30 protein-coding genes are annotated in these 54,939 nt (G+C 53.1%); 26 read left to right on the top strand and 4 right to left on the bottom strand.

The window, feature by feature from the left end; translation table 11 throughout:
- Positions 1 to 211 precede the first annotated feature (211 nt).
- The 3 genes from PVA01S_RS19595 to PVA01S_RS19585 all read left to right on the top strand — a co-directional run bounded on the left by PVA01S_RS19595 (position 212) and on the right by PVA01S_RS19585 (position 3,615).
- Positions 212 to 1,885, top strand: coding sequence for a GMC family oxidoreductase (locus PVA01S_RS19595; protein ID WP_127608979.1), 1,674 nt, complete (start codon positions 212 to 214; stop codon positions 1,883 to 1,885).
- A gap of 136 nt (positions 1,886 to 2,021) precedes the next feature.
- Positions 2,022 to 2,729, top strand: a complete 708-nt coding sequence (locus PVA01S_RS19590; protein WP_127608978.1) for a gluconate 2-dehydrogenase subunit 3 family protein — start codon at positions 2,022 to 2,024, stop codon at positions 2,727 to 2,729.
- Positions 2,730 to 3,192: 463 nt separating this feature from the next.
- Positions 3,193 to 3,615: a GlcG/HbpS family heme-binding protein gene (locus tag PVA01S_RS19585; protein ID WP_054799645.1), complete on the top strand. Its 423-nt coding sequence runs from the start codon at positions 3,193 to 3,195 to the stop codon at positions 3,613 to 3,615.
- A 121-nt stretch (positions 3,616 to 3,736) separates the two neighbouring features.
- Here PVA01S_RS19585 and PVA01S_RS19580 read toward each other — a convergent pair whose 3' ends face one another.
- Positions 3,737 to 4,990 (bottom strand): copper amine oxidase N-terminal domain-containing protein, encoded by a 1,254-nt coding sequence (locus PVA01S_RS19580; protein WP_127608977.1) that lies wholly within the window; start codon positions 4,988 to 4,990, stop codon positions 3,737 to 3,739.
- A 520-nt stretch (positions 4,991 to 5,510) separates the two neighbouring features.
- On the opposite strand from PVA01S_RS19580, the gene PVA01S_RS19575 reads away from it, so the two are divergent.
- From PVA01S_RS19575 to PVA01S_RS19485, 19 genes are all read left to right on the top strand, one after another.
- On the top strand, positions 5,511 to 14,210 hold the full coding sequence (locus PVA01S_RS19575) for a family 43 glycosylhydrolase (RefSeq protein WP_127608976.1): 8,700 nt from the start codon (positions 5,511 to 5,513) through the stop codon (positions 14,208 to 14,210).
- Between the two features lie 87 nt (positions 14,211 to 14,297).
- Positions 14,298 to 14,903, top strand: coding sequence for a TlpA family protein disulfide reductase (locus PVA01S_RS19570; RefSeq protein WP_127608975.1), 606 nt, complete (start codon positions 14,298 to 14,300; stop codon positions 14,901 to 14,903).
- A 19-nt stretch (positions 14,904 to 14,922) separates the two neighbouring features.
- Entirely contained in the window at positions 14,923 to 18,858 is a 3,936-nt protein-coding gene (locus tag PVA01S_RS19565) for a beta-L-arabinofuranosidase domain-containing protein (protein WP_127608974.1), read from the top strand.
- Between the two features lie 26 nt (positions 18,859 to 18,884).
- Entirely contained in the window at positions 18,885 to 20,582 is a 1,698-nt protein-coding gene (locus PVA01S_RS19560) for an S-layer homology domain-containing protein (RefSeq protein ID WP_127608973.1), read from the top strand.
- 234 nt (positions 20,583 to 20,816) lie between these two features.
- A complete protein-coding gene (locus PVA01S_RS19555; RefSeq protein ID WP_164751910.1) occupies positions 20,817 to 25,076 on the top strand; it encodes a PA14 domain-containing protein in 4,260 nt (1,419 codons plus the stop codon).
- Positions 25,077 to 25,310: 234 nt separating this feature from the next.
- Complete coding sequence (locus tag PVA01S_RS19550; protein ID WP_127608971.1) at positions 25,311 to 26,843, top strand: sugar ABC transporter ATP-binding protein; 1,533 nt, start codon at positions 25,311 to 25,313, stop codon at positions 26,841 to 26,843.
- Positions 26,815 to 27,828 (top strand): ABC transporter permease, encoded by a 1,014-nt coding sequence (locus PVA01S_RS19545; protein ID WP_127608970.1) that lies wholly within the window; start codon positions 26,815 to 26,817, stop codon positions 27,826 to 27,828. Before PVA01S_RS19550 ends, PVA01S_RS19545 begins: the two co-directional genes overlap by 29 nt.
- A complete protein-coding gene (yjfF, locus tag PVA01S_RS19540; RefSeq protein ID WP_127608969.1) occupies positions 27,825 to 28,886 on the top strand; it encodes a galactofuranose ABC transporter, permease protein YjfF in 1,062 nt (353 codons plus the stop codon). Before PVA01S_RS19545 ends, yjfF begins: the two co-directional genes overlap by 4 nt.
- Before the next feature lie 123 nt (positions 28,887 to 29,009).
- Positions 29,010 to 30,074, top strand: a complete 1,065-nt coding sequence (locus PVA01S_RS19535) for an ABC transporter substrate-binding protein (protein ID WP_244932996.1) — start codon at positions 29,010 to 29,012, stop codon at positions 30,072 to 30,074.
- A 119-nt stretch (positions 30,075 to 30,193) separates the two neighbouring features.
- Entirely contained in the window at positions 30,194 to 31,960 is a 1,767-nt protein-coding gene (locus PVA01S_RS19530; RefSeq protein ID WP_196426826.1) for a sensor histidine kinase, read from the top strand.
- A 36-nt stretch (positions 31,961 to 31,996) separates the two neighbouring features.
- Positions 31,997 to 33,202 (top strand): response regulator, encoded by a 1,206-nt coding sequence (locus PVA01S_RS19525; RefSeq protein ID WP_127608968.1) that lies wholly within the window; start codon positions 31,997 to 31,999, stop codon positions 33,200 to 33,202.
- The gene (locus tag PVA01S_RS19520) at positions 33,199 to 35,091 is read left to right on the top strand and encodes a substrate-binding domain-containing protein (RefSeq protein ID WP_164751909.1); all 1,893 of its coding nucleotides are present in this window, start codon (positions 33,199 to 33,201) and stop codon (positions 35,089 to 35,091) included. The genes PVA01S_RS19525 and PVA01S_RS19520 overlap by 4 nt, the downstream gene beginning before the upstream one ends.
- A 280-nt stretch (positions 35,092 to 35,371) precedes the next feature.
- A complete protein-coding gene (locus PVA01S_RS19515) occupies positions 35,372 to 37,288 on the top strand; it encodes a XylR N-terminal domain-containing protein (protein WP_164751908.1) in 1,917 nt (638 codons plus the stop codon).
- 226 nt (positions 37,289 to 37,514) lie between these two features.
- Complete coding sequence (locus tag PVA01S_RS19510; protein ID WP_054797056.1) at positions 37,515 to 38,846, top strand: phenylacetate--CoA ligase family protein; 1,332 nt, start codon at positions 37,515 to 37,517, stop codon at positions 38,844 to 38,846.
- Positions 38,847 to 38,863: 17 nt separating this feature from the next.
- Entirely contained in the window at positions 38,864 to 40,909 is a 2,046-nt protein-coding gene (locus tag PVA01S_RS19505) for a hydantoinase/oxoprolinase family protein (RefSeq protein WP_127608966.1), read from the top strand.
- Positions 40,910 to 40,914: 5 nt separating this feature from the next.
- Entirely contained in the window at positions 40,915 to 41,253 is a 339-nt protein-coding gene (locus tag PVA01S_RS19500; protein ID WP_196426827.1) for an acetone carboxylase subunit gamma, read from the top strand.
- A 4-nt stretch (positions 41,254 to 41,257) separates the two neighbouring features.
- On the top strand, positions 41,258 to 43,459 hold the full coding sequence (locus PVA01S_RS19495; RefSeq protein WP_164751907.1) for a hydantoinase/oxoprolinase family protein: 2,202 nt from the start codon (positions 41,258 to 41,260) through the stop codon (positions 43,457 to 43,459).
- Between the two features lie 32 nt (positions 43,460 to 43,491).
- Positions 43,492 to 45,546 (top strand): hydantoinase B/oxoprolinase family protein, encoded by a 2,055-nt coding sequence (locus tag PVA01S_RS19490; protein ID WP_127608965.1) that lies wholly within the window; start codon positions 43,492 to 43,494, stop codon positions 45,544 to 45,546.
- Between the two features lie 23 nt (positions 45,547 to 45,569).
- Positions 45,570 to 46,547, top strand: coding sequence for a uroporphyrinogen decarboxylase family protein (locus PVA01S_RS19485; protein WP_127608964.1), 978 nt, complete (start codon positions 45,570 to 45,572; stop codon positions 46,545 to 46,547).
- Between the two features lie 166 nt (positions 46,548 to 46,713).
- Here PVA01S_RS19485 and PVA01S_RS19480 read toward each other — a convergent pair whose 3' ends face one another.
- The 3 genes from PVA01S_RS19480 to fdhF all read right to left on the bottom strand — a co-directional run bounded on the left by PVA01S_RS19480 (position 46,714) and on the right by fdhF (position 51,344).
- The gene (locus tag PVA01S_RS19480; protein ID WP_127608963.1) at positions 46,714 to 47,793 is read right to left on the bottom strand and encodes a P-loop NTPase; all 1,080 of its coding nucleotides are present in this window, start codon (positions 47,791 to 47,793) and stop codon (positions 46,714 to 46,716) included.
- 113 nt (positions 47,794 to 47,906) lie between these two features.
- Positions 47,907 to 48,389 (bottom strand): helical membrane plugin domain-containing protein, encoded by a 483-nt coding sequence (locus PVA01S_RS19475; protein ID WP_127608962.1) that lies wholly within the window; start codon positions 48,387 to 48,389, stop codon positions 47,907 to 47,909.
- 15 nt (positions 48,390 to 48,404) lie between these two features.
- Positions 48,405 to 51,344, bottom strand: a complete 2,940-nt coding sequence (fdhF, locus tag PVA01S_RS19470; protein ID WP_127608961.1) for a formate dehydrogenase subunit alpha — start codon at positions 51,342 to 51,344, stop codon at positions 48,405 to 48,407.
- Between the two features lie 360 nt (positions 51,345 to 51,704).
- Here fdhF and PVA01S_RS19465 point away from each other — a divergent pair, with 360 nt between their 5' ends.
- From PVA01S_RS19465 to PVA01S_RS19450, 4 genes are all read left to right on the top strand, one after another.
- On the top strand, positions 51,705 to 52,061 hold the full coding sequence (locus tag PVA01S_RS19465) for a Na-translocating system protein MpsC family protein (protein WP_127608960.1): 357 nt from the start codon (positions 51,705 to 51,707) through the stop codon (positions 52,059 to 52,061).
- A gap of 5 nt (positions 52,062 to 52,066) precedes the next feature.
- Positions 52,067 to 52,861 (top strand): formate dehydrogenase accessory sulfurtransferase FdhD, encoded by a 795-nt coding sequence (gene fdhD, locus PVA01S_RS19460; RefSeq protein WP_127608959.1) that lies wholly within the window; start codon positions 52,067 to 52,069, stop codon positions 52,859 to 52,861.
- A 23-nt stretch (positions 52,862 to 52,884) separates the two neighbouring features.
- Entirely contained in the window at positions 52,885 to 53,901 is a 1,017-nt protein-coding gene (gene moaA, locus PVA01S_RS19455; RefSeq protein WP_127608958.1) for a GTP 3',8-cyclase MoaA, read from the top strand.
- A 248-nt stretch (positions 53,902 to 54,149) separates the two neighbouring features.
- Positions 54,150 to 54,935: a formate channel gene (locus PVA01S_RS19450; protein WP_127608980.1), complete on the top strand. Its 786-nt coding sequence runs from the start codon at positions 54,150 to 54,152 to the stop codon at positions 54,933 to 54,935.
- Positions 54,936 to 54,939 lie beyond the last annotated feature (4 nt).

The following is a 54,939-nucleotide window of genomic DNA, read 5'->3' as shown; positions in this document are numbered from 1 at the left end:
CCTGGAACGGGCATCGGTGAGCAGCGGCGTCTAAGCAGGCGCGTGCGACGGTGCGCGTTGCAGCGATGGACGAGAACGAGTACCGCTGACCGTCCGAAGCATTAGGCGGTAATGTGAAAGAGAAAAACAACCAAACCCGCGAAGTCGATAGGTTAGCAGCCTTAACCATCCATTTCGCGGGAACCAAATCGTCTAGAAAGGGAAGATATATATGACGTATGTTAAGAAGCCCGACCCGGTCGACGTGTGTATCGTGGGGGCAGGTGCCACCGGCGGCACTACCGCAAAGGTTCTGGCAGAAGCAGGCTTGAAAGTAGTGGTGTTAGAGAAAGGTCCCCGGATGAAGCCGGAGAACTTCTCGGGTGATGAACTTAAGTATGTTAACCGGAACTACCTTTGGCCAGACCCGAAGATCAGCCCGAGGACTGTGCGAGCGGATGAACAAGCTGAAGCGAAGCGGTTCCAGTTTTCCCCTACGCCGCAAATGGTCGGCGGAGGTACGGTGCATTGGGCCGGATGGGTCCCGCGTCCGTTGGAATGTGACTTTAAGATGCATTCTCTGCATGGTGATATTGAGGGTGCCGACCTTGCGGATTGGCCTATCACCTATGATGACCTCGAACCCTACCTCACCAAGGTGGAGTGGGAGTTCGGTGTCTCCGGTCTTGCTGAAGCAAACAAGTATGAACCACGGCGGAGCAAAGGGTATCCTACTCCACCGTTGCAGCCGACACGGTTTGGGAAGAAATTCTACGAGGGGAGCAAGAAGCTCGGGATAAACGCGTTCCCGATTCCTCATGCCCTCATTACGAAGCCTCATAAGGGGAGGACTCCATCGAACTACACAGGGTTCTGGAATCAGTACGGCGACCCGGGAACCACTCGGTCGAGTACATTGACCTCCTTCATTCCCGAAGCCCTGGCGACAGGAAATTGCGAGCTGCGAACCGGGTGCCATATCCGTGAAGTCACCCTAAACAAAGATGGCCGTGCCAAGGGAGTCATCTACATCGATTTGGAGGGGCGCGAGGTCGAACAGGAAGCCAGCGTCGTGGTTTTATGCGGCGGTGCTATAGAATCGACGCGGCTGCTGTTGATGTCCAAATCCAATCTATTCCCGGACGGCTTGGCCAATAGCAGTGGACTGGTCGGGAAGTACGCGACTTTCCACGAATATGCGTTCGCTACCGGTCTCTTCGACAAGGAGTTGCACGATCCCCTCTACGGGTTTGCCGGTCACTATATCAGTGGAGGCTCGATGCAGTTCTACGAGACCGATGAGAAACGGGGACACATCGGCGGTTGTATCCTTGCGGCGTCACAAGTAGGACACCCCATCAACTGGGTTTTCCCGGATAGGCCGGAGTGGGGGATGGCCATGAAGGATGCGGACCGCGACTTTTACAACTACTCCATGAAGATCGGGATTATCCTTCAGGACTTGCCTCAAGAGTCCAATAGAGTGGATCTTGACCCCAATGTTACGGATGCCTGGGGGTTACCGGTTGCGCGGATCACGTACAAACCCCACTCGAACGATATTCGCATGGCGAATTGGATGGTCGACAAAAACGCGGAGATTCTCGAGGCAGCGGGGGCGTCGAAGACCATCAAAGTTGTTCCCGAAAACTCGTTGACCGGCAATACTTGCCACCAACACGGAACTGCGCGGATGGGCAACAATCCCTCCAAGAGCGTGCTGAACAAGTGGTGCCAGGCGCACGATGTCGATAACCTTTACATCCTGGATGGGAGTAGCTTCCCGACGTCCCTAGGGGTCAACCCGACGCTCACAATGATGGCCAACGCTTGGCGTTGTTCCGAATATATCGCCGGAGTCCATGCCAAGGGTCGCGAGGATCAGCATTCCATCGGGTCTAAATAGAGATTTGGAAATAGACGGATCTATTAAATTGTTGGGGCGATATCGATTTGTCAAGTTTGTTTTCCCCCCTGAATGGGGGAGCTAATGCGGAAAATTATTTTCCGAGAGACTATTCTAACAAAGGGGAGTGTGTCCCATGACAAGTAAAGCAGATTGGACCGTTATTGGGTCTCCGGTGGATTACGAGACCGACAAGCGCTTATTCTTCGATCAGCACGAGTGGGAGACGATCGAAGCCGCATCAGCCCGGATCATCCCGACAGATCATGATCCAGGCGCCCGGGAGGCTGGCGTAGTCCGATTCATCGACCGTTACATTTCCGGCATAGACTACATCTACGCATCGGCCGACGGGAGCGGGTTTCTGCAGATAGAGGGTAGAGAGGCCGACGCATGGCGGGAGCGCATCGCCGAGATGCAGGAGACTTACCGTGAAGGGATCCGGAAGCTTGACAAGATCTCTCAAGAGAAGTTCGGTACAGCTTTCAAGGATTTGAACGAGGACCAGCAGGATGAGGTTTTGGTAACTATTTCAGGGAGGCCGAAGCCGCAGCCCATTAGCCTCACTTCTACTGAGAGTGAGCACGCTACCTTTCTCCAGGGTACGTTCGACGAGGGCATGGACTTCTTCAGTGCTTTGGCGCTCCACACCCGGCAAGGGTACTATAGCGACCCGGTCTACGGGGGCAACAAGGAGAACGTCAACTGGAAGGTTATCGGCTTTCCCGGCCCTAAATCCTTGGCCGATACCAATAGCTGCGAGTTCAGCGTAAGGGATGTTTATGTCCAAGATTTCGACTGGGCCGATTTGATCCCTTTCCTGAAGGAGAAACAAGGAGAGTAAATGTTGGGGTGGAACCAGGAGCATCTGGTCCACCATGTCCTGGGTGAAACGTAATGAGTTGCTAGTAAATACGAGGATGGTTGCAATCGGCAAGGCCTCGGGCATGACTATTACAAGTCGATTTACTTCGCGTATAGGCTGCGGTGACGGTAGGTGTACTATCACCTGCCGCACTAAGCGCCGTTAGATTTGACTCCGCAGGATGGCATAGATGGGCGTTCGCTTCAAACTTCTTCCAGATTACGTTCGATTTTGCGGCAATGGCATTAAAGAAGACCTACGTCAAATAGCTTCTACAACTGCTTCTACAAAGAACCTGGAATATTCTGTTAGTTAATTGGTAGGGCGTAGAATAACAAATCCCCTGCTACAGTAGGAGGATTAAGTTTGGATGGGTTAAGAAAAACCTTATCCTGCCTCGGCGAATGCCGGGAGGCTATCAATTATTCGAGGAGGTCATGATATGCCCGACTACTTCCAGAAAGCGTGCATTTCAACAGAACTTGCACATCGGTTACTTGCTGCTGCAGAACAAAAAGCTCAAGAAATAGGTAAGTCTTTTACGATTGCGATTGTTGATGAAAGTGGTGTTTTGAAGTCATTCAGTAGAATGGACGGGGCTCCTGTAGTAGGGATTCAAATTGCTCAGGATAAGGCTTATACAGCTGCCGGCTTCCAGTTTCCAACTGATGTCTGGAACAAAATCATTAAAGATGATCCTGCTTTGGCTGCCGCTGCACAGACTGGTATAGACCGTTTAGTTATTTTTGGCGGCGGTTATCCAATCAAAGTTGATGATCAAGTCATAGGCGGTGTCGGTGTTAGTGGCGGGCATTATACTGAGGATATGGAAGTTGCTAAAGCAGCATTAAGCATCTTGGAGTAAGTTCCTTGCGGAACGATACATACGTTCGTATTGACTGGGTGTTGGGCGTACATTGAAAAACGAGAGCAACACCTGCTGAGGTGGATGCTCTCGTTCGTTTATTCGCCCTTGGAAACCAGACTTAGGAAGCGGGTGTGATGGTGATCGTTTTCTTGTTGTCGTCCCAGTGTACGTTAGCTCCGAGCGCTTCGCTGACAAACCGTAAAGGGACCAGCGTGTTCCCGTTCACTATTCTGGGAGCCGCTTCCAACGTTTGATCCTGACCCTTGATTTTGGCGCTGCTGTTGTCGATTTGAAGCCAGACTGACGTCGCTCCTTTGTTGGCTGTGACTGATTGATCGCCGGCGTTCCAGAGCACTTCAGCTCCAAGCTTCTCAAAAATAGCCCGCATAGGCACCAGCGTGTTACCGTTGACGATGACCGGCGGCTGTTCGAAGATCAGATAATCCCCGTCTACGACTACCGTAATCCAGTCATCCAGGATTAAAGGTTTAAAATCGATGCCTGTTCCGGTCAGCCTCTCCCGTGCTGCGGAAACTTCGGCAATGGTTCTCTCGCGTTGCTGCAGAATCGCATGCTTGACGTTTAACCAGGCGTCACGTATGTCTCGCAGTGACTCGTTCTTTCGGTTTTGGACACTTCGCTGGGTGTCGCTGATCCGCTTGTTCATATCCGCTTCCGCTTGGACAAGAGCCTCCGCCATCAGCTTTTCCGCCTCAGCCTTTGGCAGGTCGCCGTCGTCATAGCGGTCCATAATGCTGCCTGCGCTGTGAATAGACGATTCATCGTCAAACCGGTCCATCACGCTACCCGCCGAGTCGGGGTTCACCTCATCGTCATACAAATCCATGGCGCTGCCTGCCGAATCGGGGTTGAGTGTGTCATCATAAAGATCCGCAGCATCGCCTGCCGAATCAGGATTTAAGCTGTCCTCGAAAAGATCCATTGGGCTGCCTGCGTCGTTCGGATCCATCGTGTCCTCATAGAGATCCATCGGACCCCCTGCCCGGTTCTTGTCAGTCGTCCTCACATAGTCTCTAAATGCACTACTGCTTTCCTTGTAGCTTTTTTTCAACTGCTGGATATCGTTCTCCAGAATGCTTGTCATCCCATCGAGGTCTGCGTGCGCGACCCGCATAAGCTCGTTATAAACCGACGTCATTTGACCGTGATACGTGTCATACAAATGTCTTTCATTCTGGAGATAAGCCTTGTATATATCCCGATGTTTTTTCTCAAAGGCATGGTATTGATCGCTCATCTGGTTAATGAACGCCGTATCCGCCGCCGAGGCATGGGGGGGAACCGCGCCAAAGCTTAATGTAATAGCAAGTGAGCCGAGCAGGAGCTTAAAGGTTGTACTAGTTCTTTTCATCCTAACCCTCCAAAATAATGTTGATAAAATCCAGAACCATTTGTACTTATGTAAAATCCAACCAATAATGAATTATCATACTATAAATTCTGGAAATAAAAATGGGTATCCAGGGGGATCAAATCTAGTCAATTTTTCATGGTTTGACGATCACCTGAGGAGGTTATCCCGGGTGGCGTGCCTTTATTCCCATCCAGTGCTCGAATGCGATGTCGAATGGCGGCAATTTTCATTGACATAATTCCAAGTGCTTAAGTGAAATTTATCATGGCAGACGAAATCCCGGAGCCGCAGATGGGCCGGCAGGATCGTCAGTATGACCGGACGGCAGCAAATGGGATGAAATAGCTTAAAAAATTGCTGGAAATTGCAAATACTTTAGGAGTGCTTCTTGTTATGCTTAAGCTAGTTCCTAAATCTGGAGAGGTAGAAGGTGAGATGATGAATCGTACTTTGTCGTGAAGACATCGTAGCTTGCAGACCGCAAAATCATCAAGGAGTCCCGAAAGGAGGTAGTCGATTGAGAAAAAAAGGTTCGGTTACATATTCGCACATTCGAAAGGCGCTGGCTTACGTCCTCATTAGTAGTATGATGCTGGCCCTAATGCCGCCGATTCCGCTGGCCGCAGCTGTCGGGGAGCCGCTAGCCGTGTTCCGGGAAGATTTCAACGACGGGAATGCCGACGGCTGGAAGGCTTACGGATCGGCAGATGCCGCAAACCGGGGAAGATGGCAAGTGAATGAAGCCAGGCAATACACGGTAAACGGTTCACCCGGAGCCAAGGTCATTGCCGAACATACAAGCTTCGCCGACTTGATCTATGAAGCTGATTTTCAAGTTGGCGGCATTCATTCGGATCAGAGCGGGCTTATATTCCGGGTCACAAATGTAAGCGATAACGTTGCGGATGGCTACAACGGTTATTTCGCCGCCTTGCGCGTGGACAAGAAAGTCATGCTGGGCCGTGTGACGGGCAACAATGAGTGGAGGGAGCTCACGACAGCACCGATTGACTCCGCCAACGCGCATCTGAAGGTGATCGCGGTGGGCAACCGGATTCAAGTCTTTGTGAATGACATGAACACGCCTAAGATCGACTTCACGGACAATGACGGCAAGCAAATAACGTCTGCAGGCGCCGTGGGCTTAAGAACCTGGTGGGGAACCTCGGTGATTGACAACATTCAAGCGAAGGCCTATGCGGCGCAAACGACGGCGGAGCCCGAGTTTCTTACGACCGGCGGGACGTACGCCTCCGAGCAGCTCGTGGCGTTAACCGCAGGCACATCGGAAGCCACGATCCGCTATACGGTCGACGGAAGCGCGCCGAATCCGACATCCCCCGTCTATTCATCCCCGATTTCCATCGCAACGACGACCCTTATCCAAGCTTATGCGGAGAAGGCGGGGGAGACGGTTTCTGATGTCGTTAGCGCGCATTACGTCATAGCCGGTCAGGAGCCGGTGTTTACCGAAAACTTCGACGACGGAAATTCGTCGGGCTGGACGACGTATGCCGGTCAACAAACCGGAAGCTGGACGGTTTCGCAGGATGTTTACGCGTATCAGGCCACGAATCCGCGCGGTGACAAGGCCGTGGTGGATGCGGTGTACGCCGACTTCCAGCTGGAGGTTGATCTGAATCCGCAAGGGACGCTTCAGGACAGCGGGGTCATCTTCCGCGTAAGCGACCCGGGCCATGGCGCGGATAAGATGAACGGCTATTATGCAGGTCTGAATACGTCGGGGTTCCTGATTGTCGGCAAAATGAACTCGGCCGGCAATGGCGGTCAGGGAAGCTGGACCGGTATATCCCAAACGGTGGCGGATGTGAAGCCAAACGAATTTAACCGGCTCAAGGTCGTGGCGCTCGGCACCCGCTACTACATTTATTTGAACGGCAAGCTCGTCACCGCCTTCACGGACGAAACCTATCCGTCCGGAACGATCGGACTGCGCGCATGGAACGACAACAAGTCGGCCGTGTACGATAATGTATCGCTCTTGAGCCTGACGAAGGTGACGTCCCAAGCGAAAGCGCCGGTCTTTATCCCCGGCGGGGGGACATTCAAGGGCTCGCAAACGGTTATGATCCTAAGCCCTACACCCGGGGCCACCATCCATTATACGACAGACGGGAGCATGCCTAATACGAGCTCGCCTGTTTACGGCTCGCCGTTGACTGTCACACAAACGACCGTGCTGAGAGCCTACGCGGTGAAAGAAGGAATGCTCGATTCGTCGACGCAAACGTCTGTGTTTACGAAGGAAGAACACAGCTTTACGGAAGACTTTAATGACAAGCAAGCGGACGGCTGGACGACCTACGGCGGCGTATGGAATGCAGCCGACGGCGCTTACCGCGTGAACAAAGGCGCCGGCTTCAAGTCGGTCGCGGAAGGCACTGACTTTGCCGATTTCACCTATGAAGCCGACATTACGCTCCAAGACGGCGTCAACAACGATAACGCCGGGCTTATTTTCCGCGTAAGCGATCCGAGCAACGGAGCCGACAGCATGAAAGGCTATTATGCCGGCCTTGGGGTGAACGGCCGCGTCCAACTGGGTCGTTTAAGCAACAGCTGGACGGAGCTCGCATCGATTATGTACCCGGTGCAGCAAAATAAAACGTACCGCTTGAAAGTGACGGCTTTAGGCAGCCAAATCGATATTTATGTCGACGGCGAGCATATCGTCAGCGCAGTTGACAGCGTTTACACCACAGGGGCCATCGGCGTACGGTCGCATTGGGTGAACGCAGACTACGATAACATCCGCGTACAAGACGCAGGCGCAGTCGTGCAGCCGACCTATGATTGGTCGTGGGTGAAGGGCGCGGTATTCGTACCGACCCATGCGGTCAACCAGCTGCAGCAGTGGGATGCGTACAATCATGAGGTAAACGACCGGGAGCTTTCGTATGCTCATACGTACGGGATTAATTTCGTACGGGTATTTTTGCACAACCTGCTGTGGAAGAACGACAGTGCAAAGCTGCTCGCCAATCTGGAGGATTTTCTGCAGCTGGCCGATAAGTACGGCATCAAGGTGGAGATCGTGTTCTTCGACGACTGCTGGGACGATCATCCGGTGCCGGGACCGCAGCTGCCGCCAAGGTACGGCGCTCATAACAGCCGCTGGGTAGAGGCCCCGGGGGATGACATCAAAGCGAACTACGCCGCGAATAAGGATGATTTGAAAAGCTATGTGCAGGGCATTGTCAATGCGCATAAGAACGATCCGCGAATCGCCTTCTGGAACATCTATAACGAGCCGAGCAACGGCGAAAGCGGACTGATGGACCAAATTACGAAGCAAATCATGAACGATTCGCGGATTTGGATCAAGGAAACCGGCTCCAGCCTGCCGGTATCGTCGACGGGGGCCCAATTCTCGGGCGGCCCAACATCGGATTTTATCACATGGCATCCGTATGAATCCGATTACCCGACGCCGTTTGGCATAAGCAAACAAATTTTGGCCGATGAAACGATGAACCGGCTGACGCAATCGGTACCCGGCGTCGTGCGGCATTATGGGGACCAAGGCATCGGGTTCGTCATGTGGGAATTCGGCATCGGCCGGGATAACACCCGCTTCCCATGGGGATCGGATGTGACTCCGCTGACTTCAGAGCCGGAGGTTCCGTTCCACGGCATCGTTTACCCTGACGGGCATCCGTGGGATGTCAACGACATCAAGGCGCTCACCGGACCGGCCTTCGACACGCTGCCCGTGTTTCAGGTGAAGTACTTTAAAGACGCGAGCTTCACAACCTTGGCTAAATCTTCGATCACGCCACGTGTTGACTTCGATCTTGGCGACGAGAAAGGAACCGGCTCGCCCGATCCGACGGCGGGCATCGGCGAGGACCAATTTTCGATCCGTTGGGTCGGCTCCATCAAGCCGGTTCAATCGGGCGTGCATACGGTCTATGTCGACAGCGATCATCTGGCAGGGGTGTGGATCGGCGATACGAAGGTCGTCGACAAGACGAGCGGCGGCAGGGAGGAAGTCAGCGGCGACATCGCGCTGAACGCCGGACAAACGTACACGGTCCGCATCGAGTATGCGCATGCGGCGGGAGACGCCAGTATGCATGTGCGATGGTCCGGACCAGGCTTGGCGAAGCAGGTCATGCGGCCGGTTTATACGGGCAAAAGCGTTCAGTCGGTCATGCTGGATACGCCTTCCTTCAGCCTGAAAGCGGGCGAAACGAAAAAATTGAACGCAGTGGTGGAACCGATCGACGCCTCCAACCAGCAGTTGCTTTGGAGCTCCAGCAATACCGGGGCAGCCGCTGTCGACAGCACCGGACTCGTCCGGGGTGTGAACAAGGGCACAGCTACAATAACCGTAACCGCGGCAGACGGGGGAGCGACGGCGACCTCCGAAGTAACGGTTAGCGCCGGAACGACTTTCGTGAACCCGATCGTACCGGTTTCCGGCGGTGCGGGCGCCGCTGACCCGAGCATCGTATTCAAGGACGGCTTCTACTATTACGTGAAGTCCGACAGTGATTCGTCCCTTCAGGTCGCCAAGGCCAGGCGGCTTCAGGATATCGGCACTGCGCCGCGTGTAACGGTATACACGCCTCCGGCCGGGGAGCCGTATTCGAAGGAGCTATGGGCGCCGGAACTGCAGTATGTCAAGGGCAAATGGTACATATACTTTGCGGCGGACGACGGCAACAACGCCAATCACCGCATGTATGTACTTGAGGGCAATTCACAGGATCCGCAAGGCACGTATACGTTGAAGGGTAAAATCGCCGACGCCTCGGATAAATGGGCGATCGACGGGACCGTACTCGAGAAGGACGACGGTTCCATGTATTTTATCTGGTCCGGATGGGAAGGCGATGTCAATGAGAAGCAGAACATTTACATCGCGCCGATGAGCGATCCGTGGACCATCAGCGGATCGAGGGTACAGCTGTCCACCCCGGATCAGCCTTGGGAACGCATAGGTACGCCTTATATTAATGAAGGGCCGGAAATTTTGAAGAAAGACGGCAAGCTGTTTATCGTCTACTCGGCCAGCGGCAGCTGGACGGACGAATACAAGCTGGGTCTGCTGACAAATTTGGACGGCGATGTATTGAATCCGGCATCCTGGACGAAGTCCGGTCCTGTATTCAGTCAAGCGCCGGGCGCTTTCGGGCCTGGTCACAATACCTTCACGACGTCCCCGGACGGAACAGAGGAGTGGATCGTCTACCATGCCGACCTGAGGTCGGGCGGAAGCTGGGGCAATCGCAGCGTGCGAGCCCAGAAGTTTACATGGAATGCGGACGGTACGCCGAACTTCGGAACTCCGGCTGCCTACGGTTCGCCGGTGGAGCAGCCATCCGGTACACCGGAGGTCGAGCGCTACCACTACGAAGCGGAGTACGGCGAGCTGCTGGGAACGGCTGAAATCCGCAACAGCGCTGACGCTTCGGGAGGCAAGGTTGTCGGTCGCTTGGACAACACGGGCACCGACGGCGTAATCTTTCATGTGAATGTGGAGCGGGCAGGCACGTACTCCCTGATCGTGATGGCAGCCAATGGCACCGCAGGCGGAGCTGCGGCGCAGCACGACGTATCGGTTAACGGTGCGGCTTCTCAAGTCATCAGCTACCGCAATTACGGCTGGGAGCGCTATAACCCGACGTCGATCGATATCAGCCTGAATGCGGGCGCGAACACGATCAAACTTACCAAAAGAAACCATTTCGCGGAGCTTGACAGCATCATTCTGGAGGCGCTGGAAAGCAGCGGTTCGGCTGTTCCGGTAGAGAGCGTTATGCTCGATAAGACGGCTTTAACGCTGGCTCAAGGGGAAACCGCTGCTATCGTGGCCGCAGTTAGACCGCTTGCCGGCACGATGAAGCAGTTGACCCTGACATCGTCGAATCCGGAGGTGGCGTTAGTCACGGAATCCGTAGTCGATTCGGCTACCGGCAGCACGACCTTGTTCATTAAAGGTCTGAAGCCGGGAACGGCTGCCGTGAAGGTGGCAAGCGCCGGAAATCCGGCTCTGTTCACGGAGGCCGTAGTTACCGTACGGGGCTTGCCGAGCGAGCCTGATCTGACCGGCTTTCAGGTGGACTCGTTTGACAACGCCGCGCTGAGCGGTGAATGGTCGATTTTCCAAGAAAGCCCGGGCGACTGGAGCTTGACGCAAAATCCGGGAGCGCTGACCATTCATACGACGCCGACCGATGTATATCAGGACAATAACAGTCAAAACAACGTGTTCCTGCGCAATCCGGGAAGCGGCGATTTCGAAATCGTAACGAAGGTCACGGCGCCGATCGCCAAAAATCATCAGCAGGGCGGACTGTTTATCTGGCAGGATGCCGATCATTTCGTGAAGCTGGCCCATGTCTGGGTGAACGGAGCAACCATCGAAACGGCCTATGAGATCGGACGCAGCTACAAGAAGCCGGGCAATCCCGCTGCACATCCCGGCGGCGACACGATTACCCTGAAAATCAGAAAGCTGGGCAATGTGTATACGACGTATTATTGGAACGGGTATGAATGGCTTCAAGCCGCCGATCCGGTAACCGCAACTCTGACCGATATTAAGGTTGGTTTGTTCGCCAACAATATTGTCGCGACAAATGATCGCATCGATGCCAAATTCGATTATTTCGCGATCCGGGCCATTCAAGGCGGGGTGAAGCTCGATCCGAAAAAGGTAACGCTGCGGCCGGGCGGGAACGTGCAGCTGACGAATCTCGGCGCCAGCGGGAAGGAGCTTCACTGGAGCTCGTCGAATCCGTCGATCGCGGCCGTTACGAGCAGCGGTTGGGTTGAAGCGAAGGCACCGGGCCGTACGGTAATCAAGGCGGCATCGGTGAATGGAGACTTCTGGGATCAAGCGGTGGTGACCGTTGAAGATACCGCTCTGCCATCGGGCGTGCTGTTTACGGATGATTTCACTGACAATGCCGCTGACGGCTGGTCGACTTACGGCGGGGTATGGACGGCGGCCGAAGGGCGGCTTTCCGTGAAGGCCGGAGCCGGTCATAAGGCGCTGTTTGACGGACAGAGCTTTACGGACTTCATGCTGGAGGCGGATGTGCATATCGCCGGCGGGAATGAAGCAGGGCTTCTTTTCCGGGCAACTAGTGCAGAGATTGGAGCGGATGCGTACGAGGGCTACTACCTTGGGATCAGCGCAGCCAATCAATCTGTGGTCCTGGGCTCGAACTCGGGAGGAACATGGACGGAGCTTGCGTCCAGGAAGCTTCCGGTCGCAGCCGATGAATGGGTGCATCTGAAGGTGATCGCACGGGAGGATCATCTCCAGATTTATGTCAATGACAATCCGCTGAACGTAAACGGGTATCCGAAGTTCGATCTGTTGGAAGCTTCCCATTTGGCCACAGGCCGGATCGGCTTCCGCACCTGGAATGCGGATGCGGACTTTGACAATGTAAGGGTAACCTCGATCGACGAAAGCGGGCTTCCGGCAGGTCCGACCTACACGAATGCCGTGCTTCCGGGCGTCGCCGATCCGTTTATCCTGAAGCATGATGGCATGTACTATTTGTACGGAACGAATACGGCCGATTGGCCGAACATGCCTAACGGAATCAAGGTGTATTCTTCCCCGGATCTCGTGAATTGGACGGCGCATGACGGCTGGGCGCTGCATAAGGACCATTCATGGGGCGATAAACAATTCTGGGCGCCGGAGGTCGTCGAGAAGGACGGCATCTTCTATATGTACTATGCGGTTCAGGAACGGCTTGCGGTCGCCACCAGCACTTCGCCGCTCGGGCCGTTCGTGCAGGAGGTCCAGCAGCCGCTGCATCTGAATACGCCGGAAATCGACGCGCACATCTTCACCGACGATGACGGCAAATGTTATATGTACTTTGTCCGCTTCAATAACGGCAACGAGATCTGGGTTGCCGAGCTGAACGACGATATGAAGAGCATCAAGGAAGATACGTTGAGGTTCGTATTCCGCGCTACACAGACGTGGGAGTTGAGCCAGAAGGCACCGGTGGCGAACATCAACGAAGGACCTTTTGTCCTGAAGCATAACGGGCTGTACTACTTGACCTATTCCGGCAACCATTTCGAGAGTCCGGATTATGGGGTAGGCTATGCGACAGCGCCGACGCCTACAGGCCCTTGGACCAAGTACGCGTACAATCCCATCATGAAATCGAACGCCATCGTGCCGGGAGCGGGACATCATTCATTCATCGGCTCTCCGGACGGCTCGGAGCTGTTCATGGTGTACCACACGCACTACAAGGCCGGTACGACCGAGCCGAGAAAGCTGGCGATCGACCGTGTGCATTTTGTGCCGCAGCCGGGAGGAATCGACGCTTTGGAGGTCTGGGGACCGACAATTACACCGCAGCCGGTGCCTTCCCATGCCAAAGCACAGTCCGTGTTGGCAGGCGCAGCGTCTACGGCAGGGGGCATGGCCTTCGACCTGACCTTCGGTCTAAGCGCGGTGACGACGGTTGACTTCGAGCATATCAATGCGCTTGATGTGACCGTAAGCTTCGATCCGAGCCAGGTTGAGCTTAAGGATGCCGCAGCTTTGCGTGAAGGCATAGCGATCGTAGAGAAGAGGCTGCTTGCACCGGGCAAGGTCCGCATCTTGGCGGCGGCGCTCGGCGCCGGACTCCCGGCGAACGGCGACTGGCTCAAACTGACGTTCCAGGCGCTGCCTGTCGCGGAAGCGGTGCAGACCGTCGTTTCGGTAAGCGGCATTGCCATTGCGAATGAAGCAGGCGCCGAGCTGATGGCGAAGGGCGCCTCGCACAGTCTGCAAATTACGGCGAAGGCGGCAAGCAAGGAAGCGCTGGTTCAGGCGATCGCAACCGCACAAGCGAAGCATGACGGCGCATGGGAAGACAATCGCCATGGCGCTTATGTACCGGGCTCCAAGGCGACGCTCCAGGCTGCCATCGACCATGCGGCTGCAACGGCGGTGAACGCGGAAGCTACGCCGCAGCAGATAACCGAGGCGCTGCGGACCGTATCGGAGGCGCTGGCCGCTTTCGAGTCGAAGAGAATCGATGCCAATCTGAACGGCTCAGGCGGGATTACCGTCGGAGATCTGGCTTTAACGGCGGCGTCCTACGGCAAGCAATCCGGTCAGCCCGGATGGGATGAGCAAGCGATGAAAGCGGATGTGAACTACAGCGGCAAGGTGGACATTGAGGATCTGGTGATTGTAGCCAGAGCTATGCTGGATTAGGAATGAAGCGAAGAGACGCCCGGCGGCTGCACCTGCGGGGCGTTTCTTCGCAAATGGCAGAAGCCTCGGAAGGAGTGACGACCGGTTATGAAACGAATAGGGCTGCCGATTCTGCTGGTGCTGGCGCTGTTGATCACCGGCTTCACCTTGGTGCAGAACCTTAAACTGACGGAGCCGACTGGCTTCGATCCCGCCCGCAAGATCGATGCCAAAGCGATGGAGCAAATCTTGATGACGGCTGAGGCGCCGAAGACGGCTTCACAGCGTAGGCATTCCGGCGTCCAAGCGCCTTCTTTTACATTGAAGACGTTGGAGGGCGAAACGGTAACGATCGGCGGATCTAGGAACCGGCCGGTGCTGATCCATTTTTGGGCCAGCTGGTGCGAGGCGTGCGCGGTGGAGGCTCCCACGTTGAAGCGGCTGCATGAGCAGTACAAGGATCATGTGGACTTTTACGGAATCAACGTCTCGACGGAAGAAAAGAACCCCGAGCGCATCTCGGCATTCATGCGGATGAACGGCTTAGCCTATCCGACGCTGATGGACGAGAATAAGCGTGCGGCTTATTTATACGAGCTTCATGCACTGCCGACGACATTTCTGATCGATAAAGACGGTTATATCGCCGATACGTTCCATATGGCCGATCCGATAGAGTTCGAGCAGAAGCTGGAGCGCTTGTCGAGCGAATAATGGGGAGGAATGAGGACACATGAGGTTTCAGGCAAGAATCGCGGCGCTTCTGATCCTAACACTGTATGTCAGCCTGCTTCTGCCGGCGGTTCATCTCGAAGCGGCTGCGAAAGCGACCGGCTTTATAGAGGATCATTTTGATCAAAGCTACATCAATGACAATTGGGAGATCATCGAGGGTTCGTGGGCCATCTCATCCGGCAAGCTGACCGTGCCTGCAGGCCGGGGCTACAAGGCTTTGGCCAAGAGCGCGGAGCTGCAGGATTTCACGGTCGAAACGGAGATCAGCCTTGCCAATCGTAACGGGGACGCCGGCCTTTTGTTTCGGGTCGCCGACGCCTCTTCAGGAGCCGACAATGTGAAGGGCTATTATGCGGGAATCAGCGCCGGCGGCACGGGCAGCGTGTTTCTCGGCCGGATGAATAACAACTGGACGGAGTTAAAGCGCTCTTCCATCACGGTGAACCCGAACGTAACCTATCGTTTTAAAGTGACGGCTGCAGGCCCGCTCATTCGCTTTTATGTGAATGACGCCCTTGTGCTGGAGCATACCGATAACAGCTACGCATCGGGGAAAATCGGCGTCCGGATCTATCAATCCGAGGCGATTTACGACAATCTGAGGATCAAGCAACAAGACGAAAGCTTGGCGTTCGAGGATACGTTCGAGGATCCTCCGTCAGTCTCCGGGCTTGAGAAATGGAAGGTGATCGACGGCGTTTGGGGCCTGCAAGCGGGAGGCGTTACTGTGCAAGCCGGAGGCGCTGGTGCGAAGCTGCTGGCCAAGGACGCGGACTTCGGCGACGCCACCGTGGAAACGGAGCTGAAGCTTGCTGCTGCGGATGCGAATGCCGGCCTGCTCTTCCGCGTGGCCGGTGCCGGGCCCGGATCCTCTAACGTTCACGGCTATTATGCCGGATTAAGCGCCGACGGAAATGTGACGTTGGAGCGAATGAACGGCGACCGTACGGTGCTGCAAACGGTGAAGGCGCTGGAACAGGTCGATCCGAACCGGTTGTATCAGCTGAAGGTTGCGACGTACGGTGATCAGATCCAGGTGTATGTAGAGGATATGCACAAGCCCTTGATTACGGTGACGGATGACAGCCCGCAGCGTTTAAAGTCCGGCGGAATCGGCTACCGCGTCGAGCGTGGACAGCCGGTGTTCGATCATTTCATCGCCAGCGAATACGCCGTTCCGGTTGAAGCGTTCAAGGAGCCGGTAGCCAATAAAGCGCCGCTCGTACAAACGCCCTTCGTTTCGCTGCCGCTCGGCTCCGTGAAGGCCGAAGGCTGGCTGCTGAAGCAGCTTGAGCTGATGAAGGACGGAGCTACCGGCTACGCGGAGGATTTGTATGCGGAGCTCGGCAGCAACACCGAATGGCTGGGAGGCACGGCGCCCGATACGAACTGGGAGCGGCCCGTGTATTATGTGAAGGGCCTGGTAGCGCTCGCTTATACGTTAAACGATCCCGGGCTGATCGCCAAATCGCAAAAATGGGTCAACTGGATGCTGCAGAGCCAGCGCGCGGACGGTAATTTCGGACCGAAGAGCGACAATGACTGGTGGCCGCGGATGGTTGCTATCTATGTGCTGAAGGACTATTACGAAGCGACCGGCGATGCGCGGGTGACCGATTTTCTCACCAAGTATTTTCACTATCAGCTCGCGAATCTGGATCAGCAGCCGCTGTTCGATTGGGGGAAAATACGCAATGGCGACAACATGAACGTGGTGCTCTGGCTTTACAACCGGACGGGGGATGCGTCATTGCTGCAGCTGGCGGAGAAGCTGAACGCGCAAGGGTTCGATGTGACGGATCTGTTGACGAACAACAAATTTTTGGAACCGGCCCGGACGAACCCGGACAATTTCTATACGCAGCATACCGTAAACGTGAATCAATCGATCAAAACGCCGGCGATTTACTACCAGCTTTCGAAAAACGATGCGGATAAGAACGCCTATGATGCCGGCGTCGCAAATCTGAATCGCTCGCACAATCAAATCACCGGGATCAACGCAGGCACCGAGATGCTCTCGGGTCTGGCATCGACGCAGGGCGTCGAGCTCTGCGCGATCGTGGAGCGCATTCACAGCGATGCGGTGACGGCGATGATCACGGGCGAAGCGTCCGTAGGAGACGCACTTGAAAAGCTGACCTTCAACTCACTTCCCGGCGCGATGAGCAAGGACATCAAGACACATCAATATTACTCGCTTCCGAATCAGATTCAGAGCCGGAATACGGACCACGGCTTTAAGCAGAATTACGACAATGGCACCGTGCAGTCGCCGTTTTCCGGCTTTCCGTGCTGCCGCTTCAATTTACATATGGGCTGGCCTTATTTTGTCAAAGATATGTGGGCGGCAACGAGTGACGGGGGACTTGGCGTGATTGCATACGGTCCGAGCCGGGTATCGGCGAAAATCAAAGGAGCGGATGTGACGATTCGGGAGGCCACGAATTATCCGTTCGAGGACCAGCTTCGGTTTACCGTGGAGCAGGCTTCGGCCAGTGTAGCCTTTCCGCTCAAGCTGCGCATACCGGCCTGGACGGACGGGGCGGCAGTCAAGGTGAACGGCGAACCGCAGCCGGCGGTTACATCCGGCGGCTACTATACGATTGAACGGACGTGGAGCCAGGGCGATACGGTGGAGCTGACGCTGCCGATGAAGCTTCGGATGTCTACGTGGGTGAATAATTCGGTCGGCATCGAACGCGGGCCGCTCGTCTATTCGTTGAAAATCGACGAGAAGTGGACCGAGCAATCGAATCCGGCGCCTCAGGTGACGGAGCCCGGCTTTAAGCAGTACAACATCACGGCAGACAATCCGTGGAATTACGGACTGCTGATCGATCGGGCTCATCCGGAGGCATCGATTCAGGTCGTCACCTCGGAGATGCCGGACAATCCGTTCGAGCAGGCGAAGACGCCCGTGAAGCTGGTTGCCAAAGGCAAGCTGATCCCGACCTGGGGCAAGGCCCCGAACGGCGTGTCGGCGGCAGAGCCGCCGGTAGGGCCGGTTTATTCCGCGGAGCCCACGGTCAACCTGACGCTCGTTCCGTTCGGATCGGAAAATCTGCGCGTGACTTACTTCCCGGAGGTGACCGGGGACGAGAACGTCTCGCCGGCCAAATACGAGGCGGAGCAAGCACAGATCCACAATGCCAAGGTGAATACGAACAACAGTTACGCATCCGCCTCGAGCTATGTCGGCCATATCGATTTTCCCGACAGCTATGTCAATTTCAATGAGGTTGTCGCACCGAAGAGCGGTGTATACAGGCTGTATGTGTGGTATGCGCAGAATACAGGGAATTATCGTCCCGCAACGGCCCGCATCATCGTGAATGACGGGCAGGAGCAACACGTGGATTTGACGGGGACGATCGGCTGGGGCCGGTTTATGGCGACCAGCGTTCAGGTCGAGCTTCAGGAAGGGATCAACAGCATCAAATTTATGCGGGGAACGGCTGCGGACGCAGGCTTTTACGAGCTGGATTACATCGCTCTTGCTTCAAGGGCTGCTGTCGGCACGGACGTTGACAGAACGGCTCTTCAGCAGGCGGCGGCCGACGCACAGACCAAGCACGATGCAGCGGCAGAGGATAACCGGCACGGGTATTACATCGCCGGTGCGAAGGCGGCTCTCCAAAGCTCCATCGAGCAGGCCCGTCTGGTAGCGGCCGATGCGGAGGCAACCGGGGAGCAGGTGAAGAACGCTTACGAAGCCTTGACGGAGGCCGTACAGCGCTTCGAGGCCAAGCGGATCAATGCCAACCTGAACGGCTCAGCCGGAGTTACCATAGGCGACCTGGCGATGGCGGCCCGTTCATACGGGAAGCAATCGAAAGAGGCGGACTGGGATGCGAATGCGGCTAAGGCCGACGTCAACCAAGACGGCAAGGTGGACATGGAAGACCTTGCGATTGTGGCAAGATCGATTTAAGACGAGAAGAAAGGGTGAAGCAGTTCATGAGTATGCGTCGAAAGTGGGCAGCGGTAACGACCGCTCTTAGTCTATGCGCAGCCGTTTGGATCACGCCGGGAGGAGCGGCGGCGGGCAGCCCGGCCTATGAATTGACGGCTTCGCGCACAAGCCTGAACATCGGTCAGGAGCTCCGCGTTACGATAACGGGGGAACAGCTGGTCGATTTGTACGGTTATGATTTGGAGCTGCATTTCGATACGAGCCGGCTTGAATATATCGGGATGTCCACAGGAATAACCGGAGGGTTCAGCATTACGCCGGATCCGAACGTCAGTCCGCCAAGGCTGATCGATGAGAAGCTCGCCCAAGGCGATATTTTGTTCGGCTTTACCAAAACCGGAGACGCTTCAGGACAAAGCGGGCAGGCCACGCTCGGCACGGTCATCTTTAAGGCGAAATCAGCGGGACAGGCGACGGTGACGCTGGGGCGCGTAAAGCTGATACCGGCCGATTCCAAGGCGCCGGCGGTCACCGCGTCGCCTGAACTTGAGGTACGCGCATCGGTTTCGGGCAGCGGTGAAACCGACGGCGACCCAACGGGGGGAGGCGATACCGGCGGCGGCAGCAGCGGAGGCAATGCCGGACAACAGCCGAATGCCGCCGCGCTAACGGAGGTGGAGGTCAAGGACGGCAAAGCGTCCGTAAGGCTGCCGGAGAGCGCATCGACGGCTATCGTTCCTTTTGACAAGGTATCCGGACATGAGTTGGAGGTTCAAGCGGGACAGCTTGCTATGAAGGTGAAGCCGGAGCTGCTGGCTGCCTTGGCTGCCCGAGCGAACGATTTGAAGGGGGCGACCGTGGAGGTGAAGATGGTTCCGGTAACGGGGCTGGCGGCTCCTGCACCGACTGCGGGAGCCGGAGCCAAGATCAAGATAGCCGGCGTGGTGTATGACCTGCAGGTCACGCTGCGGTCGGCAGACGGTCAGGCGTTTGACGCAGGAATCGTCTCAGGCGGCATTCAGCTCACGTTCACTTACGACGCGTCGACGGTGGACGAATCGCTTCTCGGCGTGTACTATTTCAACGAAGCGACGAAGGCATGGGCGTATGTAGGCGGCACTCTTGAACCCGCTTCCGGACAAATGACGGTAACGCTGGAGCATTTAAGCCGCTATGCGCTGCTGGAACTCGACAAGACCTATGCGGACGTACCCGCTGAGCATTGGGCCTACCGCACCTTGAAGGTGCTGTCTGCCCGGCATGTAGTGAACGGCGTAACGGAAACCGAGTTCAAGCCGAACGGCAAGACGACCCGGGCGGAGTTTGCCGCCATGCTTGTCCGCAGTCTGGAACTGGCGCCAAGTGCTGCGCCGTCGCCTTTCACGGATATCGCGGCAAGCGCTTGGTACGCAAGCGACGTGACGGCCGCCTATCAGGCGGGCATCGTGCAGGGCGTCTCCTTGAACGAATTTGCGCCGGATGCCCCGATAACCCGGGAGCAGATGGCAGCCTTGCTGGTTAGAGCGTATAAGCAGAACGGCGGTCAGGCGACAGGGGCCGGCGGCGGCGGGCTTCTGACGTTTACGGACGGTTCGGAGGTATCGCGCTGGGCTCAGGCGGAGGTGAGCGAGGCGATTGCGCTTGGTCTGATGAAGGGCAAGGGGGCGATGCAGTTCGATCCTGGAGCAGATGCCGTACGTGCGGAGACGGCGCAGGCCATCCTGAATTTGCTGAAGAAGTAACTGTGCCCTGAAAGAGAAGGAAAGATCCCCGATTGCTTGGAGCGGTTGGGGATCGTTTCTATACAGATCATAAAATTACAAAAAAAGAACAGGATATTGTAAATACTTTGTCCGGCCCGTTTTCTACAATAAGAGGGGGGCAGCATTCAATTCAGAAAGAAGGGAGGCTTTACGTGTTGTAAGCGCAATCAAAAAGTCTTGACCATTTCTATGAATCGGAGGTCGTTCACAATCATGAAGTGGAAAAAAACGCTGCGTGTAGGTTTCATTGCCGTCTGGGTGCTCGTGTTTACTTTGACCAGTTTGCGGGTGCCCGGCCGGGCGCTAGCCGCCGAGAGCGTGACTGCACCCGAGGAAACGCACGGTCTGAAAGCCGAATATTACCTGAATTCCGGAGCCCCTAACTTTACGTTCGGCGAGCTGAAATCAACGATCATCGACCCGAACATCGACTTCGGCAGCCTTGAGGGGGTGTTCAGTGCGCTAACGGGTCGAAACGATCGCGTCAGTGTCCGATGGACCGGCTTTATACAGCCGGAAACGACAGAGAACTATACCTTTTCGATCATCGGGGATAACGGCTTCCGGTTGTGGATTGACAACAAGCTGGTGATCGATCACTGGGTCGACGATTGGGATAAGGAGCAAACCGGCGCTCCCCTAGCGCTAACCGCCGGGCAGAAGCATGAATTCAAGCTCGAATACTTCGAGAATAACGGCGGCTCCAACCTCCATCTGCGATGGTCCAGTCCCCGTGTGCCGAAGCAGGCCGTCCCGACCCAAGCCTTCTATCCGCCGGCCGGCTTCGATTATGGCGGGACGGTAGCAACGGACGGCTCTACAGCCGAGGTCGTGCTGAGCGAGCCGCTCCAAGAGCTGCCGGCCGGATTGACGGAGCATCTTCGCATTCAGGTGGTGGGCGTCGATTGGCCGATCGCTTCGGCATCGCTTAAGCCCGGCGAACCGCATGTCATCATGCTGAGCTTTGCCTATCCGATTTACTCGAAGGACGTCTGGCTTGTACGTGCAGGCTACGACGGAAAGGGCGGGCTGAACACCCGGGACGGCGCAGCCGTCGCGGCCTTCGATGTCCAGCTGAAAAACCGCTCGACGTATCAAATTACGACCCCTTGGGCGGCCGAAGTGAACCCGGAGAACGTGCTGCCGGACTATCCGCGACCGCAGCTGGTCCGCGGGCAGTGGGCCAATTTGAACGGGGAATGGGAGTTCGAAGCGGCGAAGGAAGACGATGCCGTTCCGACAGGCAGGACGCTGGGGGAAAAAATCCTCGTGCCTTTTGCAGCAGAATCGGTATTGTCCGGGATTAACCGGGTGGAGGACCGGATGTGGTACAAACGGTCGTTTACCGTTCCGGACAGCTGGAGCGGGCAGCGCGTGAACCTCAATTTCGGCGCGGTGGACTATTTGGCCACGGTGTATGTCAACGGCAAGCTTATCGGCAGTCACAAGGGCGGCTACACGTCGTTCAGCTTCGATATTACGGATGCATTGGTGAGCGGATCGAACGAGCTGATCGTACATGTGCTGGATCAAACCGATATGGGCGAGGATCAGGCGGTCGGTAAGCAAACGGTTAAAAAGCTGGGCGGCATCTGGTATACGTCGGTGTCCGGCATTTGGCAAACCGTCTGGCTGGAGCCGGTAGCAAACGCACATATCGAGAAGCTGGATATGACGCCGGATTTGCAGAGCCAAGCGCTGAAGCTGACGCCGGCCGTCCAAGGGGCCCCGGGTCTTACGGTCGAAGCCGTCGCCAAGGTTGGCGGAGAGATCGTCGGCCGTGTGACCGGAGCGGCAGGCGAGACGCTGCAGCTGCCCGTGCCGAACCCAAGGCTGTGGTCGCCGGACGATCCGTTCCTGTATGATTTGACCGTGCGCCTGAAGAACGGGGAGCAGGTCGCGGATGAGGTAACCAGCTATTTCGGCATGCGGGAAATCAAGCTCGGGATGGAGGATGGGGTGCTGCGTCCGCTCCTGAACGGTAAATTTGTGTTCCAGATGGGACCGCTGGATCAGGGCTATTATCCGGACGGCTTGTATACGGCACCGACGGATGAGGCGCTGAAGTTCGATCTGCAAACCGTCAAGCGGGTCGGGATGAACATGGTCCGCAAGCATATCAAGGTCGAGCCCGCCCGTTGGTATTACTGGGCCGATAAGCTCGGTGTGCTGGTCTGGCAGGATATGCCAAGCCTGGAGGACCGTCAGGGCAACCGGGGTTCCGACATTACGCCAGCGACCAAGACCCAGTGGCTGAAGGAGTACAAGGAGATGGTCGATCAGCTCCGCAGCGCACCGTCTATTGTCGTTTGGACCGTCTTTAACGAAGGCTGGGGCCAATTCGACTGGGGCGGACAGCAAACAAGAGACGCGGCCAATTACGTGAAGGGACTCGATTCGACGCGTCTCATCAACAATACCAGCGGCTGGCAGGATTCCGGCGCAGGCGATTTGATCGATGCGCATGCGTATCCGGCGCCGACCTCGCCGACTCCAACCCAGACGCGCGCTGCGGTGCTGGGCGAGTACGGCGGACTCGGCCTGCATGTACCGGGCCATGAGTGGAGCCCGCTCGTGTTCTCGTACCAGCTGATGAACAGCAAGCAGGAGCTGACCGACAAATATGTGCAGTTCATCGACCGATTGAAGCAGCTGAAGCAAAGCCCTGGCTTAAGTGCCGCTATCTATACGCAAATCACAGATGTTGAATACGAGATAAACGGACTTCTGTCGTATGATCGCAAGGTCGAGAAGCTGGATTTCAACCGGATCGCCAAAGCGCACCGCGAGCTGATCGGCGGCGTGACGAGGGAGGACCTGATCGATGAGCTCCAGCTGGCGGAGCAGCTATTAAGCCGCCTCCAGGCTGGTGATGGCGCCGGCCAATATCCGCAGGAGGCAATCGCCGCCTATCGTTCCACAGTTGACGCTGCGAAGGCCGTGAGCATGAACGGCAGCTCGACGGCCAATGACTGGATTCATGCGATGAATGCGTTGAAGGCGGCTAAATGGCAGCTCGTCGTAAGCGTGAATGATCCGATTCCGCAGGGCGCCGTTACAGACTCGTTTGCGACCGGTACGCTGGATCCGGCTTGGTCCATTTACCGGGAGGATGCGGCCCGCTGGAGCTTGACGGCCAAACCGGGCAGCTTGCGGCTGCAAACCTTGTCGGGGGATAGCCATCAAACCTCTAACTCGCTGAAAAACGTATTTCTGCGCAAAGCCCCGGAGGGCGATTTCGCCATAACGACGAAGGTCACGGCGCCTGTCGCCAAAAATCATCAGCAGGCCGGTTTAATCATTTGGCAGAACGAGGACAACTATGTGAGGCTGGGCCATGTATGGGATACTGTCGGCAGTACGGGCAAATCGCTGGAAACGGCGGTCGAGCGGAATGCGGTATACACCAAAGCGACGAATATGGCGAAGCATCCGGGTACCGATACCGTCTACCTGCAAATCAAAAAGACCGGCAACGTGTACACGACGCACTACTGGGACGGGGCGGCATGGGCGCCGGCGGCTGATCCGGTGCAGGCCGATTTGACGAATCTTCAAATCGGGTTTTACGGCCTGTCGGCCGGGGACAACACCTCCATGACGGCCGACTTCGACTACTTCTCGGTCGGAGCTCCGGTTCAAGCGCAGCCTAAGGCCTCGCTTACGGGGCCGGCGGTTGTAGGGTCCGGGCAGTCCTTTGACCTGACGTACAGCTTAAGCGATGTGGCTGGAAACGTGTACGGCAGCGTCTATGCTCAAGATGTTACGGTCGGCTTTGACCCGTCTAAGCTGGAGCTAACGGACGCCGTATCGGTAAAGGACGGCTTCAGCCTGCTGGAGAAGCGCGAGCTGGAGCCGGGTAAGGTGCGCATGGTCGGCGCCAGCCTTGGCGGCGGAGCGGAGGCGAACGGCGCTTGGCTGAAGCTCTCGTTTAAGGCGAAGCCGACGGCTGCACCGGGCAGCGCCTACACCTCCATTCAGCTGAGCGGTATCGCGATTGCGGACAGAACCGGAGTGGAGACGACGATTCCCGGCACAACCCATCAGCTTCAAGTCACGGCGGAAGCGCCGGATAAATCGGATTTGAACGAAGCGATCGCAGCTGCGCAGGCCAAAGTGGATGCGGCCGTGGAAGACCTGCGGCACGGCTATTATTTGCCGGGCTCCAGGGCGGCGATGCAGGTGATTATTGCGCAAGCGGCAATCGTAGCGAACGACGCGGAGGCGACGCAGCAGCAAATTACGGAAGCCTTAAACGCGCTGACAACGGCTATGCTGGCGTTTGAAGGACGTAAAATCAACGCCGATCTGAACGGAAACGGCAGCATTTCGATCGGCGATTTGGCCATCATAGCGAGCCATTACGGCAAGCAACAGGGGGACAGCGGCTGGTCCGCGACAGCTGATCTGAATCAGGACGGCAAGGTCGATATTCAAGATCTGACCACTGTGGCCAGATCCGTGCTGCAATAAGCCATCAAGCAGGTTTATACCGAACAGGCTTCCGTAAGCAATCTTTGCGGAAGCCTGTTTGGCGTTCGCGCTGTATGCGAAATAGAACGGAAATTTGTAAAAAATAACCTTTCCGTCTAAATACACCTGGCAGCCTTGAACTTAAAATGAAAGTTAAGCTGAGCTTCCGGGAGTTTGATACTCTCCATAAACGCAAGCAGGAATACCGATGATGGGAAGGAAGGTGCTCACCTAATGAGTGACAATCTATTGTTGAAAATGGAAGGCGTCAGCAAGTCCTTTCCCGGGGTTAAAGCGCTGAGTGATGTGAATTTTACGTTACATCGGGGTGAAATTCATGCGCTGATGGGCGAGAACGGCGCAGGAAAATCGACACTGATTAAAGTGCTGACCGGCGTCTATACCATGGATGCGGGACAGGTGTGGCTGGAGGGAAAGCCGGTGATCGTCCGGTCGCCGCAGGAGGCGCAGAGCATCGGCATCAGTACGGTGTATCAGGAAATTAATCTGTGTCCCAATTTATCGGTGGCGGAAAACTTGTTTATCGGGCGGGTGCCGAGGAAAAGAGGGGGCATTGACTGGAAGCGGATCAACGAGCAGAGCGAGATCCGGCTCCAGCGGCTCAACCTGAACATCGACGTCAGACAGCCCTTGTCTGAATACTCCGTGGCCATTCAGCAGATGGTGGCGATCGCACGCGCCGTCGATATGTCGAGCGGCGTGCTTATTCTGGATGAGCCGACCTCGAGCCTGGATAACAAAGAGGTGGCGCAGCTGTTCGCGGTCATGCGGAAGCTTCGCGAAGATGGACTTGGCATCGTATTTGTCACGCACTTTCTAGATCAGGTGTACGAGGTGACGGACCGCATCACGATTCTGCGCAACGGGGCGCTTGTTGGCGAATACCCCACGAAAGAGCTGCCCAAGAGCAGTCTCGTTTCCAAAATGATCGGCCGGGAGTGGAAGGAAGAGGAGCGCCAGCGGAAAATGACCCCAAGCTTATCCTCCGAGGCGATCGTCTCGACGAAAGGCTTAAGCCGCGTTGGCTCCATCCAGCCGGTCAGCCTCTCGGTGAAGAAGGGCGAGGTTGTCGGCCTGGCGGGTCTTCTCGGCTCCGGCCGGACGGAAATCGCCAAGCTGATTTTCGGCATCGATCAGGCCGACGACGGGGTGCTGGTGATCGGGGAGGAAACGTTCCGTTCGATCTATCCGAAGCAGGCAATCCGCCAGGGGCTCGGGTTTTGTCCGGAGGATCGCAAGGTGGCAGGCATTGTGGGCGAGCTGACGATCCGCGAAAATATCGTGCTTGCCCTGCAGGCGAAGCTGGGCTTGTTCCGTCACATCCCGCTGAAGAAGCAGCAGGAGCTCGCCCAGCACTTTATCGATCTGCTGCGCATCAAAACCCCTGGCATGGAACAGCGCATCGACAATCTAAGCGGAGGCAACCAGCAAAAGGTCATTCTGGCCAGATGGCTGGCGACCCAGCCCAAGCTGCTTATTCTGGACGAACCGACACGCGGGATCGATGTCGGCTCCAAGGGAGAGATTCGCAAGCTGATCCTTGAACTGGCCTCCGGCGGTCTGTCGATCCTGATCATTTCCTCCGAGCTCCAGGAGATGATCGAATGCTGCGACCGGATCGTGGTGCTGCGGGACCGGGTGCAAATTGGCGAAGTAGCCGGGGATGCGATGAACGAATCAAACATCATGCGAATGATTGCGGAAGGAGCCGAGCCGAATGTCGCTTATAAAACAACGGGCGCTTAACTTCACACGAATGAAAATATTTTGGCCGGTGCTGGCGTTGACGGCAATATTGCTGTTCAATTTCATCTTTGTACCCGGCTTTTTTCAAATCGAAATAAAAGACGGTCACCTGTTCGGCAGCTTGATCGACGTCCTGAACCGGGCGGCGCCGACGCTGATTATCGCCATCGGTATGACGCTCGTCATCGCCAAGGAGGGCATCGATATTTCGGTCGGCTCCGTACTCGCGATTGCAGGGGCGGTCTCCATTTCGCTGCTGGAGTCGACACCGCTCTGGGTAGCCATTCTTGCGGCGCTTGCCGTCGGGATCCTGTGCGGACTTTGGAACGGCATGCTCGTGTCGGTGTTCGGCATTCAGCCGATGGTCGGCACGCTCATTCTCATGACGGTCGGCCGGGGCATCGCCCAGCTGATCACGGAAGGGCAGGTGCTGACCACAAGCAACGCGGCGTACGGGTATATCGGCAAAGGCTTTCTGTTCGGTCTTCCGTTCTCTGTTTATGTAGCCGCAGCCGTGTTCGGCCTTGTTTATGTGTTGAAAAAACGTACGGCCCTCGGTCTGTTCCTGGAAGCGACGGGCACGAACAAAATATCCAGTGAGTACGCGGGCGTGGAGCCGCGCAAAATTTACTTGTTCGTCTATGCGGTATGCGGCTTATGCGCCGCCATCGCGGGGCTGCTGGTCAGCTCCAATATCAGCAGCGCGGACGCCAACAACGCGGGGCTGTGGATTGAGCTGGACGCGATTCTGGCTGTCGTGATCGGCGGAACCTCGATGCGCGGAGGACGATTTTACTTGGCGGGCACCGTCGTCGGGGCGCTGTTCATCCAGTCTTTAAGCACGACGATTTACTCGATGGGGATTCCGCCTGAGCGTATTCTCGTCGTGAAGGCGTTCGTCGTCATCGTCGTCAGCCTGCTGCAGTCGGAGCGCTTCCGCGAGCTGTTCCAAAGCCGCACGAAGCAGGCGGTGGCCGAATCATGAAGCTCAAAGTGAGGATCAATCAGAACAATATCATCATTTTGACGACTACGCTGCTCATTACACTGCTTTATGCAGCGGGCTCGTTCTTGTATACCGGATTTTTCTCCTGGCAGGTGTTCTTCAATTTATTCATCGACAACGCCTATCTGATTATCGTAGCCACGGGACTTGCCTTCGTCATTATTGCGGGAGGCATCGATTTATCCGTCGCCTCCGTCGTCGCGCTGGTCAGCGTATTGTCCGCGTCGCTGCTGCAGGAAGGCATGAACGCCTACTTGGTCATGGCGCTATCGCTGCTGCTAGGAACGTTCTTCGGTGCGGGGCAAGGCTATATCATCCACCGCTTTCAGCTGCATCCATGGATCGTGACGCTCGCCGGTATGTTCCTGGCCCGCGGTATCAGCTATTTGATCAGCACGGAAAGCCTTGTCATCAACGATGCGACCTACAAAGCCATCTCCAGGTTTAAAATTCCGGTCTTCGGCGACAATACGATATCGGTCAGCGTAGTGATTGCCCTTGCGATGGTCGTGATAGCGGTATACATGTCCAAATACACCGAATTCGGCCGGGGGGTGTATGCGATCGGAGGCAACGAGAAGTCCGCTGTGCTGATGGGCTTGCCGGTCGCGCGCATCACGGTGCTGGTGTACACGTTCAGCGGCTTCTGTTCGGCTCTGGGGGGGATCGTATTCACGTTCTACATGCTGTCGGGGTATACGCTGCACTTGATGGGCATGGAGATGGACGCGATCGCCGCATGCGTCATCGGCGGCATTCTGTTAACCGGCGGCTTCGGCTATTTGATCGGACCGGTGCTCGGCGTTTTGTGCTCGGGCATCATTCAAACGATCGTCATGTATCAAGGCACGCTGAGCTCCTGGTGGACGAAAATCGCCGTAGGCTTTCTGCTATTCTTGTTTATCCTGCTCCAGCGTTTGATCTTGCTTCGACGCGAGCGCAGGAAGACGATTACGCACACTTCCCCTGGGCCGGGAGCCGATGCGAAGCAGTCGGCCGGGTCATCTGTGGAGTCGCCGGGAGGGGCTGCGCATTAAGCAGACGATAACTATAATGTGCCGAAATTAGCAAATTATAACGCTATATTCTAAATACAAGCGCTTACCAAACATCTTATAGTGAAGGTGTAAACATGATCAACCAAAGGGAGGAACACAAGTATGTTGTTCAAGATGAAAAGACCGTTTCAACTGGTTACGGCGCTGACGCTGGCAGGTATGCTGCTAACGGCGTGCGGGAGCTCGGGAGGTTCGGCGACAGGTGGCTCATCGTCCGGCGGGGAATCGAAAGCGGCGCCTGCGCCCGCTCCTGCGCCTGCGCCCGCGCCGGAAACGAAGGCCGATAAGAAGATTGTGCTCGGCTTCTCCCAGATCGGGGCGGAGAGCGGCTGGCGGGATGCGGAAACGCAGTCGATTAAAGAAACGTTCGGCAACGACGCGCAGTTCGAGCTGAAGTTCTCCGATGCGCAGCAGAAGCAGGAAAACCAAATTAAGGCGATCCGTTCCTTTATCGCCCAGAAGGTCGATGTCATCGCGCTGGCGCCGGTCGTCGAATCGGGCTGGGAGCCGGTGCTGGAGGAAGCGAAGGCGGCCAAAATTCCGGTATTCCTGCTGGACCGCACGGTTAAGGTGAACGATGAGTCCCTGTACACGGCATTTATCGGCTCCGACTTTATTCTGGAGGGCCAGAATGCGGCCAAGACGATGATAGAGCAGCTGGGTGCGGACAAAAAGGTAAACATCGTCGAGCTGCAGGGCACGGTGGGGGCTAGTGCGGCGAACGACCGCAAGAAGGGCTTCGAGGAAGGCATTAAATCGAATCCGAACTATAAAATCATCAAGTCGCAAACCGGCGATTTCACAAGAGCCAAAGGCAAAGAGGTGATGGAAGCGTTCCTGAAATCCGACGGCAAAAATATTCATGCCGTTTATGCGCACAACGACGATATGGCGCTCGGCGCCATCCAAGCGATTGAAGAATACGGCTTGAAGCCAGGCAAAGACATCTTCATCGTGTCCGTCGACGGCGTCAAGGCGGCCTTCGAAGCGATCAAAGAAGGCAAGCTGAACGTCACCGTCGAATGTAACCCGCTGCTTGGGCCGCAGTTGAAAAAAGCGATTCTCGATCTGAAGGCCGGCACACAGCCGCCGAAATGGATCAAATCGGAGGAAGGCGTCTTCTTTGGCCAGAAAGCGATCGACGCGCTTCCAACCCGCAAATACTAAGCAGCTGCTTCAGGTCAGGTTGCAAAGGGGCTCCGGCTCCTTTGCAATTTTGCTATTCCAGATATTAACAGGAGCGTTCGCCTGCGTTATAATAGAGTAAAACGAAATCGGGTGAGTGCGTGTTCGCGTCGACCAAGGGTATGAACGTCAAACATTTGTATCGTAACAGCATTCGCTTCAAGCTGCTTTTGTATTTCGTGCTTATTATTCTGATCTCTATCGTGACCTTAAGCGCGGTCGGCAGCACCATGTATCAGCGTTCCATCGAGGAAAGCACGAACGAGCATACGAGTCAGATGATGGGTCAGGTCAAGAACAACATCAGCTTTTACTTCACGGAAATGGAGAACATCATCGAGTACATCGCCCAGGACCGTGAGGTGAGGTCCTTTTACGCCGGACAAACGGGTGACGAATGGGCGCTTCGGGAAGTGATGCGGCGATATGAGGAGCGCCACGGGGAAATTGCCGGCATCCTCTTGGTCAACCGCGCGGGCGGGTGGATCAGCAACCGGTTGGGAACGATATCCCGGGACCGGCTTACATCCGAAGCTTGGTATCGGGAAGCCGCGGAACGGCCGGACGAGCTGCATATGATCAGCAAGCCGATCGGTCGGAATATCAAGGCGGACCATAACTACAGTGCCGACCAAGTGCTGTCGTTCGTGAAAGCGATTAAAGACCCGCTCACGGGAAACATGCTCGGGGTCGTGCTGATCGACATGAAGTTGAATATTATCCAACAAACCATTGAATCGGTTTCTTTGGGCAAAAGCGGATTTATATATATGACGGACCGCCAAGGAGGGATTGTGTATTCATCGGTCAATCCTGTCGTTTACCGAATTAAGGCGGAATGGATGGTAAGCGCTTCCAATGATCTGATTAAGACGATCAACGGGCGTTCTTATCAGATCATGCATACGCCCTTCCAGAACATCGGCTGGAAAATCGTGGGTGTATTCCCGCTCGACGAGTCGCGCAGCGTCATTACGCGACTGCAGTTTTACACGGTGCTTGTCGTACTGGTGACGCTGGTGTTGGCGTTCGCCGCCTCTTGGTTTTTCACGAACTCGATCATCAGTCCGGTACGCAAGCTGCGAAGCTTGATGCGCAAGGTGGAGGAGGGGGAATTGAATCTGCGTTTCCGCAGCCGGTCCAACGATGAAATCGGGCAGCTCGGGCACAGCTTCAACAAGATGGTGCAGGAAATTGAGCGCCTGATTCATATGGTATACACGGAGCAGAAGGAGAAGCGGGAGGCCGAGCTTAAAATTTTGCAGGCGCAAATCAAGCCGCATTTTCTGTACAACACGTTGGATACGATTCAATGGATGGCGCAGGACCGGAAGGCCGACGACATTGTGGAGATCATCGGTGCGCTGACGAATTTGTTCCGCATCGGGCTGAGCAAGGGGCATGAGATCATCCGGTTGTCCGAAGAGCTCAAGCACGTGGAGAGCTATCTGATCATTCAAATGGCGCGTTACGAAGGAAAGCTGAACTACGAGATTCGCGTGGCCGAGGAGCTGGAGGGCTGCAGCGTGCTGAAGCTGATCCTTCAGCCTCTGGTTGAGAATGCGATCTACCATGGCATCAAGACGAAACGGGGCAGCGGCCGGATTCGAATCGAAGCGGTCAAGGAGCAGCATAAAATCCGGCTTCGCGTTGAAGATGACGGACTCGGGATGAAGCCGGAGCAAATCGAGTATGTTCGAATGGGGCTTCAGGGCTCTGAAAACCCGGAATTTAAGAGCGGGTACGGCCTTTTCAACGTTCATGAGCGAATTCGGCTTACGTATGGGTCGTCCTACGGGGTGCAGGTGGAGAGCGAATATGGCAAGGGAACGTGCATCGATGTCTATTTGCCGTTCGTGAAAGCTTAACTATTCGTGCTGAAAGGCAAGAGGGGGATCCTATTGATGTGGAAGCTGATGATCGCGGATGACGAGCCGAAAATTCGCAGAGGGCTCAGACAGGTGCTCCCTTGGGAGGAGCTTGGCATTGAAGTGACGGGGGAAGCGGAGGACGGACTCGATGCTTTGGAAAAGGCTCAAGCCTTGAAGCCCGACCTTATATTTGTCGATATCTGCATGCCGTTTATGGATGGGCTCTCCTTTATCGAGCAGCTTCGCTTCGATTCCGAGGGGGCGCTCGTGATCGTGATTACCGGACACGACGAATTCAAATACGCGCAGCAAGCCGTTAAGCTGAAGGTGTTCGATTACATCCTGAAGCCGGTCGAGAAAGCGGCGCTGCGGGAAGTTGTGGAGAAGGCGCTGCGGGTTCTCGATCAGAACAAAACGAAAAGCGAGCGGTTCCATTGGGCGAACCATCAGCTGCAAAGCAATTCCAATCTGATCCGCGACACCTTCCTGCGCAAGTGGATGGCCGGCGTGCTGTCTCCGGTTGAGATTCAAAGTACAATGGCGCATTTGAAGCTGCCGGTCGGAGCGAACCGCATGGCCGTATTTAAAGTGCTGCAGAGCACGAACGTGGGCGCGGTGAAACGCGATTGGAACAAGGATCTGCTCGAATTCGCCGTGAAAAACATTATCGAGGAGGTTGTCGCCGCGCTAGGCGAGCATATCGTTTTCTCCGATGATAGGGGCCATGTCGTCGTGCTCTCATCCCTCGAACGGGATCATGATTGGATGCTGGTATGCGGTTCGATTCAAAGTAAGATCGAGGAAATCCTATCGAAAATCGTGGTCGCCGCGGACCGGCTGCTGGAGCCGGATGTTTTGGCGGCGGAGCGTATCTATCATGATCTGGTGCGGGAGGTCGGGATGAAGGTCAACTTTTCCCCGATCGTCATGCTCGCCCGCAAATACGTCGATCAGTCGTTTGCCGAGCCGAATTTAACGCTGCAGGACGTAGCCGACCATGTACGCGTCAGTCCGACGTATTTGAGCAAGCTGCTTAAGAAAGAGGTTGGCCTTTCATTTATTGATTATATAACCGAGATTCGTATTCGCAAGGCGATGCTGTATATGAACGATCCCAATTATAAAGTGTACGAAATCGCGGAGAAGGTTGGCTACAACAGCCAGCATTACTTCAGCAACGCGTTCAAAAAAATAACGGGCGTATCGCCGATGTCTTATCGTAAAGGGTGTCGTACATGACTAGCGGCAGGGCCAAACTGGCGCTCATCGTTTTCACCTTATTTATACTCATGGTCAGCTTCATATCGTCCATACGCGGCACGAGCGGGCAGAAGGTGCCGAAGGATCAGGTTCAATACTTGGTCGGTGTCTCGCAGCCGAATCTGATCGAGCCGTGGCGGATCGTCATGAACGAGGAGATCAAGCGTGAGGTCGCCCGGCATAGCGACCTGCGCGTCATTTTCACGGATGCCGCGAATGACAGCAAGCAGCAAACGGACGATGTGCACAAGCTCATGGGCTACGGGATCGATCTGCTGATCATTTCCTTGGACGATCCGATTCTGCTGACCCCGACCATTGCGGAGGTGTACGCCAAAATTCCAGTCATTGTGCTGGGGCGGGGTGTGACCGGCTACGATTATACGCTATACATCGGGACCGACAACCGCTTGATCGGCAGCAAAGCGGGCGAATACGTGAAGCAGCTGCTCGGACCGAGCGGCGGCAGCATTGTAGAAATCCAAGGCGTACAAGGGTCACCCACGGTGGAAGAACGCAGCTTGGGCTTCCGTGAAGCGCTCGCCGGACAGGATAACCTTCGCTTGCTGCATACGGTGTACGCGGACTGGCAGCGGGACCGTGCCGAGGACGAAATGTCAGCCGTATTGATGCGCAGTCCGCGCATCGACCTTGTTTTCGCGCAGAACGACGCCATGGCGCTTGGGGCTTCGCGGGCGCTGCAGCGGAGCGGTCTGCAGGATGTGAAAATTATCGGCGTCGACGGGGTCAATAGCGAGAACGGCGGATTGCCGCTTGTCAAGAACGGCATTTTGTCCGGCACGTTCACCAGTCCGACCGGGGGCGGCGAAGCGATCCGGTATGCCCTCGATATTTTGAATAAGGAAAAGGGTATTCCGAAGAAGGTGATTTTACGCAGCTATCGCATCACCCCGGATAATGCCGCAGCCTTCGAGCAGCGCTTGGCCTCGTATCCGGCGATTTCCTCGCCATTTACGGAGGAGAGGCATCAGCTCAAGATCGGCTTTGCACAGGTCGGAACGGAAAGCGGCTGGCGGCTCGCGCATACGAATTCGGTAATGGCCGCGGCGAAGGAGGAAGGGTTCGAGCTGCTGTACGAGAACGCCGACCAGAGTCAGGCGAAGCAGGTGGAAGCGATCCGTAAGTTCATTCAGGCCCGCGTCGATATCATCGTGTTCTCACCGGTCGTGAAGACGGGCTGGGACCAGGTGCTGCAAGAAGCGAAGCAGGCCGGCATCCCGGTCATCTTGTCGGACCGTGAAGTCAAGACAGAGGACGATTCCTTATGGACGTCCTACATCGGCTCGGATTTCGTGGAGGAAGGCCGGCGTGCGGCACGATGGCTCTTGCAAGAGCTTGGAAGCCGGGGACGAAAGGTTCAGATCGTCGAGCTGCAGGGGACGGAGGGCTCCGACCCCGCGGCAGGACGCAAGCAAGGCTTCGAGGAGGTTATCGGCAATGACTTTAACTTTCAGCTGATCGAATCGCTGAAGGGTGATTTCACGCTGGAGTCGGGCCGAGCGTTAATGTCGGAGGCGCTGCAGCGGCGGGGCGGCGATATTCAGGTTGTGTATGCCCATAACGACGATATGGCGCTTGGTGCGATGCAGGCCATTGAGAGATTCGGCTTACAGCCGGGCAAGGACATCGTGATCATATCGATCGATGCGACCAAGACGGCGCTCAAGGCGCTTGCTACGGGAAAGCTGAACTTCGTCGTAGAATGCAACCCCCTGCTCGGCCCGCAGCTGATGAAAGCCGTCAAGGATCATAAGGAGGGCAAGGAGCTGCCGATGAAAATCATCACGTCGGAGGGCGTATTCACCCAGGATTCGGCCAAGCGCGAGCTGCAGAGCCGGGAGTATTAATAGGCTTCCCGGCCATCCTTCTGCTGCTTGTCCTGCGCTTGCTCAGGAAGCTTAAGTCCGTTCGTTGCAACTGCGATGTGGAGTAAGATCGTATCCCCAAAGCTTAGGTGTACCGATATTCTTTAAAATGTATACGCTTTCAATTACTTGCGATTATTTCCTATACTCCAATCTTTATTCATACTGTTGACAGTCGTCTTTCGATCGTTTTTTAGCAGGTCACCCGGAAGGATAGAAAGTCAAATCAAAAACCGGTCCAATGGTGAAAGGAGAAAGAACAATGAGGGCTACCGACTTATCTGCCGCCGAATTGCTATCATTTCAGTCGAATGAGGGGAAAATTTTTTTTAAAGATCGGCGAACCATTTTTGTCGGGGTCGATGCCTTAGGTACCTTGCGTAAAGATCTGATTTCCGCTCTGGGCATGGATCGGGCGAAAGGTTTTTTGCTCCGGTACGGGTGGCATTGCGGAACCAACGATGCGAGGTACGTCAAGGATGTATTTGCATGGGAGGAGGAAACGGAATGGCTTCTGGCGGGCCCGAAAATTCACGGAGTTACAGGAAACGTACTGGCCGTTCCGATCGAGATTCGGGGAAACCGCGAAACCGGGGAATTTTACAGTGAAGGGTATTGGCACCATTCTTACGAGGCGGAGCAGCATTTGGAGTATTTCGGCTATCATCATGAGCCGGTTTGCTCGACCCTGATCGGTTATGCCGGCGGATACGGCAGCGAATTTTTAGGAAGGAAAGTCATTTTTAAAGAAATCGAATGCATAGGCAAAGGCGACCGGCATTGCCGATATGTGGGGAAACCTGTCGAAGAATGGGATGCGGAAATCAATCCGGAATTACCTTTCTACAAAGAGGAGAATCTAGCGATAGAGCTAGATAGAGCTTACCGCCGGATAGAAAAACAGAAGGAAGTGTTGAGCAACGCCTTAAGCATCAATGAAAAATTGTCAAAAATACTGATTCAAGGCGGAGGTTTGTCCACGATCGTCAAAATTTTGGCTCAGAATCTTCGTACAACGGTTGTCCTGGAGGATAAAAATTTCAACCTGCTTGAATCATTCGGCGAGTATACGCCTCATGATATCTTAACGTTTATTCAAACTTCGGGCGGGAAGCAGGCACAACGGATCCAGCGGTTAATGGATGAAAAAAGAACGGTTCATCTTTCCGTTCCCGGACAGTTCGGTTGGCAGCATGAACGCTTAATCTCTCCCGTTCTACTGAAGAATGAAGTATGCGGGTATCTTTCATTGGTCAAACCGCTCGACCCGTTTGATGAAATCGAAACCATTTCGCTGCAGCGCGCCTCTACGATATGTGCGGTTCAATTTCTGAATGAACGGACGGTCATTGAGGCGGAACAGCGCATGAAAGGGGAGTTTCTGAACGAGCTTCTCATCGAAAATCCGAATGTGGAAAACTTATCCTACCGAATGAAATTGATGGGATACGATCTGGACAAGCCCCATTATGTATTTGTCTTCAGCCTGCAGCACCGTTATGAAAGCCACGTTCAACAGCGGGACACCCATTTCATGGAATTCAAAAAAAGGATCGCGGAAACCATACATAGTCAATTGAAATCGTACGGGAGAAATGGTCTCGTTTCTACCAGGCTCGATAAAATCATTTCCGTCATACCCGAAGTGCTGTTGACTCAGATGAAGCTTGATCCGAAATCATTCGGCGAATTGTTGGTGAATATCGTCAATGCCAACTATGCGGATTTCAGGATTACGCTCGGTGTCAGCTCTCTTTGCAAAGGGATAGGCTCGTTTCGGAACGGATATGAGGAAGCCAACAAATCCATTGGAATAGCGCATTCGAGAGTAGTGAAGTCGAATGTCATTACCTTTGATGAGCTCGGATCGCTCGGAATTATTCTCCACGCCAAAAATGCGCAAGAGCTGGAGAGCTTTGCCATGAGATTGCTTAAGGATTTATTGGCCTACGATAAGGAAAAAGATGCCGAGCTTTTAAAAACGCTGTACCTATTTTTGGAAAACCAAGGAAATATTCATCAGACGTCGCGCGAAATGATGATTTCGATCGGCGCAATCCGATATCGTCTAAAACGCATTCAGGAGATCAGCGGGATCGACCTGACAAGAGCAAAGGATTTTTTCGATACGCATTTGGCGCTGCAAATCCTTATGTTTTACGGAGTATTTGAATTGTAGCGAAATGAAGATGACCTCTATGCTGCGACAGTGCAGACATAGAGGTATTTTTGTTAACGGGATTTAGACGCTTCGTATAAAGTGCCAATGCTTTTTTTGTACGAATCGATTAACCGATGAAGTGCAAAAAGGATTAAGAACTTAACCTAAATGCACATTGAATATTCCGAATATTTAAAATAGTATGGAGCTGTGAAGATCAACAAATTATTGGAGGTGAGTTTTTATGCCAACCAGCCCGTTTAACCCTTCGCTTCAGGAGAAGGTTTTCAATTCACAGCTGCCGCAGCTTCAAGCGGAAAAACTGCGCAACCAAATCCGTTATGTGTATGACCGATCCGAGTTTTACCGGCGCAAATTGGATCAGGCCGGAATTAGCCCGGAGCATATTCAGGGACTGCGGGATTTAGCCAAGATTCCTTTTACAACCAAAGATGAACTGCGGGAAAGCCAGCTTGCGGCTCCTCCATTGGGACTTCATGGAGCCGTTCCGATGGAAGACATCATCCGGATCCACGCTTCTTCCGGGACGACCGGCCGCCCGACGTATGTGGGAATCACGGATAGCGATCGTGAAGTGTGGAATGAAATCGTCTCCCGGGTCATGTACACGGGCGGGATGAGGCGTGAAAGCCGGGTCGTCTTTGCCATGGGATTAACCTTTTTCGTCGGTTCTTCGGCCAAAGAAGGCATCGAACGGCTTGGTGCGACATTCATTCCCATCGGAACGGGGGCTTCTGACCGGGTGATCAGCTCCATCATCGATTTGAAAGCGGATGTGATGCTTTGTACCCCGTCCTATTCCTTTTACTTGGCGGAGCATGTCAGGAACAAATGGGGAATGGAGCCGAAGGAATTGGGACTGAAGCTCATCTCAACCGGCGGAGAACCGGGGGGCGGAATGCCCGAAATTCGCAGGAGAATTGAGGAGGATTGGGGATGCAGGGTAGTCGAGGCGATGGGCAACGCAGATATGGCTCCGGTTCTGTTCGGCGAATGTTCGGAGCAGAACGGGATGCATTTCGTCGCTCCCGACTACGTAATTTGTGAAATCATTGATCCGGAAAGCGGTCAACCCATCGAGCTGTCCCAAGATTGCGAAGGAGAACTGGTTTATACGGCAATTGACCGTCAATGCGTACCCTTATTGAGATTTCGCACCAGGGACCTCGTTCGCGTGGAAACGGCGCCGTGCTCCTGCGGATTGAACAGCTTCCGCATCCGCTGCATCGGCCGTACCGACGACATGCTGATCGTGAGAGGAGTGAATGTTTTCCCAAGTGCGATACGTGATGTGATCAGCATGTTCCGGCCGAAGACAACCGGGGAAATTCAAATCCTTTTGCATCAGCCGCCTCCCTTAGTGAATCCACCGCTGCCTGTACTTGTAGAACATGGAAATGGGCTGACAGAAGAGGAGCTGCATCGGTTAAAGTCGGAGCTCGAAAATGAGCTTCGCACAAAACTGTTTTTCTCGGCAAATATTGAGCTCGTTCCCCCGGGAACATTACCGCGGTTTGAAATGAAGGCCAAACTTGTTAAAGAAATGTTCAAATAGCGAATGGAGGGTTGAACGTGTCGCAATTTACTGTTGATATCGACACAGGGGGAACGTTTACCGACGGTTTCTTCACCCAAGGCGGGAAATACGAAACCGTCAAGGTAGACACGACTCCGCATGATTTAACCGTTTGTTTTAATCAATGCATTGCCGAAGGAGCGCGCCGGTTCGGGTTTGAGAATGTGGGAGATTTTCTGTTGCAAACCAAGACGATCCGTTTATCCACGACCGTCGGAACGAACTCGCTGATCCAGCGTACAGGGCCCAAGCTTGGTTTGATTGTGACCGAAGGTTTTGATCGCTCGCTTTATCAAGAGAAGAACCCCGTTCTTAACTTCCTTGTCGAACCGGAATTAGTGGTTGGGATTCGCGGGAAAGTGGCGGAGGACGGGAGTATTAGCGTAGAGGTCGACGAGGATGAAGTTCGCAGCGCCACGAAAAAATTGCTGGATGCGGGCGCGCGCGCCTTCGTAGTCAGCCTGAAAAACGCCCACCTCAATACAGATAACGAGCGCAAAGTGCGAGATATCATTCAAACGGATTTTCCTACCCACTATTTGGGGGCGAAGTCCGTCCTCTTGGCAGGAGAAATCAGTCTTCGGGCCGATGACGGAATTCGAACCAACGCCGCGATTGTAAACGCTTACCTTCATCGCGACATGGTCAAATACCTGTATAAAGCGGATGAAGGCATACGGCAGCAAGGGTTGACCAACCCGCTGCTCATTGCGCACTCGAACGGCGGGGTGGCCAGGGTGGCTAAAACCAAAGCGATCGATACGTATAACTCGGGCCCGGCTGCAGGATTGATGGGAACGCAATATGTAGGACAACAATATGGAATCGATAACATCCTGACCCTGGATGTCGGCGGTACCAGTACAGATGTCGGCTTGATCTACAACGGGAAGATGACATTCGATACCGCTTCCTCGATTGCCAAGGTGCCCGTTCATACACCTTTAATACATGTTCTTTCCGTAGGCGGGGGCGGAGGATCGATCGCCAAGGTAACGAAGGAGGGCAAGGTTCAGGTCGGTCCTGAAAGCGCAGGGGCAGTACCCGGGCCGGCTTGCTTCAATCTGGGAGGCTCCAAGCCAACCGTGACGGATGCGGCCGTCATTCTAGGACTCATCGATCCGGAGTTCTTCCTTGGAGGGAAGAAGAAGCTTCACGCCCAAAAATCACATGACGCGATCCAGAGGTCGATCGCCGCTCCTCTCCATATTTCCGTTCGGGAAGCAGCCGGCCTCATCATCGATGAATTAACGACGATCGGTTCGGAAGCTTTAAAGAGCCTTGCTGCAGAAAGGGGATACACACCGGAAAACTTCGTACTCTTCTCCTTCGGAGGCGGCGGCGGCTTGTTTTGTGCGGACATGGCCCAAAAATGCGGAATCAAACGTATCTATACGTTCCCTTTCAGTTCTGTGTTCAGCGCTTTCGGTCTATCCACAGCCGACATTAACCATGTCTACGAAACTAGAAGCCGTTTTCAAATCCGGGCGAATGAGGATTCGGCGGATCCCGCGTTGCATTCCGAGTTGTCGGAAAAGCTGGGCATCATGAAAAATTGGGCATACCGCGATATGCGTGGCGAAGGATTTAGCCAGGAAGAGGTTTGCTTCGATATCGAAGTGGAGGTAACGACAGCAGACGGGAAGAAGCGGGGTATATATCCGCTGCCGTTCTCTACTGTTGAAACGCAAGCAAACGCCAAAGAAATAAACGAATATTTGCAAGGGTTGTGCCGGACATGGAAGGCTTCCGAATTGATCGTTGAATTTATTCGTCTCCGTGCTCAGGCTCCCGTCTCCCATTATCGTTTGCCGGAGGCAGCGATGTCCGACAGCAATCCTCTGCCGGCGCAAAAAGGGTTCAGATCGATCGGAATGGGAACGGATCAATTCGAGGCGCGCATTTATGATTTATCGCTTTTGAAGCCTGGCAATGAGATTGCCGGACCGGCCATTATCGAGAGTAACGATACGACGATTTTCATTCCGCCGAACGCCGGCTACCGGATGGATCAACATTTGAATGGAATCTTGGAGGTGTAACCGTTTTGAGACGCCAAATTACAGAGTATCTTGACATTGAGCTGCAGAAGGAAATGTGGGTATGCCGCTGCTGCGGCCATGAACTGATTTCCGCCAGAGAAAACTACAAAAAAGGGTGCCTCCTTTACGATCGCGACCCTCATGATATTCACCCGCCTGTCATTGACGAAACGTATACGTTTTCCGCGGACCCGAATTGGATGCGTTATGTTGAGTTTTATTGCCCCGGGTGCGGAACGATGATTGAAGTGGAAGCGCTTCCTCCCGGTCATCCGATCACGCATGACATTGAGCTGGATATCGACCGCCTGAAGGAAAAGTATGTACAGGCCAAGGAGGGATAAAAACATGTCGATTCAGCAAAAGAAACAAGCAACGATCGATATCGATATCGGCGGTACCTTTACGGATTGCTTTATCCGATACAAGGATAAGTCCGTTATTGCGAAAAGCCCGACCACAGGCTACGATCTATCCGTTTGTTTTATGAAATCGATTGAAAAAGGGGCGGCGGAGCTCGGCCTGACCACGGAGGAATTACTAACGGATACGGAAGTGATTCGCTATTCGACAACGGTGGCCATGAACAAGCTGATTCAGCGCAAAGGACCCAAGCTGGCATTGATAACCTCCGAAGGGTTCGAAGACGTCACCTTTATCGGAAAAGGCAGCCAATGGCAGGATGGCATCAGCTCCCAAGAAGCCCGCAATGTAGCCAAGGTGGACAAACCACAGCCTTTGATTCCGCGCGAGCTTGTCGTAGGCGTCAAAGAGAGAATTGATTCGAACGGGAACGTGGTGCGTCCGCTGAATGAGGAAGATTTTCGCAATAAGCTCCAGTATCTTGTCGACCAAGGCGTCATGGGATTTGTCGTTTGCTTGCTTTGGTCGTTTAAAAATCCGGTGCATGAACAGCGGATCAAACAAATCATTAAAGAGGATTATCCTGAATTTTTCTTGGGGAATATGCCGGTTTTCCTTTCCCATGCTGTGCTGCCCAAACGTTTTGAATACAGCAGGGCCAATGTAACGATTCTCAATGCCTATTTGCATCAAACGATCGCGGAGGAATTGGCCGGCATCGGGGATGAGCTTCGTGACCTGGGATATGACCGCTCCTTGCTCATGGTGTATAACACGGGCGGAATGGGAGAGGTGTACCGGACAGCCGCTGTCAACACCTACAATGGCGGTCCCGTATCCGGCGTTATCGGCAGCAGCTACATCGGCAAGCTTTACGGCTACGACAACGTCGTGTTTTCCGATATGGGCGGAACCAGCTTCGATCTTGGCCTTGTCGTGGACGGCAGCACCCGATTTTATCAATTTCACCCTGTGATTGACCGATGGCGGGTGGATTTGCCGATTATTGAAACCAAATCCATAGGAGCCGGCGGAGGATCGATTGCTTGGATCAATACGCTGCTCGGCAACCGACTGGAAGTCGGGCCGCAGAGTGCGGGCTCTTTCCCGGGACCTGCAGCCTTCGATCAGGGGGGAACCGAGCCTACCGTCACGGATGCCGATCTCATCTTGGGATATATTGATCCGGATTATTACCACGGCGGCGAATTGACGCTGAACCTGGAGAAAGCGCGGAAGGCGATTCACGATAAAATAGCCCGGCCGTTAGGAATCGACGTAGTTGAAGCGGCGGCGTTGATTAAGAAGATCGTAGATGGAAATATGGGAAATATCATTCACAAGGAAACGGCCCTTAAAGGCTACGACCCCAAAGATTTTGTCCTGTTTGCCATGGGCGGAGCCGGAGCGACGCATTGCTGCGGATACGGATTTCACGCCGGCATTTCCAACATTGTCGTCATGCAGCAATCTCCTGTATTTTGCGCGTTTTCTTCCAGCTTGATGGATGTCAAGCACATCTATGAGGAATCCAAACATATTATTTTGCTGAAGCCGGGAACCAAGGAATTTCTGGCGGATTATGACAGCTTCAATGAAGTCGTATATCGCTTGAAAGACAAAGCGCTGCGCGATATTCGCGGCGAAGGCTTCAAAGAGGAACAGGTGGTATTTGAGCTGGAAGCGGATATGAAGTTCGGAGGACAGCTCAATGTGAAGCGAACGAAATCTCCAGTTCTGACGCTGGAGAGCCGGGAAGATGTGCAAGCCTTATGGGATCAATTCACCAAAGAATATTCCAATGCGTACAGTCCGTTAGGGGTCTATCCGGAAGGCGGCGTCGAAATCGAGAACATTGTGCTTCATGCTATCGTAGTTCAGCCGAAATATGAACTGCCTGAAGCGGTCCCTCAAGGCACCGACCCGAGCGCCGCCTGGAAAGGAAAACGGGAAGCGTATTGGGAGGAGCTGAAGGAATACCGCAATACGGATATTTACCAGATGGAGAAATTGAGCTGCGGCAATGTCGTCAGCGGTCCGGCGATTATTGAATCCAGCAACACGACCGTGGTGCTGCCGCCCGGCGCTGCCTATACCGTCGACAAGTATCTTAACGGGCTCATTACGAAGACCGATGCCGCTGTACCGGATGCCATTCGTTCGGCAGATCGCATCTCCATCGTGTAACGGAACCATTATGATGAGGAGGGGAACAGACAATGCCGCTTGATTTGGAGATTAACGAGAGGTTCAAGCCTGAACCGCGGTCAGATTTCGAAACGGAATGCATGGAACGGCTGCAGCCCGGAGAATATGAGATCTACAGTGAAAAGCTGAACAATATCGTGTTGGAGGGCAAGGAAATACTTACGCGGGTCGGCGTCTCCGGCTTCTTCCATTCGGGGGACCTGATTGTCGGTCTCTACACGGCCAAGGGAGACTTGGTCACAGCCTACTGCGGGGTGTTTCTCCACTCCGTAACGACGCAGATTGCCATCAAATATATTCTGAAATACTTCAAGGACGATCCGACCGTCGGGATTCGCGAAGGGGACATTTTTTACGCCAATGAGGCGCTGTATGGCGGCGTGCATAATCCCGATCAGGCGGCCGTCATGCCTATTTTCCATGAGGGGGAACTGGTAGCCTGGGCCGCCACCGCCGTACATCAACCGGAAACGGGTGCCATCGAACCGGGAGGAATGCCGGTTACCGCCCGGACCCGATACGATGAAGGCATGAAGCTGCCGCCGATGAAAATCGGAGAAAATTATCAAATCCGCAACGATATTTTAGAAATGATGGCCAACATGGTGTCCCGTGCGCCGAGAATGCAAGTGATCGATACGAAGGCTCGGGTGGTTGGCTGCGACCGCATACGGGTGAGGATTCAAGAGCTGATTAAGGACAAAGGGATTCATGTCGTAGTCGGCGTGATGCGGAAGATGATTGAAGTGGCCGAGGAAGCCGTCTACAAGCGCCTGGAAAGCTGGGAAGACGGAACATACAGGTCCGTCGCTTTCTTCGACACCATCGGCACGCAAGATTCTTTGATTCGCTGTTTCCTTACCTTGAAGAAGGAGGGCGGCAAACTAACCTTTGACTTTACGGGAAGCTCCCCGGAAAACGACGGATCGTTCAACTCCTTCGCCCATATCGTGAGGGCACACAGCGCGATTTACTTGTTCGGCGTGCCGTTCGCCGATTTGCCGACGGCTTCAGGCATCTTTTCGCCCATTGACTTTGTCGTGCCGCTCGGCACCTACCTCAATGCCAACTGGGATGCTTCCGTTGCGAATTCACCGGTCAGCAACAGCGGAACCATGGCCGTCATCGGGCACGCCATGGCGAAGCTGCTGTTTGCCAGCGGGCAGCATGATATTGCGACAGCCGTTTACGGCTGCAGGGGATCCAGTTTTGTCGTGGCCGGAGTGAATCAATGGGGCGTGTCGTTTGCCGACATCCTGGCTAACGTCTTTAATAGCGAGGGAGGAGGAGCTCGCACAGACCGGGACGGAATCGACAGCTGGGGATTCCCATGGGGATGCTGGGGCAAAGGGCCGGATGTGGAGGATATGGAAAATGAACAGCCTCACCTGCATCTGTTCTTCAAGCATCTGCAAAACTCCATGGGGTTCGGCAAGTACAGAGGCGGTTCCGGCGCGACGATCGGCGTGGCTGTACAGAGTGTGCCCGCTCTAGTGTATCAATCGAACAGCAAAAACCATAAGGTTCCGACCTCGCTAGGCTTGTTCGGAGGGTATCCTCCCGCTACCCACCCGGGTTTATCCTTGAAAAATACGGACTATTTCGAAAAGGCGGAGCGCGGCGACGGAGATTTGCCGTCCGACGTCATGGAGCTTGTAAAAGACCGCACGATTCAAGGAGATTATAAGGTCGAAGGAAATATAAGATTCGCCGAAGTATTCGGGCGCGGGGACATTTTTATCGGAAGCTCTTCCGGAGGCAGCGGTTATGGCGACGTGCTCGATCGCGATTCGAAAGACGTCATTTCGGATTTGCGCAAAGGCATGATTTCAGACGAGGTGGCGAAGCGCTTGTATAAGCTCGTGTATAATTCATCCACATGGGCCGTCGACGAAGAAGCCACTGTGCAAGCGCGGAACGATGAGAGGGACGCGCGCAAGAGACGGGGCAAGAGGTATGAGGATTTCGTAGCGGAATGGTCGAAACATAAACCGTCAGAAGATGCTCTATCCTATTATGGCGCTTGGCCTAACGCAGAGCCTACACGTAAGATCGTGAGAATCTGAATGTTCATCGGGGGAGGAGTCGTATGAACGTCAAAGAGTTGGTAAAAAACGCGCTGCGCTGCCGCAAAGTGCCTCGCCCACCGTTCATCCCGCTCATCGGTTCGTATTTGACGAGGGTCGATCAATATTCTTTGAAGGAAACATGGAGTGATCCGGGGCTTCTGCATCAAGCGCTGCGAAATACGCAGCAATTATTGAATTACGATGCGGTCGTGATGCCGCTCGACACATCGCTGGAAGCCGAAGCTTTCGGTTTGCCGGTGCGGTGGGACGGCGGAAAGCCGGAGATCGGGGGGCGTCTTTCCAGGGAGGAGCCCCCTCCCTTTGACTCCGAGGCCTGGCTTGGACGGGGGAGAGTCCCGGTCTTTATCGAAGCGGCCACACGGTATGCCCAGGTTGAAGGCAAACAAATTCCTCTGTTCGCGTCCGTTTCCGGTCCGTTATCGGTTTGGAGCGGGCTTTACGGCCGGCAAGCGGGAAGCGACGAAGGGGCTGATCTATCCGATCTTCCGCACCTGGAGACCGTTGTTCAAGCTGTGATTGCCTTATGCAGGGAGTATGCGGAGGCGGGTGTAGACGGAATTATTGTAAATGAAGGGAGCAGCGGCGCTTCACAAGAAAGTTTAGTCGCCTTATCGGGGGTATACAAACCGATATTTAACGTCATAAGACATTTTAATCTGCCGGGGGTATTAAGGAGTCCTCAACAGACGGAAGGAAATCGGTTTCCCTTCACATCGTTGGGGGCGGACGCTTGCATTTGTTCGTTACATCCCCATTCGGGCGGGGAAAATATACGGGGGGCGATCGGAATTCCGCTGAAACAAGACTTCTGGTCTGAAGCTTCGGACTCCTTGCCGGTCGTCGGCTTTGGCTCCGCGTTCAAAAACAAAGGCGTATTTCTAACGACGGAATCCCCGTTGGATCAAGAAGATATCGATTTATTGGATCTGCAGGATAGGATTGAACAAATATTGACGGATGCCTACTGGAACGGCTGATGTGAATAGGAAATGAAGATGCCCGGTTGAAGACCCATCCACAGTTTTTAACTTTTGAATGCACGAGAGTGCTGCATATTCTGCGTCCTCAGCGACAACGATATGAAATAGGGCTACATTGTCGGTGAGGATCGCTTCTTTTTTTATCCTATCTTGCTAGAGACGTCTACGACCGCCCTCGAACAAGTTTTGGCCTATTATCTTTGTTGACAAGCTCTTCAGCTAAATGTGAGAAGACCTCCCCAATGAGAGAATCTTCATCATAAACAGATGAACCGGTATTTTCCTCTGGCTGTGCAAAAGGAATTTTGGCGATTACCTCGGTTTGCAGCTCCGACGCAAGTGTTTCACCGCCACCTCTTCCAAAAAGGTAATTCTTCGTTCCAGCTTTGTCTTCATAATAAGACATATTTTCCACGATGCCTAAAATTTCATGTTTGGTATACTTCGCCATGGCACCTGCTCTTGAAGCGACAAAAGAAGCTACATTATGTGGAGTGGTCACAATGATTTCTTTGGCTTGAGGAATCATGGCAGCTACATCAATCGCGACATCACCCGTACCGGGAGGTAAATCAAGAAGCAGGTAATCTAATTCTCCCCAGTGGGTATTCCCAAGAAAATTCCGGATCCATTTGTTGAGCATAGGCCCGCGCCACATCACTACATTGTTATCCGGTGCGAAAAATCCCATTGACATGACTTTAATACCGTGACTAACGGGAGGGATAGCCGTCTGGTCAATCATGGTTGGCTTCTGGCTGATTTGCATCATGGCCGGGATACTAAAACCGTATATATCTGCATCTAATATGCCTACTCTTTTGCCTAATCGCGCCAATGCGGCTGCGAGGTTAATCGTTACCGTTGATTTTCCTACACCGCCTTTTCCGCTAGTTACAGCGATAAACGTTACACCGGAATCCGGACGTAACATTGTGGGCATTCCTCCTTCAGATGTAGATTCTTTTTTTAACGACTGGGTTAAGGCAGCGCGCTCTTCATTCGTCATCGAACTGAATGATAAGGAAATGTCTGCAGCGCCGATGCGTCTGAGAGATTCTTCGATATCTTGCCCAATTTTAGCTTTCAAAGGGCAGCCCTGGATGGTTAATACAACTTCCAGTCCAATTCGGACACCATCGATTTTGATATTTCTTATCATATTTAAATCAACAATGCTTTTATGAAGCTCAGGATCTTCTACATGCCTGAGGGCTTCTAAAACATTTTCGTTTGTCAGCATACGATCATTCCTTTTCTAATAGAAGGGGTCAAATCCAATTTATGAAAGAAACCTTTTGTCTAAATAAGACGAAAAGGTTCCTTTCAAGCAGGATTTAACAATTATTTTTTAATTTATTCTTCTTTTAATCCTTTGCCTAAACCTTTCATGAAATGAATACCGAATCCGATTGCACGGTTAATATCCGGATCATTTAATACTTTTACAAGGTCAAGCATGCCTATTTTTTTATTGCTTTGCAAGTGCTTGCTGCCTTCATCCAAGCCTGATGACAAACTGCCTGCCAGTTTTTTTGTCAGTTCCGGATCAAGGCTGGTTAATGCGCCTGCCGCACCCATAAGATTATTGATCATATTCGTTACGGGTTCACGGGTTATTTGTCCCAGGGCAATTTTTGCGATTTTTTCTTTGGCCTGAAGCATAGCGTTTGCAGCTTCAAATACGCCGATGTCGTTCAGTTCACCAACGATATCCAATATTTTGTTTATGGCTTGTTCGTTATCGGCAAGCAGTGTTTTTAAATCTTCCAGCCTTTGCTGCCGCCGCTCTTCTTCGGTCCATTCTTGCTTTTGAATGGCTGTAATTGGTGCTGCCATATACGTTCCTCCTGTCTAGTTATTGGTTAAGTGGACATACCCCGGGCGATCCCACTTGCGCTGAACCTCGACGCCATTTTGGGGATGACGTTTTTTGTTGCGCGGGTTCGTGCGCGGCAGAGGGTTTTCTCCGTCTACACGCAGCACTTCCAGACGAACCTTGGTTTGTTTATATGCAGGTGTATTGGTGCGTTGGTCGACCGCAGGACCGGTTAAGAAATTAATCGCTGATTCCTTATCTACCGAGTTCATCGGCAGGAAGATTTCATTTGCTTTCACGCGATCCGTTACAAGAGCATGTAATTTAAGCGCTCCGAATGGGGATACCAAACGAACGAGCGAACCGTCTTTAATTCCGCGTTCTTCCGCAAGCTCCGGAGAAACCTCAACGAAAATCTCAGGCACTTTGGATTGAATGCCTTTTGATTTGTTCGTCATATTACCTTCGTGGAAATGCTCGAGCATACGGCCGTTATTGATGTGAAGGTCGTACTCTTCCGGGAATTCGGCCGGGAGCACCCAATCAGATAGGGCAAAGCGGGCTTTCTTATCCGGAAAGTTAAATCCATCGACATAAAGAAGCGGCGTGCTGACACCATCAAGGCTTCCCCATAAGAAACTATTCCAGCCTTCAAGCACTTCGTAATTGGCTTCTCCGAAAATTGGAGATAAGCTTGCCATTTCTGCAAATATTTCGCTTGGGTGGCTGTAGTTCCAGTTTTGGCCCAGACGGTTTGCGACCTCTTGCACAATCCACCAGTCGGGCTTGGAATCTCCCAGCGGAGGAAGGGCTTGATACAACCTTTGTACACGACGTTCGGTGTTTGTAAATGTCCCATCTTTCTCAAGAGATGGAGTTGCAGGCAGCACAACGTCTGCGTACTGTGCTGTTTTGGAAAGAAAAATATCCTGAACGACAAAGAAATCAAGACTGGATAAAATATCGTGCACATGATTGGAATTGGAGTCGACAAGCGCCATATCTTCGCCGACAAGATACATGGCTCTCATCTTGCCTTCTTCAATCGCATGAAGCATTTGAATGTTATCGAGACCTGGTTTGCCATCGATTTTCACGCCATATGCTTGTTCAAATTTGGCACGGGCTGCATCATCGGTGATGTGCTGATATCCTGGGAGCCAGCCTGGAAGAGTCCCCATATCACAAGCGCCTTGTACATTGTTATGGCCCCGAAGCGGGTAGGCGCCGGCGCCTGGACGACGGTAGTTTCCTGTCGCAAGCAGCAAGTTCGAAATCGCGGCGGAAGTATCGGATCCGCCCGTGTTTTGGGTGACGCCCATACCCCAAAGAATGCAAGTACCGTCTGCATCGCGAATCATTTCAGCTACTTGAATAAGCGTTTCTTTTGAAATTCCCGTAATTTCTTCTGCGTATTCGAGCGTATATTTCTCAAGCACAGCCTTGAAATCATCGAAGAAGTTAACATTCTCATCAATAAAGGTTTGATCGTGCCAGTCTTGATCGATGATATATTTGGTAACCGCCATAAGCCATACTTGGTCTGTACCTTGCTTAGGACTGATAAAGATATCAGACCGCTCAGCCATTTCATTTTTGCGAAGATCCGCAACAATTAGTTTTTGCCCATGAAGCTTGTGTGCACGCTTGACACGAGTGGCTAATACCGGGTGACCTTCTGCCGGATTTGCGCCAACGATGATAACCAGACCTGCTTGCGCAATATCTTTAATCGTACCTGCATCGCCGCCCATACCTACCGTGCGGAATAAACCGTCTGTTGCAGGAGATTGGCAATAACGTGAGCAGTTATCGACGTCGTTCGTTTCGAAAACTTGACGTGCTAACTTTTGAATCACATAATTTTCTTCATTTGTAATCTTGGAAGAAGAGATAAAGCCAATGGAACGATTTCCGTATTGTTGTTTAATCGCACCTAATTTGCTTGCGACTAAATCAAGCGCTTCATCCCAGGTGGACTCGACGAATACGCCGTTTTTACGAATTAACGGCTTAGTGAGACGTTCTTCAGCGTTAACGAAGTCCCAGCCGAACTTCCCTTTTACGCAAGTTGAAATGGCGTTGACCGGTGCATCGGAAGTAGGTTGAACTTTAAGAATCTTGCGACCCTTCGTCCAAACTTCGAATGAACAGCCTACGCCGCAGAAGGTACATACGGTTTTGGTTTTTCTCGTACGCGTATCGCGCATCGCCGCTTCTACTTCCGAAATGGCAAAAATACCACTATAGCCCGGCTCAACTTCTTTGACCAGATCGATCATCGGTTCGAGAACGTCCTCTTTCAATCCAGTCATAAATCCGGCCTCGCCCAGCATCGATTTCTCCATCAACGCGTTACATGGACAAATAGTGACACATTGCCCGCAGCTAACGCAGGAAGAATCGTTAATTGCCGCTCCATCATCCCATATCACGCGGGGACGCTCCGCTTCCCAGTCTATGGACAGAGTTTCATTGACTTGAAGGTTCTGACAAACCTCAACGCATTGACCGCAGGCGATACACTGGTTAGGGTCATAACGGTAGAACGGGTGGGACATATCGACTTCAGATACGTCTGCTTTTGGGGTATAGGGGTATTTTTGGTGTTCAATCTCCATCAGCTCAGCCGTGTTATGTAACTTACAGTTTCCGTTGTTATTGTCACATACCGTACAGTAGAGCAGATGATTTTCTAATAAGCGATCCATCGCTTCAGTTTGAGCCTCTTTGGCGCCTTTCGATGACAATTCAATGTTCATACCGTTCATAGCAACCATGGAGCAAGAACGTACAAGCTTTCCGTCGACTTCTACGATACAGGTATCGCAAGTTTGAATGGGATCTACCTCTGGAACATAACAGATTTGCGGATGCTCGATCCCATTTTGATTAATGATTTCCAGAATGGTTGAACCGGGAGCGGCTTGATACCCTTTGCCGTCAATTGTAATTCTAACCATGCTATCGTTCATGGTTCTACTTCCTCCTTTTAGACAAATAAAAAAACCACCATAATCAAACACGCCTGAGGTAACAGGAGGCCATGTACGATCATGGTGGAATAGTTCATTAGCAGATCTTGCTAACACACCAATCCATTATAAGCGAATGAAATAATAGAATCATAACAGGGTAAATATCATGACTCCATCTTTATCGGTTACTATTATAGCGCTTAGTTAGCGTATTAACAATACAAAAAACTATTTTTTGGAATACGCAGTTTCGGACGCCGCTCTTTTTTTTTCTCAAGTGTTGATTTATGATAAGAAAATTAATAAAAAGCCAACAGTAAAATTTTATATCAATCGTTGAACAAGGAGAATGGTGTCATGTCAAAAATGGTTCATGAATTTAATGATATTATTCGAAAGCTTCGCAAAGATTTGTTTGGCAAGGGGCCGGAGCGTATTCATACCGTATTTGTCGAGAACATGGCCGTTTCCACGCTGTACGGAAATTTGACGCCTACAGAGAAGTTTATTGCAGGAACACCGGACGGTACGGATATGGTCCATATCGCCAGAACTAAAATGATTCAACAAGTGTATTCGAATAATCTTCCACAAGGCTTGGAGGATATCGTGGGCGCCAAATTGGTTCACCTGTTTTCGGATATGAAGGTAGAAGAAGATATTGCCGTTTCCGTTTTTGTCTTTGATAAAAACATCGAAGTGGAGAGGGGGTAAAGAGCATGAAACCCATCGAGGTGAAAAGGGAAGTCCTTCGTTTTGTTAATGGTCATGCCGAGAAAGTTGAGGACAGCATTGTAACGGAATATCCGGTTACGGTGAAAATTAACGGACAGGAATTTGTTACGATGGTTTGTACGCCAGAATTTATAGAAGATATGGTCATCGGTTTTTTGGCGTCTGAAGGGATTATCAGGAAATACGAGGATATTGACAAAATATGGATACAAGAAAGAGAAGGCTTTGTCCACGTGACAACAACCAAAGTCAATTCGTATTACCGTGATTTTCAAAGCAAACGATATATTACCTCCTGCTGCGGGATGAGCAGACAAGGATTTGTTTTTGTAAACGATGCGTTGACCGCCAAGAAGATGGAGGATATTCGTGTAAAAATTTCCATCGACGATTGTTTTCGGTTAATGAATGATCTGCAGCAATCTGCGGATACTTTTCATCATACTGGCGGGGTCCACAATGCGGCTTTATGTGATGCGAACGGAATTGTTTTAAGCCGGATGGACATAGGAAGACATAATGCTTTGGACAAAATTTATGGTTATTGTTTGAAGAATGACATTTCCATCGGTGACAAAATCATCGTTTTTAGCGGTCGTATCTCCTCCGAAATTTTATTGAAAGTTGCAAAAATAGGCTGCGAAGTGATATTGTCAAAGTCAGCTCCGACAGAATTGGCATTACAGCTGGCTGAACAGTTGGGAATTACCACAATAGGCTTTATCCGTAATCATTCGCTAAATGTGTATACGTGTCCGAATCGGATTCTAACTATTTGATATACAGAAGTGAGGCCATCCACATGGAAGATGTTGTGTTGGATAAACTGCAGCGCCCCTTAAGGGATTTGCGGATATCGGTTACCGATCGCTGCAATTTTCGCTGCCGGTATTGCATGCCGGAGGAAATATTCGGTCCGGACTATGCTTTTTTGTCTGATGATAACATTTTATCGTTTGATGAAATTGAAAGATTATCACGGATTTTCGTCTCTTTAGGCGTAAAAAAATTGCGTATTACCGGAGGAGAGCCTTTGCTGCGCAAAGATCTCCCCGCACTTATCAAGCGACTGAAGCTAATCGATGGGGTAGAGGACATTGCCTTAACCACTAACGGTTCATTACTTAAGAAATTTGCAGGTGATCTATACAATTCCGGCTTATCCCGTGTGACGGTAAGTCTGGATTCGCTGGATGAAGAGCGTTTTGCTTATATGAACGGAAATCGAAGCAGGGTGAAAACGGTTCTTGAAGGCATGCAGGCCGCGTCAGAAGCGGGAATGAAAGTTAAAGTAAACATGGTGGTCCAAAAAGGAAAAAATGACCAGGACATCATCCCGATGGCACAATACTTCAAAGAGAAGAGATATACCCTGCGCTTCATTGAATACATGGATGTCGGGAATTCCAATGATTGGAAATTAGATGAAGTGGTGTCCAAACAAGAGATTATCGAGTCGATTAACGAGCGGATGCCCATTGAACGAATTCCTGCTAATTATAACGGAGAAGTGGCGGCCCGGTATCGTTATACAGATCGTGATCAGGAAATGGGAATTATTTCGTCCGTGACAGATTCCTTTTGTTCATCCTGCACAAGGGCCCGCCTCTCGGCAGAAGGAAAACTCTATACTTGCTTATTTGCTTCCAAAGGCTATGATCTCAGAGAACTGCTCCATTCCGGGCAAAATGATCAAACGATTGCCGCCGCCATCTCGGCAGTTTGGAATCATCGTTCCGATCGCTACTCAGACGAACGATTAAGTTATACCCATCCTAAGGTATCTCCTAAAGTGGAAATGTCGCATATCGGGGGATAGGAAAATGTCCAAAGAGGATTGCCGTTATCTTCATTTTTTGTTATGATGAACAACGCCTGCATATACGTTTGTATATGAGGAATGGAAGGTATGCAAGTTCTGTATATTTTCTATTCTAACGACAGTGATGATTGATAGCCTTGTAGGAGAACGTGTGCAAGGAAATTAAGCAGCATTCGAGAACCCGCACCTTGTGTAGGGATTCTTGGTGCTGCTTTTTTATTTAAAAATGGAGGATTGGTTTGGCTATGTCATTTCATGTACCCGGAAAAATCGCCGGCATGGCGATTGAGGCAGGAGTCCAAAAGACGAGGCTGTCTCTGCCTACGATGCTTATGCTTGGTTTTTTGGGAGGAGCATTCATTTCATTAGGTTTTTTGCTTGATATTCGGGTAATCGGCAATTTGCCGCAACATTGGGGGAGCCTGTCCAATTTGCTGGGAGGCATCGTTTTTCCTTTGGGACTCATATTAGTTATTCTGGCAGGCGGAGAACTCATTACAGGAAATATGTTATCCGTGTCAATTGCACTTTACGCGCGGAAAATTTCTTTGAAACAGTTACTGAATAATTGGTTTTGGGTAACATTGGCTAACTTTGCCGGTGCTCTTTTTGTTGCTTATTGTTTCGGACACGTGGTCGGATTGACCGAGTCCGGGCCCTATTTGGGTAAAACCGTGGCCATAGCCCAGGCGAAATTACAGGACTCTTTTGGACAAACGTTAATTTCTGCAATTGGTTGCAACTGGCTTGTTTGCCTTGCGATTTGGATCGCTTATGGGGCGGACGATATCATTGGGAAAATTGTCGGGATGTGGTTTCCGATCATGGCCTTTGTCGCCATTGGCTTTCAGCACGTTGTCGCAAATATGTTTGTGATTCCGGCAGCGATTTTTGCGGGGCATTTTTCATGGGCAGATTTTGCAGGGAATATTGTTCCTGCTTTTATAGGAAATGCAATTGGCGGTGCTGTATTTGTCGGGTTTGCTTATTTCTTTTCTTTCCAAAAAAGTTTAAAGGAAAAAGGGATATAAGGAG

The organism is Paenibacillus validus NBRC 15382, from assembly GCF_004000985.1.
Taxonomy (GTDB): Bacteria; Bacillota; Bacilli; order Paenibacillales; family NBRC-103111; genus Paenibacillus_G; species Paenibacillus_G validus.
Note: the sequence above shows the minus strand (reverse complement) of the source record. Positions and strands in the feature narration are given on the sequence as shown.

Coding starts and splice junctions, on each gene's coding strand:
- PVA01S_RS19595 (WP_127608979.1), top strand. CDS start 212: ATGACGTATGTTAAGAAGCCCGACCCGGTCGACGTGTGTATCGTGGGG.
- PVA01S_RS19590 (WP_127608978.1), top strand. CDS start 2,022: ATGACAAGTAAAGCAGATTGGACCGTTATTGGGTCTCCGGTGGATTAC.
- PVA01S_RS19585 (WP_054799645.1), top strand. CDS start 3,193: ATGCCCGACTACTTCCAGAAAGCGTGCATTTCAACAGAACTTGCACAT.
- PVA01S_RS19580 (WP_127608977.1), bottom strand. CDS start 4,990: ATGAAAAGAACTAGTACAACCTTTAAGCTCCTGCTCGGCTCACTTGCT.
- PVA01S_RS19570 (WP_127608975.1), top strand. CDS start 14,298: ATGAAACGAATAGGGCTGCCGATTCTGCTGGTGCTGGCGCTGTTGATC.
- PVA01S_RS19565 (WP_127608974.1), top strand. CDS start 14,923: ATGAGGTTTCAGGCAAGAATCGCGGCGCTTCTGATCCTAACACTGTAT.
- PVA01S_RS19560 (WP_127608973.1), top strand. CDS start 18,885: ATGAGTATGCGTCGAAAGTGGGCAGCGGTAACGACCGCTCTTAGTCTA.
- PVA01S_RS19555 (WP_164751910.1), top strand. CDS start 20,817: ATGAAGTGGAAAAAAACGCTGCGTGTAGGTTTCATTGCCGTCTGGGTG.
- PVA01S_RS19550 (WP_127608971.1), top strand. CDS start 25,311: ATGAGTGACAATCTATTGTTGAAAATGGAAGGCGTCAGCAAGTCCTTT.
- PVA01S_RS19545 (WP_127608970.1), top strand. CDS start 26,815: ATGTCGCTTATAAAACAACGGGCGCTTAACTTCACACGAATGAAAATA.
- yjfF (WP_127608969.1), top strand. CDS start 27,825: ATGAAGCTCAAAGTGAGGATCAATCAGAACAATATCATCATTTTGACG.
- PVA01S_RS19535 (WP_244932996.1), top strand. CDS start 29,010: ATGTTGTTCAAGATGAAAAGACCGTTTCAACTGGTTACGGCGCTGACG.
- PVA01S_RS19525 (WP_127608968.1), top strand. CDS start 31,997: ATGTGGAAGCTGATGATCGCGGATGACGAGCCGAAAATTCGCAGAGGG.
- PVA01S_RS19520 (WP_164751909.1), top strand. CDS start 33,199: ATGACTAGCGGCAGGGCCAAACTGGCGCTCATCGTTTTCACCTTATTT.
- PVA01S_RS19515 (WP_164751908.1), top strand. CDS start 35,372: ATGAGGGCTACCGACTTATCTGCCGCCGAATTGCTATCATTTCAGTCG.
- PVA01S_RS19510 (WP_054797056.1), top strand. CDS start 37,515: ATGCCAACCAGCCCGTTTAACCCTTCGCTTCAGGAGAAGGTTTTCAAT.
- PVA01S_RS19495 (WP_164751907.1), top strand. CDS start 41,258: ATGTCGATTCAGCAAAAGAAACAAGCAACGATCGATATCGATATCGGC.
- PVA01S_RS19490 (WP_127608965.1), top strand. CDS start 43,492: ATGCCGCTTGATTTGGAGATTAACGAGAGGTTCAAGCCTGAACCGCGG.
- PVA01S_RS19485 (WP_127608964.1), top strand. CDS start 45,570: ATGAACGTCAAAGAGTTGGTAAAAAACGCGCTGCGCTGCCGCAAAGTG.
- PVA01S_RS19480 (WP_127608963.1), bottom strand. CDS start 47,793: ATGCTGACAAACGAAAATGTTTTAGAAGCCCTCAGGCATGTAGAAGAT.
- PVA01S_RS19475 (WP_127608962.1), bottom strand. CDS start 48,389: ATGGCAGCACCAATTACAGCCATTCAAAAGCAAGAATGGACCGAAGAA.
- fdhF (WP_127608961.1), bottom strand. CDS start 51,344: ATGAACGATAGCATGGTTAGAATTACAATTGACGGCAAAGGGTATCAA.
- PVA01S_RS19465 (WP_127608960.1), top strand. CDS start 51,705: ATGTCAAAAATGGTTCATGAATTTAATGATATTATTCGAAAGCTTCGC.
- fdhD (WP_127608959.1), top strand. CDS start 52,067: ATGAAACCCATCGAGGTGAAAAGGGAAGTCCTTCGTTTTGTTAATGGT.
- moaA (WP_127608958.1), top strand. CDS start 52,885: ATGGAAGATGTTGTGTTGGATAAACTGCAGCGCCCCTTAAGGGATTTG.
- PVA01S_RS19450 (WP_127608980.1), top strand. CDS start 54,150: ATGTCATTTCATGTACCCGGAAAAATCGCCGGCATGGCGATTGAGGCA.